Annotated in this window: 49 protein-coding genes (1 of these 49 running past the window's edge); 24 read left to right on the forward strand and 25 right to left on the reverse strand. The window is 35.1% G+C overall.

Annotated features, from left to right (window positions below; translation table 11 throughout):
• Positions 1-640: 640 nt before the first annotated feature.
• The 7 genes from ACHRVX_RS23205 to ACHRVX_RS23235 all read right to left on the reverse strand — a co-directional run bounded on the left by ACHRVX_RS23205 (position 641) and on the right by ACHRVX_RS23235 (position 11,138).
• On the reverse strand, positions 641-1,099 hold the full coding sequence (locus tag ACHRVX_RS23205) for a hypothetical protein (RefSeq protein ID WP_395336821.1): 459 nt from the start codon (positions 1,097-1,099) through the stop codon (positions 641-643).
• Positions 1,100-1,108: 9 nt separating this feature from the next.
• Positions 1,109-1,630: a DUF3347 domain-containing protein gene (locus ACHRVX_RS23210; RefSeq protein ID WP_395336824.1), complete on the reverse strand. Its 522-nt coding sequence runs from the start codon at positions 1,628-1,630 to the stop codon at positions 1,109-1,111.
• The gene (locus tag ACHRVX_RS23215; RefSeq protein ID WP_395336826.1) at positions 1,627-4,065 is read right to left on the reverse strand and encodes a zinc-dependent metalloprotease; all 2,439 of its coding nucleotides are present in this window, start codon (positions 4,063-4,065) and stop codon (positions 1,627-1,629) included. Before ACHRVX_RS23215 ends, ACHRVX_RS23210 begins: the two co-directional genes overlap by 4 nt.
• A gap of 6 nt (positions 4,066-4,071) precedes the next feature.
• Positions 4,072-5,496 (reverse strand): RagB/SusD family nutrient uptake outer membrane protein, encoded by a 1,425-nt coding sequence (locus ACHRVX_RS23220; RefSeq protein WP_395336829.1) that lies wholly within the window; start codon positions 5,494-5,496, stop codon positions 4,072-4,074.
• A 4-nt stretch (positions 5,497-5,500) separates the two neighbouring features.
• Positions 5,501-9,145, reverse strand: a complete 3,645-nt coding sequence (locus ACHRVX_RS23225; RefSeq protein ID WP_395336831.1) for a SusC/RagA family TonB-linked outer membrane protein — start codon at positions 9,143-9,145, stop codon at positions 5,501-5,503.
• Between the two features lie 137 nt (positions 9,146-9,282).
• Positions 9,283-10,440 carry a FecR family protein gene (locus ACHRVX_RS23230; protein ID WP_395336833.1) on the reverse strand — a complete coding sequence of 386 codons (1,158 nt, stop codon included), beginning with the start codon at positions 10,438-10,440 and terminating at the stop codon, positions 9,283-9,285.
• 137 nt (positions 10,441-10,577) lie between these two features.
• Positions 10,578-11,138: an RNA polymerase sigma-70 factor gene (locus ACHRVX_RS23235; protein WP_395336836.1), complete on the reverse strand. Its 561-nt coding sequence runs from the start codon at positions 11,136-11,138 to the stop codon at positions 10,578-10,580.
• Positions 11,139-11,572: 434 nt separating this feature from the next.
• Here ACHRVX_RS23235 and ACHRVX_RS23240 point away from each other — a divergent pair, with 434 nt between their 5' ends.
• Together ACHRVX_RS23240 and ACHRVX_RS23245 are read left to right on the forward strand one after the other, a co-directional pair.
• Entirely contained in the window at positions 11,573-11,800 is a 228-nt protein-coding gene (locus ACHRVX_RS23240; protein ID WP_395336838.1) for a hypothetical protein, read from the forward strand.
• A 31-nt stretch (positions 11,801-11,831) separates the two neighbouring features.
• Complete coding sequence (locus ACHRVX_RS23245) at positions 11,832-12,017, forward strand: DUF3606 domain-containing protein (RefSeq protein WP_395336840.1); 186 nt, start codon at positions 11,832-11,834, stop codon at positions 12,015-12,017.
• A gap of 109 nt (positions 12,018-12,126) precedes the next feature.
• On the opposite strand, the gene ACHRVX_RS23250 is transcribed toward ACHRVX_RS23245, so the two are convergent.
• The 5 genes from ACHRVX_RS23250 to ACHRVX_RS23270 all read right to left on the reverse strand — a co-directional run bounded on the left by ACHRVX_RS23250 (position 12,127) and on the right by ACHRVX_RS23270 (position 16,902).
• Positions 12,127-12,411 (reverse strand): hypothetical protein, encoded by a 285-nt coding sequence (locus ACHRVX_RS23250; protein ID WP_395336842.1) that lies wholly within the window; start codon positions 12,409-12,411, stop codon positions 12,127-12,129.
• Positions 12,412-12,525: 114 nt separating this feature from the next.
• Entirely contained in the window at positions 12,526-13,278 is a 753-nt protein-coding gene (locus ACHRVX_RS23255; RefSeq protein ID WP_395336844.1) for an SDR family oxidoreductase, read from the reverse strand.
• A 252-nt stretch (positions 13,279-13,530) separates the two neighbouring features.
• Positions 13,531-15,717 (reverse strand): hypothetical protein, encoded by a 2,187-nt coding sequence (locus ACHRVX_RS23260; RefSeq protein ID WP_395336846.1) that lies wholly within the window; start codon positions 15,715-15,717, stop codon positions 13,531-13,533.
• A gap of 24 nt (positions 15,718-15,741) precedes the next feature.
• A complete protein-coding gene (locus tag ACHRVX_RS23265) occupies positions 15,742-16,221 on the reverse strand; it encodes a CinA family protein (RefSeq protein ID WP_395336848.1) in 480 nt (159 codons plus the stop codon).
• A gap of 24 nt (positions 16,222-16,245) precedes the next feature.
• Positions 16,246-16,902: a DUF6766 family protein gene (locus ACHRVX_RS23270; protein ID WP_395336850.1), complete on the reverse strand. Its 657-nt coding sequence runs from the start codon at positions 16,900-16,902 to the stop codon at positions 16,246-16,248.
• A gap of 304 nt (positions 16,903-17,206) precedes the next feature.
• On the opposite strand from ACHRVX_RS23270, the gene ACHRVX_RS23275 reads away from it, so the two are divergent.
• The 16 genes from ACHRVX_RS23275 (at position 17,207) to ACHRVX_RS23350 (ending at position 36,666) form a co-directional block, all read left to right on the forward strand.
• Positions 17,207-19,351, forward strand: coding sequence for a catalase (locus ACHRVX_RS23275; RefSeq protein WP_395336852.1), 2,145 nt, complete (start codon positions 17,207-17,209; stop codon positions 19,349-19,351).
• A 17-nt stretch (positions 19,352-19,368) separates the two neighbouring features.
• Complete coding sequence (locus ACHRVX_RS23280) at positions 19,369-19,953, forward strand: ferritin-like domain-containing protein (protein ID WP_395336854.1); 585 nt, start codon at positions 19,369-19,371, stop codon at positions 19,951-19,953.
• 90 nt (positions 19,954-20,043) lie between these two features.
• Positions 20,044-20,535, forward strand: a complete 492-nt coding sequence (locus ACHRVX_RS23285) for a DNA-deoxyinosine glycosylase (RefSeq protein ID WP_395336856.1) — start codon at positions 20,044-20,046, stop codon at positions 20,533-20,535.
• Between the two features lie 1,034 nt (positions 20,536-21,569).
• Positions 21,570-22,331 carry a transporter gene (locus tag ACHRVX_RS23290; RefSeq protein ID WP_395336858.1) on the forward strand — a complete coding sequence of 254 codons (762 nt, stop codon included), beginning with the start codon at positions 21,570-21,572 and terminating at the stop codon, positions 22,329-22,331.
• 288 nt (positions 22,332-22,619) lie between these two features.
• The gene (locus ACHRVX_RS23295) at positions 22,620-23,018 is read left to right on the forward strand and encodes a hypothetical protein (protein WP_395336861.1); all 399 of its coding nucleotides are present in this window, start codon (positions 22,620-22,622) and stop codon (positions 23,016-23,018) included.
• A gap of 332 nt (positions 23,019-23,350) precedes the next feature.
• Positions 23,351-24,511 (forward strand): glycosyltransferase, encoded by a 1,161-nt coding sequence (locus ACHRVX_RS23300; RefSeq protein ID WP_395336863.1) that lies wholly within the window; start codon positions 23,351-23,353, stop codon positions 24,509-24,511.
• A complete protein-coding gene (glf, locus tag ACHRVX_RS23305; RefSeq protein WP_395336866.1) occupies positions 24,508-25,647 on the forward strand; it encodes a UDP-galactopyranose mutase in 1,140 nt (379 codons plus the stop codon). The genes ACHRVX_RS23300 and glf overlap by 4 nt, the downstream gene beginning before the upstream one ends.
• Entirely contained in the window at positions 25,648-26,793 is a 1,146-nt protein-coding gene (locus tag ACHRVX_RS23310; RefSeq protein WP_395336868.1) for a hypothetical protein, read from the forward strand.
• A gap of 18 nt (positions 26,794-26,811) precedes the next feature.
• Positions 26,812-27,258 (forward strand): adenylyltransferase/cytidyltransferase family protein, encoded by a 447-nt coding sequence (locus tag ACHRVX_RS23315; protein WP_395336870.1) that lies wholly within the window; start codon positions 26,812-26,814, stop codon positions 27,256-27,258.
• 113 nt (positions 27,259-27,371) lie between these two features.
• Positions 27,372-27,719, forward strand: a complete 348-nt coding sequence (locus tag ACHRVX_RS23320) for a hypothetical protein (protein WP_395336872.1) — start codon at positions 27,372-27,374, stop codon at positions 27,717-27,719.
• Positions 27,720-28,045: 326 nt separating this feature from the next.
• On the forward strand, positions 28,046-31,363 hold the full coding sequence (locus ACHRVX_RS23325; RefSeq protein WP_395336874.1) for a carboxypeptidase regulatory-like domain-containing protein: 3,318 nt from the start codon (positions 28,046-28,048) through the stop codon (positions 31,361-31,363).
• Positions 31,364-31,561: 198 nt separating this feature from the next.
• A complete protein-coding gene (locus ACHRVX_RS23330) occupies positions 31,562-32,701 on the forward strand; it encodes a helix-turn-helix domain-containing protein (protein WP_395336877.1) in 1,140 nt (379 codons plus the stop codon).
• 197 nt (positions 32,702-32,898) lie between these two features.
• On the forward strand, positions 32,899-33,777 hold the full coding sequence (locus tag ACHRVX_RS23335; RefSeq protein ID WP_395336880.1) for an alpha/beta fold hydrolase: 879 nt from the start codon (positions 32,899-32,901) through the stop codon (positions 33,775-33,777).
• A 67-nt stretch (positions 33,778-33,844) separates the two neighbouring features.
• Complete coding sequence (locus ACHRVX_RS23340) at positions 33,845-35,296, forward strand: FAD-dependent oxidoreductase (protein WP_395336882.1); 1,452 nt, start codon at positions 33,845-33,847, stop codon at positions 35,294-35,296.
• Positions 35,297-35,691: 395 nt separating this feature from the next.
• Positions 35,692-35,958, forward strand: a complete 267-nt coding sequence (locus ACHRVX_RS23345; protein WP_395336885.1) for a hypothetical protein — start codon at positions 35,692-35,694, stop codon at positions 35,956-35,958.
• Positions 35,959-36,012: 54 nt separating this feature from the next.
• Positions 36,013-36,666 carry an SRPBCC family protein gene (locus ACHRVX_RS23350; RefSeq protein ID WP_395336887.1) on the forward strand — a complete coding sequence of 218 codons (654 nt, stop codon included), beginning with the start codon at positions 36,013-36,015 and terminating at the stop codon, positions 36,664-36,666.
• Positions 36,667-36,784: 118 nt separating this feature from the next.
• Here the strand turns inward: ACHRVX_RS23350 and ACHRVX_RS23355 are convergent, their stop codons facing one another.
• On the reverse strand, positions 36,785-38,293 hold the full coding sequence (locus tag ACHRVX_RS23355; protein WP_395336889.1) for a DEAD/DEAH box helicase: 1,509 nt from the start codon (positions 38,291-38,293) through the stop codon (positions 36,785-36,787).
• Positions 38,294-38,309: 16 nt separating this feature from the next.
• The gene (locus tag ACHRVX_RS23360; protein ID WP_395336892.1) at positions 38,310-38,480 is read right to left on the reverse strand and encodes a hypothetical protein; all 171 of its coding nucleotides are present in this window, start codon (positions 38,478-38,480) and stop codon (positions 38,310-38,312) included.
• Between the two features lie 378 nt (positions 38,481-38,858).
• Here ACHRVX_RS23360 and ACHRVX_RS23365 point away from each other — a divergent pair, with 378 nt between their 5' ends.
• A complete protein-coding gene (locus tag ACHRVX_RS23365; RefSeq protein WP_395336894.1) occupies positions 38,859-40,439 on the forward strand; it encodes an FAD-dependent oxidoreductase in 1,581 nt (526 codons plus the stop codon).
• 40 nt (positions 40,440-40,479) lie between these two features.
• Positions 40,480-40,827, forward strand: coding sequence for an STAS/SEC14 domain-containing protein (locus ACHRVX_RS23370; protein WP_395336896.1), 348 nt, complete (start codon positions 40,480-40,482; stop codon positions 40,825-40,827).
• A 325-nt stretch (positions 40,828-41,152) separates the two neighbouring features.
• Here the strand turns inward: ACHRVX_RS23370 and ACHRVX_RS23375 are convergent, their stop codons facing one another.
• Positions 41,153-41,818 (reverse strand): ferritin-like domain-containing protein, encoded by a 666-nt coding sequence (locus ACHRVX_RS23375; protein WP_395336899.1) that lies wholly within the window; start codon positions 41,816-41,818, stop codon positions 41,153-41,155.
• A 321-nt stretch (positions 41,819-42,139) separates the two neighbouring features.
• Here ACHRVX_RS23375 and ACHRVX_RS23380 point away from each other — a divergent pair, with 321 nt between their 5' ends.
• Complete coding sequence (locus ACHRVX_RS23380) at positions 42,140-42,529, forward strand: YidH family protein (protein WP_395336902.1); 390 nt, start codon at positions 42,140-42,142, stop codon at positions 42,527-42,529.
• A 253-nt stretch (positions 42,530-42,782) separates the two neighbouring features.
• Positions 42,783-42,914 carry a hypothetical protein gene (locus tag ACHRVX_RS23385; protein ID WP_395336904.1) on the forward strand — a complete coding sequence of 44 codons (132 nt, stop codon included), beginning with the start codon at positions 42,783-42,785 and terminating at the stop codon, positions 42,912-42,914.
• 44 nt (positions 42,915-42,958) lie between these two features.
• Here the strand turns inward: ACHRVX_RS23385 and ACHRVX_RS23390 are convergent, their stop codons facing one another.
• Entirely contained in the window at positions 42,959-47,068 is a 4,110-nt protein-coding gene (locus tag ACHRVX_RS23390; protein ID WP_395336906.1) for a PAS domain-containing protein, read from the reverse strand.
• Between the two features lie 9 nt (positions 47,069-47,077).
• Positions 47,078-47,458: a response regulator gene (locus tag ACHRVX_RS23395; protein ID WP_395336909.1), complete on the reverse strand. Its 381-nt coding sequence runs from the start codon at positions 47,456-47,458 to the stop codon at positions 47,078-47,080.
• Positions 47,459-47,613: 155 nt separating this feature from the next.
• Here ACHRVX_RS23395 and ACHRVX_RS23400 point away from each other — a divergent pair, with 155 nt between their 5' ends.
• A complete protein-coding gene (locus ACHRVX_RS23400; protein ID WP_395336911.1) occupies positions 47,614-48,705 on the forward strand; it encodes a DUF748 domain-containing protein in 1,092 nt (363 codons plus the stop codon).
• A gap of 66 nt (positions 48,706-48,771) precedes the next feature.
• Positions 48,772-49,581 carry a mechanosensitive ion channel family protein gene (locus ACHRVX_RS23405; protein WP_395336914.1) on the forward strand — a complete coding sequence of 270 codons (810 nt, stop codon included), beginning with the start codon at positions 48,772-48,774 and terminating at the stop codon, positions 49,579-49,581.
• A gap of 290 nt (positions 49,582-49,871) precedes the next feature.
• Here the strand turns inward: ACHRVX_RS23405 and ACHRVX_RS23410 are convergent, their stop codons facing one another.
• From ACHRVX_RS23410 to ACHRVX_RS23445, 8 genes are all read right to left on the reverse strand, one after another.
• Positions 49,872-51,491 carry an ATP-binding protein gene (locus tag ACHRVX_RS23410; protein WP_395336916.1) on the reverse strand — a complete coding sequence of 540 codons (1,620 nt, stop codon included), beginning with the start codon at positions 51,489-51,491 and terminating at the stop codon, positions 49,872-49,874.
• A 4-nt stretch (positions 51,492-51,495) separates the two neighbouring features.
• Positions 51,496-52,509 carry a SpoIIE family protein phosphatase gene (locus ACHRVX_RS23415; protein ID WP_395336918.1) on the reverse strand — a complete coding sequence of 338 codons (1,014 nt, stop codon included), beginning with the start codon at positions 52,507-52,509 and terminating at the stop codon, positions 51,496-51,498.
• Positions 52,502-52,915: an anti-sigma regulatory factor gene (locus tag ACHRVX_RS23420; protein WP_395336920.1), complete on the reverse strand. Its 414-nt coding sequence runs from the start codon at positions 52,913-52,915 to the stop codon at positions 52,502-52,504. Before ACHRVX_RS23420 ends, ACHRVX_RS23415 begins: the two co-directional genes overlap by 8 nt.
• Positions 52,896-53,294, reverse strand: a complete 399-nt coding sequence (locus ACHRVX_RS23425) for an STAS domain-containing protein (protein WP_395336922.1) — start codon at positions 53,292-53,294, stop codon at positions 52,896-52,898. The genes ACHRVX_RS23420 and ACHRVX_RS23425 overlap by 20 nt, the downstream gene beginning before the upstream one ends.
• A 20-nt stretch (positions 53,295-53,314) precedes the next feature.
• Complete coding sequence (locus tag ACHRVX_RS23430) at positions 53,315-54,145, reverse strand: STAS domain-containing protein (protein WP_395336925.1); 831 nt, start codon at positions 54,143-54,145, stop codon at positions 53,315-53,317.
• A 236-nt stretch (positions 54,146-54,381) separates the two neighbouring features.
• Entirely contained in the window at positions 54,382-56,100 is a 1,719-nt protein-coding gene (locus ACHRVX_RS23435) for an FAD/NAD(P)-binding protein (protein ID WP_395336927.1), read from the reverse strand.
• 389 nt (positions 56,101-56,489) lie between these two features.
• Positions 56,490-57,392 carry a CorA family divalent cation transporter gene (locus ACHRVX_RS23440; protein WP_395336929.1) on the reverse strand — a complete coding sequence of 301 codons (903 nt, stop codon included), beginning with the start codon at positions 57,390-57,392 and terminating at the stop codon, positions 56,490-56,492.
• 20 nt (positions 57,393-57,412) lie between these two features.
• On the reverse strand, positions 57,413-57,671 hold the end of the coding sequence (locus ACHRVX_RS23445; RefSeq protein ID WP_395336931.1) for a pesticidal protein Cry7Aa. 785 nt of this gene lie beyond the right edge of the window; the window shows 259 of its 1,044 coding nt (coding positions 786-1,044); its start codon lies beyond the right edge, outside the window — the gene reads right to left on this strand; its stop codon occupies positions 57,413-57,415.

The following is a 57,671-nucleotide window of genomic DNA, read 5'->3' on the forward strand; positions in this document are numbered from 1 at the left end:
AAATCTCTCGATTATCTTACTCTTTATTCTTTTGTTTTAACATCTCTGCTAAAACGGCTGTCAATTCAATATGTCTACGAACGTGTTTCAATTTTTGTTTCGCTTGTTTCTCAAAGCGGGTGCAAAAGTAGAAAAATTATTTCTAACCGGCAAATGTTTTTTGAAGTTTTTTTTTAAGAAATTTTCATTTCCTTTTTCCTCTCAAACCTTACCAATCTCTCAATGAACTTCCCTGTTTTGCGGGGTGCAAATGTAACTTCTTCTTTCAAATCCCACAAGCTTTTTTAAATCCTTTTTTGAAAATAAATTTTCTCCTTGATTTGTAATGCCTGTCAGTATTTCAGTGAACCTCTGTCGCTCTTGCGGGTGCAAAAGTAGCACCTTTATTTACATTTACAAGCCTTTTTATTGTATAATTTCAATGTTTTTTATAACTTTTCCTTAACGCTCTGATAATACAAAACTTAGCTTTTTACCAATTTTTTCATTTATAGGAATTTTCAGCAGAGCATTCTTCTTTTCGTAATTTTACCGTTATAAGATGCGTCTGTTTTATGGACTTCGCAGATTTAAGTGCTGTTTTATGATGACTTGTAAATTGATTTGATGCTTCAACGCTTTCTAAACACAGAGCGCTTTGTCAATTTCGCGCAAAGTCGCAAAAGCGCAAAGTTTCTTCTTTTGAAGCGGTTTCTTTTTTGCTATCACTAATGTCTATTCTAACAACTACTGCCCTAGCCCCGATGTCCTTCCAATCTTTTGTGGTGGGGTTCACCACAAAAGATTGGAAGGACATCGGGAATAGCTCCAAAACAAAATTAAACTTCAAATTTTCTAAATTCCAAATTCCACACTTAATGATAAGGTCTTGCTCCTCTTCGTTGGATAAAAACTCTCCTATTATATAGGTATGAAAAAATAAACCCGACAGGTTAAAAAAACTGTCGGGTTGGAGAACGAAATCAATCCTTATATATAGGAGTGGAAAAAATCTCTTTACTATTAGTAGTGTGCTCTCTTCCTGCCTAAATTTATTGTATTTTATAAAAGACAAATACGGCTCCTTGGCAGAAAACCGTATTTTATCAACTAAATTCAAAACTAACTTTTACAGACTTGCTTTTACTTCACCGCAAGTCAGCATATTTTTTGGATAATAAGGATTTTTGATTTCTTTGCTATCACTTAGCCAAGTCGCGCTTGTCATTGGGCAAACTTGCAGATATAACTTGGTTTCATCTGCTTTTAATTTTGGTGTCAGTTCCCAAAATTTAGCTGATAATGTTTCAAAAATTTTGCGTTGTTTATTGATGTTTTTTGTTGCTGTTATTTCGGCTGTGAGAGCTATAATTTCTTTTCTTGTTTTCATCGCCTCGTTCATTTGCTGCAGGTTTAACTTTTTAAACTTGAAATTTTGCAATGAATTTTGCAACACACCTGCATTTTTAACTACTGAAAGACTGTCTGAACTTATAAGATTGTTTTTCAAAACGAGATAATTATTTGTGATTTCTTTTTTTTGCGCTTCGCGTTTTGCTACTAATTCAGTAGTAACTTCTTCTTTTGATGTTAATTGGGCTTGCGCCAAAGTGCTGATGCAAATGAATGCTATGACTATTATTTTTTTCATAGTGTAGTACTGTTTATTTTAGAAATTATTTTATCTATTTCGATCAGAATACTTTCGAAATGTTCTTTGTTTAATCCTGATGTTCCACTCATTAACTTTGTAACATCGGTTCGTAATTTTAAGATATGCTGTTTTGCATATAACCGTATATCACTGCGTTGTGCGGAATTTAATGCTTTGCCAGGTTCAACTTCCTTAGGTAATAAAAGCATGTTTAACTTGTCAACATAACTGCGTTGTAATGCTCGCCTGTAAAAATCTAATTTTTCATCTCCGCTAAAGTTTACCCAAACCGTTTGCTGCAAATCATTCAGAAATTCAGGAACAGAGTAAGCTCCATCAAATTGCATGGCTTTAAGGCTGATATTATAAAGCATACCGGAACTTAAAAGCATATTTAAAACCTGATTTTGCTGCTCTGAAATTTGATCTTGTGTTTTTAAAGAAACCAGCTGACTTATTTCTTGCGGATACATCCATAAAGGAGCGACAAATAATTGTCGGCCAACATAATCGACGGCTGCTTTTACTTTCGCTTTAGGAACCGGCTGATATACTAAACCTTTTTCGTCAACAGTACGTTTGGTTACGTAATTATTGCCAATATATTTTAGCACGTGGTACAGGTACAAACCGTATTGTTTGACCACTGCTTTGTGCATATCTGATAAATTATCATATGCATCATTTGGCTGATACGTCCATTGAACAAGATTGGGAACAACGCGTTTTAAATTTTTGATTCCGTAATCACTTGCCAGTACTGCGTCATCGCCAAGATCTTCTGTCTGACTGCGGGGATCTTCTTCTTTTCCTTCTCCTCCAAACCATAATTTAGGATTGGCTGTTAAACTATCTGTGGTTAATTTAGCCAGGATTTTTTCTTCTTCAAATTCATCTTTTGCTTTTGAATAATAATCATAACCCCATTTTATTGCCCATTTGTCGTAAGCACCAATACGCGGATAAATACCTTTTGGACTGATATTGTCTTCGGGTTGTGCCACATAATTAAAACGGGCATAATCCATAATAGAAACGGTATGACCATTTGCTTCTACCCATTTTTTATCTCTTAATTTTTCTACGGGAGTTGCGCTGCTGGCTCCCATATTATGGCGTAAACCTATGGTATGCCCAATTTCATGTGATGAAACAAACCGAATCAACTGTCCCATTAATTCATCATCTAAGTGCATTTTTCTGGCTCTTGCGTCAAGCGGTCCTGCCTGAATCATGTACCATCTTTGTACTAATTTCATCACATTATGGTACCAGCCTACGTGACTTTCGATGATTTCCCCACTTCTTGGATCACTTACGCGTGGTCCATAAGCATTTGAGGTTTCTGAGGCATAATAGCGTACTACCGAATATCTTGCATCTTCTAAACTCATTGTGGGATCCTCTTCAGGCCATTCTTTGCCCACAATTGCATTTTTAAAACCTGCTGCTTCAAAAGCTTTTTGCCAGTCGTTGATTCCTGCAATTAAATAAGGTCTCCATTTTTTGGGCGTTGCCGGATCAATATAATACACAATTTGTTTTTTTGGTTCAACCAATTCCCCGTTAAGATATTTCTTAATGTCTTTGTCTTTTGGTTCCAGACGATAACGCTGAATAATGTACTTTGTCTGTGCACGTTGTTCATCGTCATCAAACAATACATATTTATTTGCAAAAAAACCTACTCTTTCATCGGCAAAACGTTTGCGCATTGGTATTTTTGGAAGCAATACGATTGAAGTATTTAATCTTAATGTTATACTTCCGCTGCTTGCTGTTGTGCTGGTGTAGGTTTTTGTGGTTTTTACTTCGATATTAATCGGATATGTATCTATTGTTTCAATAAAAGATTTATCATCAGACAGGGAAGTCAGTTTTTTTTCTGTTTTTTCTTTATTCTCTAATGAAAACATCGGATTGTCTTTCTTAAAAACATCTGTTACATCAATGACAACGTTTCCTGTTATTGGATTGGTTGTTTTTATTGGAAAAGCGGCAACAATTGGATTTTCATTACTTCCTGCTAATGCTTTTGCCAGCATCGAGTTAGCATTGCGGACATCTTGTTTGTATTGCAATGATCTTAAAAACACAGTATTGTTCGCTCCTTTTTCAAAATAAATAGTTTGTTCGTTGGCTTTTTCACCACCAAAAGTTCCCATTCCTTCAGGAGTTGAAAGATAGCGGGTTACAACAAGCATATATCTATTGAACAAACTGTCGGGAATTTGAAAGTAATACTTTGCATCTACCTGACTAACTACAAAAAGACCTGTTTTGCTTTTAGAACCTTCTTTGATTATTTTCTCGTATGGCTGTACTCCTTTTTGCGGCGTACTTGTACTATCGGCTTTTTTTTCCGGTGTCTGGGCAAAACCATGCTGTTGTCCGGCAGCGAGCATGATCAATAATATAAGTAATTTTTTCATTGTATTTTAAAATGGAACTGTTTCGTTCGTGTTTAAGGTAAGCTTTGGATTTTTTGACAGCGCAGATAATGGAAATGGTATAATGTATAATCTGGAATCAGGCTGTAACGTGTATGTTTTTTGAGGAACTGTTTTATTTACAAGCGGAAACACTCTTATAACTGTTTTTGCATAATCTGTTTCATTGTTTAATCTTTTTAAATCAAAAAAACGATTAAAGCCGAGAAGCAATTCTTTTCTGCGTTCGTTTACCACAAGTTCCATAGTTTCTTTTCTACTCGCAGGAACAGCCAGATTTACCGTACCGGACAAAATACGTTTTGCTCTTAATGTATTCAAAACATTAACAGCGTCATTGAATTTATCTTCTCTTGCATAACATTCGGCAAGCATCAAATAAACTTCTGTGGTTTTCATACCAACAGTTGAATAAAAAAATCTTGTGTATTGTGTTGCCCAATAGGCGGTATTTGAACCCTGATCCAGGTTTGTAGTACTTGTAGCATTGAAAAACAAATTAAAGCGCGCATCATTGGTTCCAAATAAAGTTCTCAACTCCGGGCTTATCACATAGCTTTGCGCAAAGTTCATTTCATTATACCCTGTCATGTACATATAACTCAATACTTCGACATTATTGGGTGCCGGAACAGCAACCGCCGTTGGTCCGCCTTGTTTATTGTAGGCTACTAGGTCAAATATTTGATTATTATAACTTAGTGATTTTTCTGCAGCAGCCTGAGCACTTGCAATTTCACGCTTAAACAAATGAACTTTGGCTTTAAATGCATAAGCAAATGCCAGTGAAGGATGGTAAACATCAAGTGGTTTTTCCTGAAGATATGGTAAAGCATCTTCAATATCCTTCTGAATAAAATCATAAACCTGCGCAACTGTAGATTTTGCGGGCTGTGCTTCTAAATCAAATTTATCCATGATACAAATTCCTCCATCTTTAGCGGCGGTTTGCGGATCATATGCTTTTGCGTACGTGTTTACTAACAAAAAGTGATCGTAAGCTCTGTAAATTTTGGCTTCGGCTTTTGCTAATTGTTTGGTAGCTGCATCTCCATCACTATCATTTACTAATGAAATAATTGTATTCCATCTGTTAATATAATTGTATGCCTGATTATAAAAGCTGGAACCGGTCATTAAGGAAACTCTGTCTGTGGTTTCATCAAAAGTAAAATTGATAATATCGATGTTTGGAGTTCGTCCTATTACGTTTGCTTCTCTCATCCATTGATCGTCTGATAAATACTGAAAGTTATTGATAGGATATCCTCTATTGGGCAACGATACCATTTCATGAAATTGGTCGGCAGTTTCGATAACTAATGCTCCTTTTGGTGTTACATCAGTGTAATCTTCGCAAGATGCTACAGTTAACATCATCAGCGAAAGCAGTATAATATGTAGGTGTTTCATTTTTTTAAAGAGTAAGATTAAAACCAAATAAGTACGTTTTTGGCAATGGTAAATTACGTGTGCCGGAGTTTGCTGAATATACTTCGGGATCGATATGATTTCCGGCAGCACTCCAATACCAGATATTATTCATTTGAAAAGTGAATTTAGCCGATGACATTTTGATTCTGTTGGCAAATGATTTTGGTAAACTGTAACCTAATGAAATGTTTCTAAGTTTGATATAATCTCCATCGACAACATTTACATCTGAATTTCGCCATTGACTGCTGATCGTTCCTGCATAATTTCTAACGCTTTCGTCAAAATCTACATATAAACGCGTATTTCCATTAGGTTGTGCATCTGTGTAACGATCTGTAATACCGGAAAGATTGACCGCATCAGAACTCATGTCAATTGTTTCTTTGCGCATTACATTTCCGCCTGAGAAAACAAAAAGCATATTCAGATCAAATTGTCGGTATGAAAATCGTTGAGAAAGTGAACCTGAATACGTAGGTGTCAAACTTCCCATATTTACTAAAGCATCAGGATTATTAATGGTTTTTATAGTCGTAGATATTGGATTTCCGTTGGCATCAAAAGTCATTGACGGATTTCCGTTTTCATCTAAAATATACGGATATCCATTTGTGGTTCCGCCATATTTATAAGCATAAAGACTATTGAAAACCTCATTTTCTAAAAAGTAATCCAGCGGCGAACTCACATAAACTGAAGCAAGAGACTCGGATCTGGTAATTTTTTTAACTGTTGTTCTGTTAAAGCCTAAAACTACATTTGAACTAACATGAAAATTTCCATTATTGTACCAGTCAGATCCAATACTAAATTCAATTCCTTTGTTTAGTAATGCTCCTGCGTTAATTCTTCTGTTTAATGCACCAACTGTAGGGTCTAAATCTGTTGTGGCCAATAAATCACTGCTGTATTTGCGATATACATCGATGCTTCCTTTTAATCTATTACGAAACAACGCATAATCTAAACCAACGTTAGTGCTTTGTGTTTTTTCCCATCGCAACATAGGATTTGGCTGTGCCGTAATATTGATGTATTGTAAAGATTGATATAACACATCATTTTTTCTGGTCGCTGTTACATACGGAGTTGTACTTTGATCTATGTTTCCGTTCACCCCATAAGTTGCTCTTAGTTTAAGATTGTTGACCCAGGTTATTGGTTTCATGAATTCTTCACTGCTTACATTCCACCCTAAACCTGCGGACCATAAGGGACGGTTTTTATATTTAGGATCTACTCCAAATAAATCTGCTCTGTCTACTCTGTAACTTCCGGTTACGTTATATTTAGATAAAAAAGTATAACCTAAAGTGCTGAAAACCGAAAAATAACGGTGTAACACTTCCTGTTGCGATCTTGATCCGGCGGCTAAAGTCCTGTTGTTTCCATAAATATAACTTGCAACTCCGGTTTGGCTCAAAGCAAGACTATTGATTACGGCTGAGTTTAGTGTGACAGGATCATAACCGTATCTTAATTGCTCAATACTTCTGGGAACAAAAGTTTCTCTCATTTCAAAACCGGCAATAGCATTAATAGCATGTTTGCCTTCGCTAAATTCCTGGCTATAATCTAATTGGTTTCTAAACGAATAATTGCTTACCTGACTGCTTATTTGTTTGTATCGCCCTCCTGTAGAAAAACCATCTACATAAGTGTACGCATTTGTTGCAGGATTATAGCCTGTTAAGGAATTAATGGCATAACGCATTTTATAAGAGTTGATGTCATTATATTGCTCGTTATCATTTCGTTTAACTTCATACTGAAATTGTGTACTGGCGCTTAAACCTTTCCAAATCTTGGCTGTTATATTTGCAAAAGCTCTTAAATTCAATGAGTTTTGCTGAATAATACCTTCATTAAGCGCATCGACAACATTAAAAGTAACAGGTTTAAAACCGCTTAAACTATTTATTTTTGCCGCTACAGCAGGATTAATAACGCTGCCGGACGTAAAACCATCGTTAATACCTACAAATTGGGATTGTACAAGATTTCCGTTATCATCCGTAATGCGCTCGTATCTTTTTTGAATATCATAATTGCCATAACTTCCATCTGTAACATCTTCATTACTATAGGTTCCGTTTAATCCTACTGTAGCATTTAACCAGTTATTCACCTGAAAACTGCTTTTTGCATATAAATTAAAAGATCGGCTTTTGTTGTTGATGATACGTCCTTTTGCTTCGTCATAATTAAAAGAAACATAGTTATTTTGCTTGCTTGTACTTCCTGAAAAGGCAATATTGTAACGTTGTCTTAATTCATTTTGCCATACATTATCGCTATAATCTTTATTGTAGTCGTTTTTTTTCCATTGCGAAATCGTAGTGTTATAATCGGCATTGTTGATTTTACCATCTTCTAAATCCCTGTTCAGCTGATAAAGCGGACTGTAATATTTCATACTGCTGTTGCCAATATCTCCGTAACCGCTAAACATTGAAGCCGTGTTGGCAAATCTTGCTCTTTCTCTATTGTAGACAGCTTGTTCAAAATCCATGATATCGCTTGTTGAAGCGTAATTCATATCTCTCAAATTGGGTTTTGTGCTAATAAAGAAATCCGAATTGATGGTAACTTTTAACCTCCCGTTTCCTTTTTTGGTAGTTAAAACAATAATTCCGTTTGCAGCTCTTGAACCGTAAATAGAAGCAGCGGCGGCATCTTTAAGAACATCAACACTTTCTATATCATAAGGGTTAATTTCATCCAAAGTCATTTCGGTTGGCAAACCATCAATCACAATAAGCGGACTATAACCAACTTCCAGGGAAGAAAATGTTCCAATACCTCTTAAAATAGGTTTATCGGCCCCGTTTCCCGTCACATTTTTTTGAAACATCAAACCAGCAACACGTCCTTCAATTGCACCTAATAAATTAGAATTGATATTCTCGTTTAAGGTTTTTTCATCAATTTTAGAGATTGAGCCTGTAAAGTGTGCTCTTTCAATAGTTTGATAACCGGTTACTACGACTTCTTTCATTGCAGAAACTTTATCTTCAACTACAAGAGTCAATTCAGTTCGGCCGCTAATCGAAAAAGATTTTTTCTCAATAGTCAATCCTGAACATTCTACAATACCATCTGCGGGCACATTATCAAAAGAAAAACTTCCGTCAAAATCGGTTATACTGTTTTTGTTCGTGCCCGAAACATACACATTTACTCCCGGAAAAGGTTCATTTTTACTGTTTAGTACTTTTCCGCGTATATCGATTAATCCGTTTCCCAACTTCTCTGCTTTTTCTATTCCGGCAGTTACCACAATGGTTTGATTGGCAAGCGTGTACTTTAAATTCTGATTGCCAAATATTTGATTCAGCGTTTCTTTTAAAGAAGCATTTTTAACATTAATGGTTACCGGTTTAGCATCCTTAAGCAATTTCTGCGTGTAGAAAACTTCATAATTTCCCTGTTTTGCCACTTCTTTCAGAACCGTTTCAAGTGGGGCATCCTTAAAATTAACAGAGACATTTTGTGCCTGACTTGTATAACTGAAAAACAGCACAAACAATACACTAAATACCTTTAAATAAGTAGAAAAATCAAATCCCGGAATCTTTTTTTCCGATGCTTTGGAAGGTTTTTTTGGTTGTAAATTAAATTTCATACATTTACATTTGGTTATAGTTAAACAATAGGTGGACAAACTTATACTGGCTATAAACTTTTGAAACAAACCGGAAGCATCGTAACTGCTTCTGGTTTTTTAGTTTACAGACTCAATATATTCGGGTCAATTTAAAATCACGGATATACGATAATCGTTTTTCCTTCGACTTTAAATTTTATATTACTAAGCTCCAGTACTTTTAATACTTCAGATAAATTTTTATTCATAAACGTTCCGCCGTTAAATCGAACATCCGATACATCGCCACGGTATTCGACCTTAATGCCGTACCAGCGTTCTAATTGTTTCATAACTGATTTTAAATCTGCGTTATCAAATTTAAATCGTCCGTTTTTCCAGGCAATAGCAGCTTGTGTATCTACTTCCCTAATGGCAATTTTATTTACATTGTCAGCTACATTAGATTGTTGTCCCGGTTTTAAAATTGCTTTTTGATTTTTAGAAGTTACCGCTACACTTCCTTCCAGCAAAGTAGTTTTTACAACAGTTTCATTTTCATAAGCGTGTACGTTAAAATGAGTTCCCAAAACTTCGATAGCCTGATTACTGGATTTTACTATAAAAGGTTTGTTTTTATTTTTGGCAACTTCAAAATAAGCTTCACCTTCAAGCTCTACTATTCTTTGATTTCCATTAAACTGAGTTGGATATTTAATAGCCGAAACTGCGTTTAGAAATACTTTTGTTCCGTCTGCCAAAACAATATTGTATTGTCCGCCTGTAGGTGTTGAAAGTGTATTGAATGCATTAGGGTCATTTTTTGAAGTATCGGCATTTGGATTTATAATGTATGTAATTACTCCGTTTGCACTCATTTTGATGGTAACTTCCTCCTGTTTACCTTCTTTTGCGATGGTATCTTTTGCAGAAATATTAGCCAGAATAATTTGTTTTCCGTTTGAGAGTGTCAGGATTCCTCTGTTTCCTCCGGGAGCAATTTCCTGAGGTTTTTCGGCAACCTGAATTATTTGTTTTTTTGATTTTGTAAAATAAAATATTCCAGACCCCATTAATAAAGTTACAGAAGCAGCAATGGCATATTTGTAATATGCTTTTTTATTTTTTCCGGAAGTTTTCGGAGTGATCTTGTCATTAATCGATTTCCAGGCAAGATCAAGATCGACCTCTTTACTATCGTTTTCAAAATTGTTTTGAACATTATTAAAATAATCCCTGTTTAAAGCGGACTCGTTGTACCATGTATCAAAAATTGATGCTTCTTCCGGAGTAAGAGTATCGTTTATTTTTTTTATGATCAGTTTAAATTCCATTTTCAGAATCTCTTTAAATTAACAATTACCTGATGTAATTTGTAACTAAGACAACTTAAATAGAATAATGGGTGACAAAAGATTAAGAAAAAATGAAGAAATAATTAAAAAAACATTTATTAGTAAAATGTTTCTTATTAATGATGAAGAAATAACGCCAATAAAAGAGGGATTGATTCTCCAATTTTTAGTTTGGCTCTTTTAAGCTGGGTTTTAACGGTATTGACAGAAATGCCTAATTCATCGGCAATTTCATTGTACTTATAATTTTCTACAAATTTAAGTTTGAAAATTTGCTGCATACTAGCGGGGAAACCTTCAACGATTTTTAAAATCTGTCTGTAGATAATTGCTTTTTCATCTTCAGAAATATTGTCGATATCTTCCTCTAAAAGTAGTGCCGAATTTAAATCGATGAGATTAAGGTCATCAGTTATTTTAATAGATTTGAGATAATTCAGACATCTATTACGCACCATAGCATAAAGATAAGATTTAAGCGAAGTATTAATTTCGATGTTTTTTGCATTTTCCCACAACCAGATAAAAACTTCCTGAACTATATCTTCGCTGGTTTGCTGATCGAACAAAAAATTATTGGCATAGAGAACCATTCCTTTATAAAATTGATTAAAGACATTTTTATAAACAGATTTGTTTTGTTTTTGAAGTTCTGATAAGACAAGGTTTATATCCAATTTTATATTCTAAATAACCTGATATTTTAATAAAACAAATCTATACAAATATAAGTTATAAGCAAATTTCAATTCGATTTCTCTGAATAATGGCAAAAAATAGATCCGTTTTTAGTAAAAATTAAGGATATGACAAATAAAGAATATTTTAATTATTATAAAAAAACAATATTAGTAATTATCTTACTGGCTAAATTCTAGTTTTTTTATGGCTTTAATACTATTTATCTTAATTGATTTTTGCTATAATACATAACATTTGAACAGCATTTTGCATTTAACAGAAATTCTCGATCTTTATTTAAAATTTATATAAGTTAAACTTATATTTCAATATTACATGATAATTTAATAACAAAACCCAATTTTTTTATAAGGATAAATTCTTGTATCGAACTAATTTTGAGGTCATTAATCAATTTAAAGTCACAATCATGGAAAATTTAAACAATTATAGTGCTGAAGAACTTCAAAAATGCCCTTATCATAGCCAGGCTGTTAATTCAGATAAAAAAGATGAAACTCGTGAAAATGCGAATACAGGAGACTGGGGAGATTTTGATGAAGACGATGAAGCTGGAACTGATCCGGATCGTAATGAAGGCGGAAATAATAATTCCGGAGGTGCAGGAAGTACAGGAAGTGCAGCAACGAATAGCTAAAACTATCAACTAACCACAAATTTTAATTATTATGAGCGACGATTTAACGAACAGAGGTTCTCAGGACAGATCCAGAATCAATATGAACGAACAACATGAAGTGCATTACTGGACAGAAAAATTTGGCGTTACTAAAGAAGATCTGCAAGCTGCAATTGACAAAGCTGGAACTAATTCAGCTCAGGAAGTTGAAGAAGTATTACAAAGCAAATTTTAATGCATTTAGACACTAGCCAGGAGACCAGTACTCTAAAATTCAAAAACCTGTAACGATTTCTCGTTACAGGTTTTTTTTAAAACATCAAAAAATCAACAAATGGAGATTTTTATCTGCCACTTGTACCGGTCGAATCTGTTTTCACATTCGTATTACTTCCTTTTTGTGTTGTTCCGGCAGAACCGGATCCTGTAGTACCTTCGCCGGTAGCACCTGTTGTTCCCGCGCCAACAGCAGTTGTATCTGAATTAGGTCCAACGCTATCTATTTGTGTTTGTGTAGAATCTGTAGTCGCGTCATAATTATCAGCCGGAGCAGTTTCATTTTTTTTACATGAAAATGCTAAACCTGCGAAAGCGATTACTAAGAATGTTTTGATTTGTATGTTTTTCATAATGAGTTTATTTTTAGTTGTATAAGTCCAAATATATTACCATCAATATTCTTATATTTATATAATTTGCGATAAATATTATAGAATTCAGATAAAAATTAAAGCTTCAAATAATTAAATAATCTGTAATAAAGGTCTTATCTGCATGCTCACAATATCACATCTTTTAGGCTGAGACAAGGTAAATAATATACTCATGGCAATATCATCAGCTTCAAGCATTTCCATTTTTTCAATTTTTTCCCTTTGCTCTTCTTTCGTTCCGGGCTGCATGTCAGACATTACCGCTCCGGGTTCTATAAGACTTACTTTGATCCCAAACGGATTTATTTCTTTACGAAGTGCAGCAGTAAAACCGTTAATAGCCGTTTTGGTTGTTACATAAATGGTACTTTCCGGATTACGGACTTCAGCACTCATGGAACCAACATTTACAATATGTCCGGACTTTTGAGTTTTCATTCGGGAAACCGCTTGCTGGGCAAAATCAATGTAACCTTTAATATTAGTATCAATTACATATTTCCAATCCTCGTTGTCCGTTATTCCTTGTGCTGAAACTGCGGCATTATTGATTAAAATATCGATTCCGCCCATTTCAAGATCTGCAATGTCCAGAATTTTTTTAATATCATCTTCATTTGTAACATCGGCAGGAGCACCAAATAATTTAGCATCAGGATAATTTGCCGTAATTTCTTCTAATGCCGTATTAAAATCTTCCTGATCACGTCCAAAAATAAGAACTTTTGCGCCAAGTGAAATCAATAATTCCGCAGTAGCTTTTCCTATTCCTGTTGTTCCGCCGGTGATAATAATATTTTTATCCTCTATATTCGAGCCAAAGTATTCCTTTAAATTTTTCATAAGTCTTCGATGTTTTTATCGTGATCTATATTTTGCTTTTATTGCTTTACAAATAATTCGGTTAAATATTAAAAGTAAAAATGCAACTTCAAAAACTGAGTTGCATTTTTACAAATAATCACTTAATCTTCAGTTATTTAAAGTTAAAAAAATGACTAATAGTTTTTTTATAGTTTAAAGAGCAACTTTTACAATATTTTCAGTTGTGCATTTTAGAAAATTTTCTAATTACTAAAATCATGAAATGCTTCTTTACCATACTATTTTAACCTGACTGTTTCCTGCTATTTTGTAATGTAAAATGGCTGGATCAGAAAATGAGCATTCCATCTCTTTTTTATTTTGGGTGACTTTTACATTTTTCTGAATTTTCTTTGGATAAATAATTTTGACGTTACAGGAGAATTCCTCACTGCCTAAAGTTTTGAAGGTGATTGCATTTTTAACTTTTTTAAAGCCTTTAATCGGATAATCAAAAAATATCAAAAAGTCCTCGCCTTTCACCTTGCAATATTGTCTTGGTACGACACCAAAAGCAACGCCACCACCATAAACTTCCTGACCAACCTGACCGCTTTTTTCCCAGCCGGTATAAAGATCCTCAAGCGGAATCCATAATTTCGGCTGTAATTCTCCGGTTTTTACTTCGTCAGAAAGCATCTCTTCCGGCAATTGTGACGGATAATAATAGGGCATTCTGGTAACGGAATATTTTATAAATTCAGGAAGCAGAATCTTTAAGGCCGGCAAGATGTCCACATCTTCTGCTTTTATCATGTATTCGCAAAACTTGGCATATACTTCATGTTCTTCGTACACTGCAGTATATGGCGCATCATTAAGCGGAAAAATGGAAAAATAATTGGGGTAGTTTTTTCCGAAACCATATTGGCAATCCCAAATTTGCATGTTTTTAAATAATCCCGCGAGACAGGCAAAACTCAAATCGAGATACATTTTTTCGCCCGTTATTTTATAAAGATCCAATAATGCTCCGGCAGAAAAAGCGGTGTTATTTGCCTGATAAAAAATCTGAAAGCCTAAACCAATAAGTTTTTTTACCGCTTTTTTTGCCTCTCGTAAATAAAGTTCATCTTTTGTTAGTTCATACACCAACAGCATTAAATGAGCGTAAGAACCCGGAACATCTTTCTCTCCGCCTTGCCCCGGCACGGTTTCTTCCTTAATGACTTCTAAGGTATCCATTTTATAAAAAACCGGCCATTCATAATCAAAATGACGCGCGACCTTTATGGCAAACTGAATAGAATCAAGCAATAATTTTTCGGCAAATTTTTCTCCTTTTAAGGCAAGTCTGCTTAGGTTCATTAACGGATGATGTAAATACCAGGAATCCATCACCATTTTTTCCTTTTGTTCCTCTGATCCGTCCAGTTTATCATACAAAGCCGGAAGCCAGCGGTTTATGGTTTTAATATCCCCATCATAAAATGCCGAAATACCTTTTTGTAAATCATCAAAAAGCGGATGTTTTTCTCCTGTCCACTCCATATGTTCCTTCAATGGCATCAACACCGCAAGCTGAACCATAACTTCTGAGGGTGTGTCGTAATCGCACAAATAAGCATTCAAATACGGAATACCGTTAGTTTGTGTCCAGCAGCCTTTGTTGTGATATAAATCCTCCTGACATTTTTTAGCAATTTCCAGCCAATTATGATATTCGGTTTCAGGATGAGGCAGACATTTGTATATTTCTCCTAAGTTATTTAAAAATTGATGTGTAACCTGAATATCGTCTTCGGCAATCTGCTCAGAAAATAATACATAGGCATCTGATAGAATATAATCCTGATCTGACGGCAATGGCAAATTTTCTGTCAGCGGTAACTGAAAACCTATTTCCGGCCAGTCTCCTCCTACTTTTTCCGCCACAGATGTTCCTGTAGCTTCACAATAAGCACTTAAAGAACCTAAATCCTGAAAGTAAAATACAGATCCGGTTTTAGGTTTGGTCATACTTAAAAAAAGATGTCCTGACCGCGCTCCTATTTGATGCGTGTGGATGTTTCCAAAGGTGTTTTCGACATTTCCGCTTTCTGTTAAAGGCAAAATATCACGAGGCCAAAACGGAATCATTATAGGAAAATCTGCTTTAAATGATGTTTTATAATGTAATAATGGCGATAAACCATTAGGGAAATCGATTGTTACCTCGTATTTCCCAATTCTTGTTGTCATATTAATTACTATTGCCTGACCGTCATCAAATAAATTGGTTACTTCAAAACAGCTGTTTAAACCAAAAGCTGCCCTAAAAGCCATTTTTCCCTGATTGGGCCATAATGTAACAATCCATAAGGAATCGCCTGTATTGTATAATTGAAAGGTATAATCACGGAATTTCTTCTCCCACAAAACCGTGCTATTTTCAAGATCAGACTGCACTGTAGCAGTCCATGGTGAAATTGATTGCATGTATTTTAAAATTTAATGGGTTAACTATTCACTTATTTTCTTTGTAATTAATGCCGCCGCAAGATCAGCAGCTTTAAGTACAATTTCTTCGGGATTACCTGAAAATACTTCCTGATGGCTAATGTTGCCTACAGGTGTAATGATGTATAAAAATATTGTGCCAACGGGTTTTTCTTTGGTTTCACTACCTCCTGCGGTTGTAAGTCCTGTAATAGCCACTGTTATTTTCGAATTAAAAAAATGCGCCGCTTGTTGTGCTAAAACCTGTGTAACCTGCATAGATTCAGGCGTGAATTCTTTAATTAAATAATGCGGAACTTTTAGAATTTGTTCCTTTACAAAAACTTCATAACAAACAATTCCACCTCTTAATATATCTCCTGAATTTGGCGTGAGGGAAGATTCGGCACTAAGTCTCCCAGCCGATGCGCTTTCTGCAAAAGCAATATTCCAGCCTTTTTGGGCAATAAGTTTACTGCACTCTGTAATAATTTCTGATGGCATAATTGTGCTATTTTAAGTTGAATATTATTCTCCGGTTTCCATATGTGGGGCATCAACAGGTTTAGATTGTGATGAACCAATTTGTCGAAAATAAATAGACAGCATAATAATGGCAAACACAGACAGGAATTCGCTTTGCCAGTTTTGAAAAGATTCAAACCAAAATCGTGAATCTCCAATATATTGTGAAGCAGTTTCTAAAGGAAGCCCTTTTAAGGAAAGTTGTTCGTTTTGATCTTTCAGACTTCCAAAAAAATGTAAAATGAGTGAAATAAAAAACAGCAAAAATAAAATGATAGTTAGCGAGTGTTTGTAGATCGCTAAAATAAATCCGCCTTTTTTTACTGCCCACGGCGCATCTTTTCGATTTGGCGATGGTTCTCTGTCTACTTCTTCCTCTTTATCAAAATCCTTAGATTCTGATGAGCCTTTTTGTTGTAAAAAAATGGTCAGTAATACAAATAAAGCCATTTGTAAAAATTCACTTTCCCAATTTTCAAAAGTGGACTCTACAAAATGTCCTGAAGTTAAATAGGGGAAAAATGATATGGCAGATGCACCTTCATCAATAAGTTCTTTATTATGTTCTTCAAATCCAAAAATTACCTGCCCGCATAACGTAGCTATAAACAGCAAAAAAAAAGTAATAGAAAGGCCATTGTTGCGTAAGAATGTTTTCATAATAATAAGTTTTGATTACTACAAATTTGTCATCTTATCAAGACATTACCTTACATCATTATGGCTGCTTTTTATAGAATTACAATTTTGATATGTAATTAATGAAAAGTTTGATACACGATAACATTTAATTCGTATACTATTTAATTACAGCAGGTTATAATCTTGTAATAATGATCTTATAATTATGTAAAAAAAACATAAATGTGAAAAGTAAATTTGAAAACCTTAAAAATCAGCTTTAGGAATTATGAAAAATTCTAACATCAGTTTTTAAGTAAAATCAATAAAAAACAAAGACATTATGGAAAATTCACAAGATGAAAAACAACGAGATTTGTCCATCAATAAATCTGATGGGACTAACAAATTTTTAACTACTGACCAAGGTGTCAAAATTAACGACGACAACAATTCACTCAAGGCTGGTGAACGTGGTCCATCTTTATTGGAAGATTTTATTTTACGAGAAAAAATTACCCATTTTGACCATGAAAGAATTCCGGAAAGAATTGTACATGCAAGAGGTTCAGGAGCACATGGTTTTTTTGAAGTTACAAATCCAATACCGGAATTAACAAAAGCAGGATTTTTGCAGGAAGCAGGACTTAAAACTCCGGTTTTTACAAGATTTTCTACTGTTGCAGGTTCCAGAGGTTCTACAGATTTAGCGCGTGATGTTCGCGGATTTTCTGTAAAATTTTATACTCAGGAAGGGATTTATGATTTAGTAGGAAACAATATTCCTGTATTTTTTATTCAGGATGCCTCTAAATTTCCTGATTTGATTCATGCCGTAAAACCGGAACCGCATAACGAAATTCCACAAGCAGCATCTGCACACGATACATTTTGGGATTTTATTTCGCTAATGCCAGAATCTATGCACATGATTATGTGGGTAATGTCTGATCGTGCCATTCCCAGAAGTTACCGTATGATGGAAGGATTTGGTGTTCATACTTTCAGATTAATTAATGAAGCCGGAGAATCTACCTTTGTAAAATTCCATTGGAAACCAAAATTAGGAACTCACGCCGTAGCCTGGGATGAAGCTCAAAAAATTTCAGGAAAAAATCCTGATTTCCACAGAGAAGATTTATGGGAAGCTATCGAAATGGGGAATTTCCCGGAATGGGAATTAGGTGTGCAGATAATCCCTGCCGAAGATGAAAACAAATATGATTTTGATTTACTGGATCCAACAAAATTGGTTCCTGAAGAATTAGTTCCCGTAACCATCGTGGGAAGAATGGTTTTAAACAGAAATCCGGATAATTTCTTTGCAGAAACGGAGCAAATTGCTTTTCATCCGGGACATGTTGTACCAGGAATTGATTTCTCAAACGATCCATTATTACAAGGCCGTTTATTTTCTTACACAGATACACAATTATCAAGATTAGGAAGTCCAAATTTTCATGAAATCCCAATCAACAGAAGTGTAGCTCCTGTTCACAACAATCAACGTGATGGACATATGCGTCAGGAAATCAATAAAGGCCGTGTGAGTTACCACCCAAATTCACTTGGTGGCGGATGTCCTTATCAGGCAAAAATAAGCGAAGGTGGTTTTTCAAGCTTTGAAGAACGCATCGATGCGCATAAAGTAAGAGAAAGAAGCGAAAGTTTTAATGATCATTTTGGTCAGGCCAAATTATTTTTCAACAGCCAGACGCCTGTAGAAAAAAGTCATATTATAAAAGCACTTCGCTTTGAACTAGGGAAAGTAGAAACTACTGCAATTCGATTGAGAATGCTGGGATTACTTTCACAAGTTGATATGGAACTGGCAGAAAAAGTCGCAATAGGACTTGGTGCTACGGTTCCGCCGGTATTAGAAACTCCACTTAATCACGGAGTATCACCCGAAAATCTGGACTCGGGTAAACATGAGCCGCAAACTGTAGATCAGGCTGTAACATCATCTGATGCTTTGACCATGCTTAAAAACCCAACAAACTCGCCAACTATCGCATCACGAAAAGTAGCTGTAATATGCGCAGATGGTGTATCTGAAGCCAGCGTTATGAATATTAAAAGTGCCTTGTTAAAACAAGACGCAAAAGGCTGCATTATCGCGCCACATCTGGGATCTGTACTTACTGACAGTGACGGAGCAATTCATGTTGATTTTAGTTTCCTTACTGCCTCTTCAGTATTATTTGATGCTGTTTATGTAGCTGATGGTTTGGGCGTTAAAGTATTAATTGACAATGATGATGTAAATGAATTCCTGACAGATGCTTACAAACACTGTAAAGTTATTGGTGCCGATGGTGAAGCTATAAACGTAATTAATGCAGCTCCTTTTGCAGCAAAAATTACTAATGAAGACGAAGGAATTATATTATCCGGCGATGCAGCATCTGACGCATTTGCACAGGAATTTATTGCAGCTATGGGAAAACACCGTATCTGGGATCGTGAAAAAAACGTATACAACTAATAAAAAAATCAAACCTTATGAAAAATTCAGAAAAACCAAGCGCAACAAAAGCTGCCAATACTAATGACAGTGTTCCAAATAACGCTAGTGCAATTGTAGAACCTGCAAGCGATGCAACTACAGAATTAAGAGGATTATTTATTGACAGCCTTAAAGATATTTACTGGGCAGAAAACGCTTTAGTGGGTGCTTTGCCTAAAATGGCAGCAAATGCAACAGCTGCAAGTCTTGCAAGCGCCATTAAAGAACACCACGCAGTTACTCAAAACCAAATTACACGTTTAGAAAAGGTATTTGAAATTGTGGGAGAAAAAGCCGAAGGAAAAAAATGCGAAGCTATGGCGGGACTTTTAAAAGAAGGCGACAGCATTCTTGAAGAAACTGTTCCCGGAGCTGTTCGTGATGCAGGTATTATAGCGGCTTCGCAAAAAATCGAACACTATGAAATTGCAACTTACGGTACTCTTGTAGCATTTGCCAAAACACTTGGTGAAAATGATGCTGCAAAATTATTGACGCAAACGCTGGCCGAAGAAAAAGAGGCTGACTGTTTGCTTAATGATGTGGCGCTAAACGCAGTTAATATTGTAGCAGCTGAATAATGATTAACATTAAAAATTACTTTACTAATTATTAATTCAAAAAAAACATCTGTATCATCTACAGATGTTTTTTCATTATTACAAATCAGAATGTACAAAGAAGCTTTGCCTCCACTTATAAATAATTCAAACAGGATATTAATTCTGGGAACAATGCCTGGCGACCAGTCCATTGCAAAGCAGGAATATTATGGCAATAAAGGCAATCATTTCTGGAGAATTATGTTTACCATTTTTCATCAGGATTATAGTTTGAATTATGAGGATCGCAAGGATTTATTAAACTCTCACAAAGTTGCTTTATGGAACGTTCTTGCAAATTGTATCAGAATTGGCAGCAGCGATTCTAAAATTAAAGATGAAAAAGTGAATGATTTCGAGAATTTTCACCTTCAATATCCTGATATCAAATACATCTTTTTTGAAAGTAAATCTGCGGCAAAATATTATCAGAAATATGTACAAGCAAAAGAAGATATAACCTATTTCATTATGCCATCAACAAGCGGATTAAATGCGGGGATTCCGCTTTCTGAAAAAATTGATAGTTGGAGAAAATTAGCCGAAATATCAGGAATTTAGAGAAGTATTTGTATCAATAGTATAGTCCCTACGGGACATTATTGGTTATGGCGAATATTTTTTTCTACCAACATTTAATTCCTAACGGAATATTTTTTTTGAATTAAGCGTTGCAAATTATATGCTGTAGAGATTATTATTTAGGAATTAAATATTGGCAGAAAGAAATTAACATCATACAATTGTCCCGCGGTGACTACATATTTGTTGAAAAAAATCAACATCAAAGAATTGTCCCATAGGGACTAAATATTGGTAAAAAAACAAATCACCATCAAACAATTGTCTCGCCGGGACTACAAATTGGTAGAAAAAATCAACATCAAACAATGTCCCATAGGGATTAAATATTGGTAAAAAAAATCAACATCAAACAATTGTCACATAGGGACTACATATTGGTAGAAAAAAATCAACATCAAACAATTGTCCCTTAGGGACTAAATATTGGTAATAAAAAACAAAATCCGAATCCGCATTTGTCCCGTAGGGACTGCACATTTTAATAAGTATATCTAAGAGTTGTCAAGTTTTAAGTATCTAATTTATTGACTAGCCTCTAGCTTTAGCTGGAGATGCTTTATCAGTAATAAGATGGCTTTAGCCCAAAATGCTAAATTTGGCTAAAGCCAGTTCCTAAGTACTTTATACAAATTCCAGCTAAGGCAATTCAAAACGTTGCGATAAAAATATTAATTAAAAAAAATTAACATCAAACAGTTGTTCCGTAGGGACTACATATTGGTAGAAAAAAAATAACATAATACAATTCTCCCATAAGGATTAAAAAACAAAATTAACATCCAACAATTGTCCCATAGGAACTAAAATAATACAATTATCCCATAGGACTAAATATTCATAAAAAAAGCAAAATAAAAAAATTGTCCAGTATGACTAAATATTGATAAAAAAACAACATAATACAATTGTCCCGTAGGGACTAAATATTGGTGAAAAAACAAAATCCAATCCGCATTTGTCCCGTAGGGACTACACATTTTAAAAATAATAAATCATTAAAAATACACGCCATGAAACTTAAAATTATGAATATATTCAACAAATGTCTCGCTGTTACTATTATGGGAATATCCTTTATTGGTTCAGCGCAACAAATACAAACCGACCGTCCTAACGAAACCGAAAATCCAGGTACTATAACTCCGCATCGTTTACAGGTGGAGAGTGGATTTTCTTTTGAAAAAGAAGATGACGAAAAAACCTTTAACGTTCCTGAGATTGTTTTTAGATACGGAATCTTCAAAAATGCTGAAATCCGGGTTGAAACTGCACTTAAAGCTTTAGATCAGGAAAATACAGATAAGCAATTTGGAATTGAACCTGTTAAGATTGGTGCCAAATATCATATTCTGGATCACAAAGGTATTGCAATTCCGGATCTTGCTTTGCTTGCACGTGTCAGTATTCCGTGGATGGCGGACAACGCTTATAAGGAAGAAAAATACAGTCCGGAAATAAGATTGCTTGCTCAAAACACCCTTTCAAAAACATGGCATCTCGGTTATAATTTAGGCGTTCAATGGTTGCCGGAAAATTTACAGCCTGAATATATTTATACCCTTTCGGCAGATCATTCTCTTTCGAAAAAATGTAAAGTTTTTGTTGAAGCCTATGGTTTTACCGAGGCACATCATCACGCTGATAATAGCGCCGATGCAGGGGTTTTATTTGTAATTACTCAAAACTTGCAATTAGATTTTATGGCAGGAACCGGAATTATGCATTCACCTTCAAAAAAATTCGCAGAAGTTGGCGTTTCATTACGAATTTAAAATACTTTTTAATTTTCTTTTTTGTTTCGCTCTGTTATTTTTCAGGCAGACTTAGATGATTTTATTTTCTACCAAAAAAAAAACTAACTATCTGATAATTATAGAATTATTATTGATAATCGTATAAGCAATCCGTATTTAACTCCGCTAGATTTGTATTTGTAATTTAGTGAATCAGTCGCAGTGGCAGTCTACAGTCGCGGTCGCAGTTTTCAGTTCAAACCACTGAGACTGAAAACTGAGACTGAGACTGAAAACTCAATAATAATACCTTAAAATATATCAATTATGACAGCAGAAAATAATGAATTTTACGGACAGGAAAATCGTAATTTCAACAATTCAGACCATAAAAGTAACGATCTAAATGAAAACCCTTATGATTCTGAAAATCTGGATAATGAATCAGATAGTGAATCGAAAGATATAACAGAGCAGGATATTGAGAATGATCTTAAAAATAACGATCCTTCTGAAGGCTTTGAAACTGAAATTGATTCTCCGGACAATGACGAATTGGAAAACGACAAATTTGAAACTAATGAGTTAGACCAGGATAATTCGGTTAACAAGGAATTTGAAATTGGTGAACTTAGCAATGAAGAAATTAAAAATGACGAACTGAAAAACAATGAAATAGAGAATGACAAATTCAGAAATGATGAATTTAGTCAGGGAAATTTTTAGTGCTATTTCATATCTCTCTTCTTAAAAACAAAAACCGTTAGTAGTAACGGTTTTTTTTTATGTCTTTTTTTTATGTCTTTTTTTTAATGAACCTCAAAAAAAATATGAGATATTAACTTCTGAAAAAAAATTGGCAATGAAAGATTTTAAAGCATAAACAATTAAAAATCAATAATTAACAAAAATGTAATTTTGTAACAAAGCCACATAATTATATAAATTTCTTACGATTATGCGATATACATTTGGCTCAATAAAGTGACAAAAACCCCGTACACTTTTAAATTTTTCAATCACATATTTAATAATATAAATTAAAAAAAATCATTGCCATGTTATCAAATTTACGCACGCCACAGAAAAACAAATCCGACTTTTCAGCTTCTAAAAATACCGAAGCTGTTCCTGGATATTCAACAGCACAAAAATACGATATGGTCGTTTTCTGTCATCTTAGATGGCAGTTTGTATACCAGCGTCCACAGCATTTAATTAGCCGTATGTCTAAAAATGCTAAAATTTTATTAATAGAAGAACCAATAGGTTACGACGAGCACGATGAAAGTTCCGGTAATTTACTGGTTATAAGTGAAAACCTTCATATTCTACAGCCTAAAGTAAAAGATATTGAAGCTATTGCCATTATACTTCCTGAATATATCAGCAATCTTAATCCTTCTGTAGGATGGTTTTATTCGGCATCATTTAGTCCTTTATTAGAAGTTTTTGATTTTGAAACCGTAGTTTTTGACTGCATGGATGAATTGACTCTATTTAAAGGAGCGCCAAAACAATTAATAGATCAGGAAAAATACCTGATGGCAAATGCCGATATTGTTTTTACAGGCGGAAAATCCTTATATGAATCCAAGAAACAGCATCATGATAATGTGTATTGCTTTCCGAGTTCTGTAGATCAGCCTCATTTTGCGCAAGCCCTTAACGGAATAGATGTTCCGGCGGATATTGCGAATTTACAAGCTCCGGTAGTAGGTTATTTTGGCGTAATCGATGAGAGAATCGATCTTGAATTATTACATGAAACTGCTAAAAAATTACCTAATGTTTCCTTCGTTATGATTGGTCCGCTGGCTAAAATTGATCCATCAGATTTGCCTGTAGAAGATAATATTTATTATTTGGGAATGAGATCATACAACGAACTTCCCAATTATCTCAAGGGATTCGATATCGCAATGATGCCTTTTGCGATTAATGATGCGACTAAATATATCAGCCCAACTAAAACACTGGAATATATGGCGGCGGGAAAATCAATTATTTCTACAAAAATTACTGATGTGGTCCGCGATTACAGTATTTGCGTAACGCTTGTTGAAACTGCTGATGAATTTTGTGAAGCCATCACCTATTTATTTGACAAAAGAGACCAGCTTTCTATGGAACTGGAGTATTATGATATCCTTAAAAATACTTCATGGGATGCTACGGCAGAAAAAATGCAGTCTATCATTAAAAATTTCGCACAATGAAAAATATCGACATTTTAATTATCGGCGCGGGAATTTCCGGTGCCGTTCTTGCCGAAAGATATGCATCAATAGGCAAACGTGTTTTAATTATAGAAAAACGAAATCATATTGCGGGAAACTGCTACGATTATATTGATGAAAACGGAATTTTAGTTTCAAAATACGGGGCTCATTTGTTTCATACTAATGAAGAATCTGTTTGGGAATATGTCAATCAATTCTCAAAATGGTATCCGTGGGAACATAAAGTTGTGGCTCGTGTTGATGATAAAACGGTTCCAATTCCTGTAAATATTACTACGGTTAACCGACTTTTTAATACCAATATCAATTCTGAAGAAGAAATGAAAAACTGGCTGGAAGAAAACCGAACTGCCATAGAATCGCCTTCTAACGGTGAAGAAGCAGTTTTAAATCGTGTTGGTGCTGTTTTGTATGAAAAGATGTTCAAGCATTATACTAAAAAACAATGGGATAAATATCCGGCTGAACTTGATGCTTCGGTTTTAAACCGAATTCCGGTACGTTACAATTACGACGATCGTTATTTTTCTGATACGTATCAGGCATTGCCTGAAGGTGGTTACACGCAGCTTTTTGCAAGTATCCTGAAACATCCTAATATAGAAATACTTTTAGAAACGGACTATTTTGATGTCAAGGATCAATATAAAGGGTATGAAAAACTGTTTTATACCGGACCTGTTGATCGCTTTTTTGACTTTAAACACAGTCTTACCGAAAAACTGGAATATCGTTCCATAAATTTTGTAAGCAAAACTGTTGAAGCAGAATTTTTTCAGGAAAACTCGGTGATCAATTATCCGGGAACTGAGGTTGATTTTACCCGAATTATCGAATATAAACATTTCGGAAACCAAAAATCAGATAAAACTACGGTTGTATGTGAATTTACCGTTGATGATGGCGAACCGTATTATCCGGTTCCGAACCCTCGTAACGAAGAAATTTATGCACGTTACAAAACCGAAGCTGATCAGCTTGTCGATGTGCATTTTGTGGGCCGACTTGCTAATTATAAATATTTTAATATGGATCAGGCTTTTAAAAATGCTTTGGATCTTTTTGAAACTCTAGAAAATAAACATACGACCAATTATAAAACAGCCGGTTAAATGAAAATTTTCAATACTTTTTTCATCGGTGGTTATGAATGTGCGGATCATATTAATCGCTCCGGCGAACGAATCAATCTTTTACAGGAAACGCAGCACGACATCAGGATAATAGAAGATTATGAAGCACTTAGCGCACTTGGAATAAAAACCGTTCGCGAAGGTATTTGCTGGAGCAATGTCGAAAAATCAACGGGAATTTTTGATTTCTCCGAAGTTTATAATCGCATGAAAGCTGCGGAAACTTTTGGGATTCAACAAATTTGGGATCTGATTCATTTTGGTTATCCTGATGGATTATATCCCACTCATCCCCATTTTTGCAGTCGGTTTACCGCTTTATGCCATGCATTTGCAACATTTTATAAAGAAAATGCCAAACAGGATTTGTACGTCGTTCCTGTTAATGAAATAAGTTTTCTTTCGTGGCATTCCGGTGATGTTCGCGGTACGGTTCCTTTTGCAGTAAACAGCGGTTGGGATATTAAATATCATTTGTGCAAAGCAGCTATTTTAGGAATTAAAACTTTAAAAGAGGTGGATCCTGATTGTGTTATTGTTTTAGTAGAACCATTGGTTAAAATTCATTGTGACGAAAATACGAGTACGGAACATGCTAATGAACTTAACGGACACCAATTTCAGGCGATGGATATTATTGCCGGAAAAATGTGTCCGGAACTTGGCGGATCTGAGGATTATCTGGACATTTTAGGATTCAATTATTACTGGAATTGCCAATGGCGCGTAAACGGTGATACGCTGGACTGGCCGGAAACAGAACCTTTGAGAATGCCACTTTCTGACTTGCTGCAAATTGCCTACGAAAGATATCGCAAACCCATTTTTCTATCCGAAACAGGACATTTTGGCGAAGGCCGAGTTCCGTGGATTGAAGAAATTACATCTGAATGTTTGATCGCCAGAGAAAACGGCGTCGATTTTAACGGAATATGTATTTATCCCATAACCGACAGACCGGATTGGGACGATCTAACAAGCTACAGCAATTGTGGAATTTGGGATTTAGATGCTTTTGGTAACCGAATTCCAGTACAGGAATATATCGATGCTGTCATTGAAGCTCAAACCCAGTTTAGAAATCCGGGGAAGATCATGGATTTCTTCCTGAATTTATTTAAATAATATTAATACCAAATTAAGATGAAAGTCATAAAAACAAAAATCGGAATTACATTTAGCGCCTTTGATTTACTTCACGCCGGACATGTAAGAATGCTGGAAGAGGCAAAATTATATTGTGACTATTTAATCGTGGGTTTACAAACTGACCCAACAATCGACAGGCCCGAAAAAAACAAACCAACCCAATCTGTCGTAGAAAGATACATTCAGCTTAAAGCCTGCAAATTTGTCGATGAAATTATTCCGTATGCTACAGAGCAGGATCTTGAAGATATACTTCAGGCTTTGCCAATTGATGTTAGGATTTTAGGTGATGAGTATAAAGACGTCAACTTTACCGGACGTGAATATTGCGAGAAAATGAAAATTCGGCTTGTATTCAACAAACGTAATCATCGCTTTTCGAGCAGTGGTTTAAGAAAAGAGGTTTACCAGCGTGAATGTTTGAAGATTGTAAATGATTAATTTAAAAACTATTAGTCTTTCTACTTTTAATCTTCAATTGTAATTAATTATCAATCAATAAAATGAAATAAAAATTTTAGGTAAGTATAAAAGAAAACTAAAAATAGAACGCCATGAAAACAGATAATATAAACTACGAAGAACCTATTTCTACAGATAATACTCCTTTATATGTAGAACAATATGAACGTGACCACATAGATTGGCAATATAAATCGACAACAGAACAGATTCTATGCTCGGGCGAAGAATCTAATTATCTTGATAGCGAATTTTCTAATGAGCTTGAAAATACAGATCAGGAAAATCAGGATAATTATGATGATGCTTTAAACGAAGATCCTACTGAAGACGACGACGATCCGTATGAAGATTTTGAAGACGAAGAAGATGAAGAAACCGATGATGAAGATTTCGAAGACGATTCTCAAGATGACTTTGATGAAAATATAAGTAAATAAAAAATGTAAAATACTTGATAAACCATTAGTTCAAACTGATGGTTTTTTTATTTAAGTAAACCATTACTTACATTTTAAAACTTTCTAAATGATTCCTCCATAATATTTGTTAATCGAAAAGTTAATTTTTGTTTTTCGAAAATATGCAGTATTCGCATTATTAGCATTTTAAGACTGAAAAATAAATAATTTATTCAAAAAAACACACACGAAATCGATAAAATCATTTTAATCCCAAGAACAATACATTTTGTTAATGTTGTGTTAACATTATCCAGTTAATTTGTTATAATTTTGCCAAAAACAATAAACCAATAACACTAAAAATGAAGAAAATTATTTTTATTATGATTGTCTTTCTATCAGCCTTAGGTCATGCCCAAGTTACGGGTTCGGCTATGTCAGGTACTGTTAGAGCGAGTAAAGGAGAAGCACTTCCTGGGGCCACTGTTGAAATAGTTCACAAGCCAACTGGAACAAAATACTTTTCTACTACAGATTTTGACGGGGGATATGCTGTCCAGGGTTTAAGACCAGGTGGACCATATACGGTTAAAGTAACTTACATTGGTTACAAAACAACAGAAATTACCGACATCAATGTTGGATTAGGTAACAACTTAACTGTAAATGTAAAAGTTGATGAAGAGCAAAATGCGCTTCAGGAAGTTGTAGTTTCAACAAAATCAAAAGGAAATTTCAATAAAGGGAGAACTGGTGCTTCGCAGCAGTTTTCAAATAGAGAGATTGTTGCAGTTCCTGTATTAGGAGCCCGTTCAATTAACTCTGTTACAAAATATAACGCAAATGCTGGTGCCAACGGAACATTTGGTGGTCAGGATTCAAGATTAAACAACTTTACTATTGACGGTTCTGTATTTAACAACGGATTTGGTCTTGGATCAGATTCACAAGCCGGAGGTAGAACTGGTTCTACTGCAATTTCATTAGATGCAATCGAACAATTACAGGTAAACATTGCTCCTTATGATATTCGTCAATCCGGATTTTTAGGTTCAGGTATCAATGCTGTAACAAGAAGTGGAACAAACGAATTTGAAGGATCTGTTTATACTTCTACAAGAAGCAATAAAAAAGATTTTATTGGTACACATGCTGGTGATGTAACAATCAAACCAGGGAAGTTTGAAGAAAAAATATTAGGAGCCCGTTTTGGAGCACCAATTATCAAAGATAAATTATTCTTCTTCGGAAACTTTGAAACTATCGATAATACAAGCCCTGCTACGAACTTTACTTCTACAGGTTCTCCAAACCCAAGTGGTCAGAACTCTCTTCCAACATACACGGAAATGCAGACTCTTTCTAACTTCATGCAGGAGAAATTTGGATACACTACAGGTCCATGGGAAAACTATGATTCATCAAAAGAATCAAAAAAATTCTTAGCCAGAATTGACTGGAATATCAACGATAACCATAAGCTTACAGCTCGTTACGTATATCACGATTCATCATCTGATCAGTTAACTTCAAACTCTAACTCATTAGGTTTTGGTAACAGAACAAACAGCGGATTAGCAATGTCTTTTCAAAATAGTGGATACACGATTTTAGATAACACAAGATCTATCGTATTAGAATTGAACAGTAAATTAAGCAATTCATGGTACAATAACTTCATTGCAGGTTATGACAAACAAATTGAAGACAGAGGTTTAATTGGTGGTGGTTTATTCCCTACAATTGATATTAAACAAGGTGCAGCTACTTATATTTCAGTTGGTTTAGATCCTTTTACTCAAGGAAACAAACTTTCTTACTCTACACTACACTTTACAAATAATTTAACTAAAACTATCGGAAAACACTCTTTAGTATTTGGTGCGAATTTTGAATATTTCAAATCAAGCAACTTATTCTTCTCAGGTTCAAACGGAGTTTACGTTTTTAACTCTTTAGCTGATTTTTATACTGCTGCAAATCAGTCAGCAGCAAATGGTGGTGCTCCATCAAGTGTAACACTTACTTCTCCTGCTCGTTTCCAGTACAAATATTCTGCTTTACCAGGAGGTGCTGAACCAATGCAAATACTAGAATCTAACAAATTAGATTTGTATGCTCAGGACGAAATGAAATTAAGCGACAGATTTAAATTAACTGTTGGTTTAAGAGCTTCAAGAATTTGGTATGCAGATACAGCATTAGAAAATCCTACAGTTACAGCTATGACTTTTGCTGATGGCGAAAAATTCAACACTGGTACAATGCCGGATGCAGCAATCTTATTTGAACCAAGAGTTGGTTTCAACCTTGACTTAAACGGAAATGCTTCAACAATTATTCGTGGAGGTTCAGGAATCTTTACTGGTAGATCTCCAGGTGTATATTTATCCAATCAAATTGGAAACAACGGTGTACTTACAGGTGTTGTAGATGTTAGTGGTGCTGCTTTAGTTGCAGGAGGATACGGTTTTACACCAAATCCGGGACAATACTTTACTCCGGCTACACCAACAGCTCCGTCAACTTTTGACTTGTCATTTAATAAGAAAAATTTCAAATCTCCACAGGTTTGGAAAACTACAATGGCAGTGGATCAAAAACTTCCTTTTGGATTCGTAGGTACTGTTGAAGGTATCTTGCAAAAAAACATCAATGCTATCAATTATTACAATGCTAACTTTGATGGTCCTGTTGGAACTTTCGCAGGAACTGATAACAGACCAAGATATTCCCGTAATGATGCAGGAACACGTGTAAATGATAATGTTTCAAACGGTATCGTTTTAGCAAATACTGATGCAGGATATTTTTATTCTACAACTTTTAAATTAGAATACCCTTACCAAAAAGGTCTTTGGGGATCATTCGCCTATACACACTCTAACGCTACAGACTTAATGTCTCCGGGATCAGTTGCTTCAGGTTCATGGACAAGTGCAAGATCTGTAAACGGAAATAATAATCTTGAAGTTTCTAATTCTAACAACAACACACCTAATCGTATCGTTGGGGTTGTAGGGTACAGAATTGAATATGGTAAAGGTCTTGGAGGTGCAACTTCTATCAACTTAGGTTATATTGGAGAACAAGCAAGTCCATTTACTTACACTTATAGTGGAGATATGAATGGAGACAGAGTAAATGGTAATGATTTACTATATGTACCAAATAGCGCATCTGAGCTTCGCTTTACTCCTCTTACAGTAGTAAGTTCTCCTGCAGGAGCTCCTGTAACTACAAGAGTTTATACAGAAGATGAACAAAGAGCTGCATTTGATGCTTACATCAATCAGGACAAATATCTTCGTACAAGAAGAGGACAATACGTTCAAAGAAATGAGTCTACTTTACCAATGTTACACAGATTAGATTTATCTCTTACTCAGGACATATACATCAAAATTAAAGGTAAAAAGAACAGTTTCCAATTTAGAGCTGATATCCTGAACTTTACAAACATGATCAATAAAGATTGGGGAATTTCACAAAGAGCAACTAATGCAAGTGTATTAGCATTCTCTTCTGCATCAACTGGAAACGTACCATTTTATCAAATTGCTACACAAACAGATCCTGATGGAACAAGATATTTAATTAAAAATACTTACCAAAAAAATTCATCAACATCTGATGTTTGGCAAGCGCAATTTACTCTTAGATATACTTTTGGTAACTAATACCGCCTTTCTTATATCATAAATAAGAATTACAATAATAGAAGCCGTCTCAAAAATTTGAGACGGTTTTTTTATTTGGAATAAGCTACCATAATAGGCAGAAAAATTCGGTATTCATAACTAATTTTTCTCCTGTATATTTAGTAATTTTATCATCTTTACGATAAATTTATATAGTACTAAAATTTTGTTTTTTTAATGGATCAACTCATCAGCTTTTTTGTTGCAGGAACCACCTTATTACTTGCATTTTTAATATTCGCAAATATAAATCAGGTAGACAAGAAAGTAAACAGATGGTTTGGTACATTTATTTTGTGCGTTTTCATAATTCAGTTGAACGATTTATTAGAGAAAACCGAGTTTTTAAAAATCAGAACCATCACGAATGATTTTCTTGGCTTAACCGATTTTATCGTAGCTCCTGTTTTTTATTTGAGTGTTGCCTATTTTGTTCAGCCCAATAGAAAATGGCGCTTTACAGATAATCTTCATTTTGTACCCGCCTTTTTAATGTTATTTCTTTTGTTGCTTTCACTCCTTCTTGATACAAAAGAAACTACAATTGCAGATAAAGAAAATGCTCAGATATTCATCACCGGATTTAATTTTATTTTTTGTTTTCAGGTCATTGCCTATTGTATTATGGCTTACAGAGAAATTAACATTTATCAAAAAAATTTATTTACCTATTCTTCAAATGTAGATTCCACAAACCTGAAATGGTTAAAGCAAGTTGTAATTTGTGCCTTGGTAATAGCGGCACTTTGGTTAATTGATAACATTTTTAAATTTGCCAAAACCAATATTTATTTCGATAATTTTGCCGCTTTGGTTTATCTGACAGGGATTTTTTACATTGCCTATTATTCCTTAAAACAAAAAGAATTCCATTCGCTTAATAATCAGGAAAAAGCAGCTATTGAATCCATTATAATTGATAATTCATGTTTTGAAGCAAACCAGAAGAAATTACTTTCTGATCATGATTTACAAGAAATGAAATCGAATTTGATTCAATTAATGAAGGACAAAAGGCCTTTCCTGAATCCTGAATTGAGTTTATTCAAACTCGCTTCTCAATTAAATATTTCATCTCATTTACTTTCATACATTATAAACAAAGGCTGTAATGAAAATTTCTATCAGTTTATAAATCGTTACCGAATCGAAGAAGCCAAAAAAATGATCCAGGATCCTAATATGGAACATTTGAGTTTAATGGGAATTGCCTTTGAAGTTGGTTTCAATTCTAAAACCGTTTTTAATACCACCTTCAAAAAAAGCACGAATCAAACTCCATCAGAATTTAAAAAAGCAATAATCGCTTCAATATAAAATATTATAGTAACCTGTTGAATGTAACTAATAAAAATAATTACACCCAAAGGTTTATCGTATTGAGATTTTAGTTTAAAATTAGAAATTTGAATTCCAATGATTTAAAATAAGTTCGGATTCATAAATCAGAACGTTAGCAGCATTTATAATACTAATATTTGTACCAAAATATTATAGAAATTAAAATGCTATCCATGATCCAAATTTTCGAATCAATAAAACAAATAATTAGATTGCTATTACTATTAATTAGTACTTCCACAATTATTTCCTGTTCAGATGATAATAAAAAAACGGCCGATGAATATCCCGGAACAATAGTAGATTTAGGAACACACAAATTGATGACGTATAATGAATTGAAAAATTCAAAATACTTAGTTGTTTTTGAATCAGGTCACGGAAACGATCATACATCGTGGCTCAGCACCGGAAAATCATCTGAAATCCTGACAATATCCAATGCAATAAATTCTGATGTATTATTATATGACAGAGCCGGTTACGGAAAATCAGAATTTAATACAGAACCCAGAAACATCAATAAACTAACAGCAGAACTTGAAAAAGTCATCGATAATTTCTCCAACGGAAGAAAAGTAATTCTTGTTGGGCATTCCTTAGGAGGTATGATAATTAGAGATTATGCCATAAAAAATCCCCACAAAGTAGGCGGTTTATTATTTGTTGACGCATCTCACGAAAAATACAATCATCTTACTCAGGATCAAGTTAATAATTTTTACAATAGTTATAAAAAAACGTACGGCGAAAATTCCGGCATTGCACAGGAAACCCTGCAATTAATTAACGATTTTAATTATATGACAACATTGCCAGATTTGCCCAATGTTCCGGTTATTGCCATAACAAGCATGAAAATTGATGCTGATCATAATGCCGCAGACAGGCAATTGTGGTTTGAATCAAAGGAATCCCTTAAATCCGGTGTTACTGATTTTACTCAAATCACGACCGTAAAATCAGGACATTTTATTCAGCTTGAGGAACCTGATCTGGTTTTAAATACTATTAAATTATTGCTTTCAAAAGCTTCCTTATTAAATCCATAACAAATTTCAGTTAGTACTATTTTTGGATCTTTTGTCTTAAATTTGCACTTGTTAAACGAAAGAGAAAGTGATAAAAGTGGAAAATGAAAAAGCATGCTGGACTATTTGTACGGAATGTCAGGGACGTGGCAAAAAAAGTCAAAGGCTCAGCAAAAAGGTGCGGCTTCAATATCAATTAGCACTTGATCGATTTGAAAAAACCGGTGAAGGAAAAACGCCAATTCGTCCGAAAGCACATTTAAATGTATGCCTGAAATGTTCAGGATCAGGATTGATTGCATCTGACAATTTCCCCGTACCGGATATAGAAAATTTCCCGCACGTCGCTATTATTGGCGGCGGAATTGGCGGTGTGGCCCTTGCTGTGGCTTGTTTGCATCGCGGAATTCCGTTTACCATTTATGAACGTGATACTAATTTTGATGCCAGATCTCAGGGTTACGGACTTACTTTGCAACAAGCGAGTAAAGCGATTGAAGGTTTGGGAATTTTCTCTTTGAAAGAAGGCGTGATTTCAACCAGACATTTAGTGCATACTACAGAAGGAAAAGTAATTGGAGAATGGGGAATTAGAAAATGGATTCCATCCGAAGAAAAAACAGCACCAAAACGAACCAATGTTCATATTTCAAGGCAGGCTTTACGCTTAGCCTTATTAGAACAACTTGGCGGACATAATAGTATACAATGGGGACATCAGTTAATCGATTTTAAAGAATCTGACGACGCTGTTGATCTTAGTTTTCAAGTAGATGGAAAAACAAAAAACGTTAAGGCAGATCTTGTAGTTGGAGCCGATGGAATCCGCAGTTCGGTTAGAAAACTGCTTATTGGTGACGAAATTACACCTTTACGTTACCTCGATTGTATTGTGATATTAGGGATTTGTCCGTTAAAAGATCTTGAAGGTATTGATCGTACTTTGTTGGATTCGGCAACCGTGTTTCAAACTGCAAATGGTAACGAACGAATCTACATAATGCCTTACACATTTGATTCTGTAATGTGGCAGCTTAGTTATCCAATGCCCGAAGATGAGGCGAAGGCGTTAAGTGCTCTTGGACCAAAGGGGCTTAAAGAAGAAGCTTGCCGACGAACGCAATGGCACGCTCCTATTCCTCAAATTTTAGCGGCAACTCAGGAAAATAAAATTTCAGGATATCCTGTTTATGATCGGGAATTATTAAGTTCAGGTTTATTACAGAAAGGAAAACAAATAACGCTTATAGGCGATGCAGCACACCCAATGAGCCCGTTTAAAGGGCAGGGAGCAAATCAGGCTTTGCTGGATGCACTCGCCCTGGCACGAGGAATCGTAAAAGAATGCAGACCTTTATCACAATGGAGAAAAGCAGGAATCAGACAAAGTGTTCTAAATGAGTTTGAAGCCAAAATGTTAGAACGAAGTGCTGTAAAAGTAAAAGATTCAGCAGATGCTGCACAATTCCTGCATTCTGATATTGTACTTTATGAAGGCGATGAACCAAGAGGCCGAATTTTAAAGAAAAAAGATCAATAACAAAACAATCACAATTTAATTGTTTGAAAAAGGTTGAAGTTCTCCTTTTATAAGTTGCAGTATCACATTTCTGAATTTACTTTAAAAATTTATAAATGTGACTTAAATCGTATTTATCACTTTCAGGCGATTTCAATACAACTACTATAATTTAAAAATTAAGATCGAGGAAAATTCTATTTACTTCACTTAAAACCATTACAATTAAACACTTCCCTCCTCTTTCGTACATCTTAATAATCAAGGTTTTTATAAAATTTCTTTAAAACACTGATAATTAAAGAACTCTTACTTAAAATTCTATAAAATTAAATTAATCATAGTTTCTAATTTTGAATGTAACCAAAAATTAAAAGATAATTGGTTATCAAATACTAATTTAAAATACAATTCATATGATAACAGATAACTACAAAAATTACGATCAGTATGATCGTGATTTTACAGACGAAAGCAGCATCGAAGACCAACAATCTCAATATGAAAACTTTGGTGACGAAGATGAGCAAGAAAATCAATTCTTAAATCAAAACGAAGTTGCTGACTCAGATGAAGATCAAAATTCAGAAAATGACAGCGACAATCAATCCAGTCAGACTGAAACTCCTGAAGAAAAATTTGACGAGGATTACAGCGAATCTGAAAATTTTGCTGTAGACTAATAAACAGCAAAATAAAATTTGCTTTAACACAAAAAATAATTAAAATTCAAAAACATGGGAACTAAATCAGCATCAAAAAGCATGGGGAACGTTTCAACACTGGAACGCATATTAATGATCACCAGCGGATCATATTTATTATACAAAGGACTTTCACAAGAAAATAAAAGTATTGCAAAAATCAGCTCCGGCGGTGCAATGCTCGCAAGAGGAATTAGCGGTTATTGTCCGGTTTACAGCGCTGTTGACCATTTAAAAAATGACAAACCATCAAATGTAAACATCAGAACAAACGTTGTGATCAATAAACCAATCAGCGAAGTTTATGCGTTCTGGCGCAATCTGGAAAACCTTCCAAAATTCATGAATCATTTAGCGTCCGTTAAAACCATTAGCGAAACTAAATCAGAATGGACTGCAAAAGGTCCGGCAGGAATAGGAACCCTAACCTGGAATGCAGAAATTATCAAAGATCAAAAAGAAAAATTGTTAAGCTGGCAATCGCTTCCTGATGCTACAGTAAAAAACTTTGGGAAAGTACTTTTTAAAGCTCAGGGTAACAAAACCGAAATTGAAGTAACAATTTCATATCGCGCACCACTTGGTTTAGCGGGCGAAGGAGCAGCAAAACTTCTTAATCCTTATTTTGAAAAAGTGGTAAATGACGATATCAAAAACTTACAGCTTTATCTTGAATCTTCACATTAATAAAAGATAATAATTACATCAAAATAAAAAAAAGGCTTTTAGAATATTTTCTAAAAGCCTTTTTTTATTTATTGTAAACTGAGGAAATATTAAAAAAATAACTTCATTCTAATTTCGCTTACGCAGAATGTAATCTTGGATATAATTTTATGATCAAACCTTTCAGTCGGTTTTGATAATCTTCCATAAGCCAGTTCTTGTAATTTTTACTGGCATTCTCCAGGCATTTCACATATTGTTTTACCCTCCAGTCAATTTCCGGCTGTAAAGCTTCGGCAAGTGCAATGGCGTGCGAAAGTGTTTCAGAATTTTCCATGCACATTTTTGCATGTTGCCTGATCGATTGCTGAATAACTGTTTTTGGCTTTTTATCCGTATCCATCGCTTCCTGATATCCGCCTTCAATATCAAAAGTCATTTCAAGTGTATTAGGAAATTGCGCGCGTAATTCTGCCGACATTCCATGTGATTGTACTGCCGAAGCTCCTGTGGCATTATAATGAAGTTCCTTGGCGAAAGATTCCGGATTTTCAAAAATATTCTGCCAGTCTAGCGGTGCTTCCCAAGCTCCAAAACGCTGAATATTATTACCCAGATCAGTGATTCCGAAAGTCTTTTTTGATGGAAGTTTTCTCGCACCGCGACCAATCATTTGATGATAAAGTGTAATTGATGTTGTCGCTCTGTTCAAAATAACATGCTGAACGGTAGGTTCATCAAATCCTGTGGTTAATATAGAAACCGATGTCAATACGGCATCTTTCGTTTTTTTGAACCATTTTAAAATTGCTTTTCGTTCCTCATCCGGCGTTTTGTTGTCCAGATGTCTGATATTAATTCCGGCGTTCTCAAATGTTTCCAATACTTTTTGCGAAGTTGTAATACCATTATTAAAAATCAACGTCTTTTTACCTAATGCATTCTCCTGATAGGCTTTCAATAATAATTCCTGCATCGCCGCAGTACTGTATAATTCATTTGAAGAACTCACCGTATAATCCCCGTGAATTCCGGTTTTGAGCGTATTAAGTTCTACTTCATAAATAAAAGATTCTGGCTTAGCCAGAAATCCTTCGCTAATAAGCGTAGCAATACTTTCACCTGTAACCAGCGTATCATAATGTTGTTTCATTGGTTTCGCAATATCAGAACTAAAAGGCGTTGCCGTCACTCCTATTACTTTTGCTTTTTTAAAACTGCCCATTAATTTTCTAAATGAATTATGATGCGCCTCATCAATAATAACAAGACCTACATCATGAGGTTTTATTTTTTTTGATTTTATTCGGTTCCTGAGCGTTTCCACCATTGCAACATAACAATCAAAATCCGGTTTAAAATTGCCCGTTTTGCTGGTAATCATGCAATTTTGCACGCCAATGCGTCTTAAAACACTCGAAGTTTGTTTGCATAATTCCTTTCTATGCGTCAGGATTACAACAGTTTTTCCGTATTGTTTAATAAATCTTCTGGCGATTTCCGAAAACACAACAGTCTTTCCTCCTCCCGTAGGCAATTGATATAAAAGCTTGCTTTTAGGATTACTGTCCATCTTTTCAAAAATCGTGTCGATGTCTTTTTCCTGATAATCATAAAAAGAAGGCGTCGGTTGTATGTTCGTTTTCATCTTTTGAGTTGTTAATTTATTGCTCGGCTGGTACAAGTTGCGATTCCATGAATTTTCCTGTCACAATTGTTCCTTCATCATCTTCCCATTGTGTCACCACATTTTCTATTAATTCCGGTTCAAATCCTATTACTTTCATTATTTGGTTACCAAATTCCTGCTGTACATTTTGTCCTTTTTTAAACATCGTATTATAATTATAGGTTAGTAAATTTCTTTAGGTTATTTTGAAATGCTAAATCAGATCATTTCATTAGACATTTTTAAAAACATTAAAGCTGTTTTGTTTATACTAAATTATAACATTGGCATATTCCTGTTTTACAAGATTCAATTGCTTTTTTTATATTATCTCAATTCTAAATCCTTTTAAATACTTCATAGCAGACAACATCAACAAACAACTCATTTTAAGATGTTTAGAATCTAAATATTTCAGCCATAAAATACTAGGAATGATATAAAACCTGTAAGATATCCTGTAATATTTTGGTAACATGATTTTCTAATTTTGAAATAATCCTGTCCATTTATAACAGACAGAGTAACTTAAAAATTAAAAAAGATGGCACCATTACACGATAAATTCAACAGCAGCAATATTACATCGGGCGAAAATGTATCGTTCTGGATCGACTCTACTTCTATGATCGCTTTTGAAAAACCAGAAACGGATATTCAAACCGATGTATTAATCATTGGCGGCGGAATTGCCGGACTTACTACAGCGTATAATCTGGTGAAAGCCGGAAAAAAAGTAGTTGTTGTTGAAGATGGTTTTATAGGCAGTGGCGAAACCGGACGAACAACGGCTCATTTGACCGCAGCACTTGACGATCGTTACTACTTTCTGGAAGAAACTTTTGGGAAAGATGCCGCAAAATTAGCCGCAGAAAGTCATACAGCTGCCATTAATGCCATCGAAAAAAATGTATCAGATTTGCAAATCGACTGTTCCTTTAAAAGAGTAAACGGTTATTTATTTCTTCATCCAAGTGATGACGAAAAGAATTTACAAAAAGAATTTGAAGCCACAAAAAATGCCGGACTTAATACTGGTATTTTAAACCATACTCCTAACCTCTCCGGCGGAGAAAACATGAACTCACTTGCTTTTTACAATCAGGCACAATTTCATGTTTTGCATTATTTAAAGGCTCTAGCCGAAGAAATCGTGCATCTTGGCGGTACAATTTTTACCGAAGCCAGAGCCGAAAACATTACTAAAGAAGGCGCTACAGTAAATGGTTTTACCTTTACTGCCAACCATATTGTTGTGGCTACAAATACGCCTGTCAATGATACTTTTACCATGCATACCAAACAAGCCGCTTACAGAACGTATGTTATTGCGGGTAAAATTGCAAAAGGCGTGTTGCCGTATTCGCTTTGGTGGGATACAGGAGATGCAGATTCAAAATGGGTTTCGCAACCGTATCATTATGTGAGAATTGAAAACTTTGATGATGAATATGATTTATTGATTTCCGGTGGAGAAGATCATAAAACAGGTCAGGCAGATGAGGAAGGAATTGCCGAAACCGAACGTTATGGCAGACTGGAATCCTGGACAAGAAATTATTTCCCCATGCTGGAAGAAATCACTTATAAATGGTCCGGTCAGGTAATGGAACCAGTGGATTCATTAGGCTTTATGGGAAAAAATCCGGGTGATGAAAATATTTACATCATTACGGGCGATTCAGGAAACGGAATGACACATGCCACAATTGGTGCCATGATTATAAGCGATACTATTTTAGGGATCAAAAATGAATGGGAAGATTTGTACAGTCCGTCAAGAATTACTTTGAAAACCGCTGTTGATTTTGCGAAGGAAGCAGGAAATATGGCGTCGCAATACCTGGATTGGATTTCAGCATCTGATCTTAAAAACACAGCTGATTTAGAACCCGGCGATGGCGGAATTCTGTCATCAGGTTTAAAAAAGATTGCCGTTTATCGCGATTATGATAATAGTCTTCGTGCTTTTTCTGCCGTATGTCCGCATTTAGGTTGTGTGGTACAATGGAACAATGACGAAAAATCTTTTGATTGTCCGTGTCACGGTTCCCGTTTTTCCTGCGACGGAACAGTTACAAATGGTCCCGCTCAAACGGATTTGAGCCCAATTCATGTCAAATAAAATTCTGTAATTATTACTTAATATATACTATATCCGGAAAATGATACAAATAATTAATGCGCCTGAAAATGTAGTCGCTTTTAGGGCGCTTGGCGACGTAACCGCAAACGATTTCAAAACCATTATTGCTCCGGCAGTAAAACAACTGGTGGAACAAATCAACGAGATTAATTTTCTGTTTTTAATCGATACTGATCTTGAAAATTTTGCGGCAACCGCCTGGCTTGAAGATGCATTTATTGGTTTGAAGCATTTTGGAAAATGGAATCGGGCCGCAATTGTAACTGATTCTGAAAATGCTATTTCTTTTACGAATGCTTTTAGTTATGTGGTGCCCGGAGAATTTAGAGGTTTTAAAAAAGAATCTTTTGATGAAGCTTTAAAATGAGTTCAGGGAAATGATGCTGTATAATTGAGTTTTTTAACAAGGCTTTAGCCGAATTAAGGATTTTATTTTAAGTAATTCAGATGGATTTACTTAACAGTTTAATCAAGAGAGTAATTAGAAAAATCCGTTTTATCAGCGTTTTTACGAAGTAAATCTGCTAAATCCGCGTCCAAATTAGACACTGATTTTACTGATTCGCTAAAGCGAAAACGCGGATAAAAACGGATTTTATTTTTAATCTTCTATCAGGACTTTTTAAAAATAAAAAAACCCGCGATTTTTAAGTCGCAGGTTTTGGTCTTTTCCCAATTAGTTAATCTCACAATTATTTTTCTTCTTCTTCTGTAGCGTCAAAATTAATTGTATTATAAGCAGCTTCAGTCAACGTGATGTCCGCTTCTTTTTCTTCGTTTAAAGTTTCTACTAAAAGTGAAACGGCTTCATCTTCACCAAGTGTTTTGGCAAAAGCGGCTAGGGTTCCATAAGTAGCAATTTCGTAGTGCTCAATTTTTTGAGATGCTGCAATAATACCTGCATCTCTTACAGCTCCTACTTCTGTTTCCTCCATAATTCCTTCGCCTTCTTTAATAAGACCTTCCATTGCATCACATTTTTTTGCAGTAGCTTTTTCTCCTACAGCCGCAAAAACTTGTTCTAATCTGGTTACCTGACCTTGTGTCACAGCTAAGTGATCGTTGATAGCATCGATAAGATTTTGAGATGTAGCATTTTTAGCCATTTTAGGAAGCGCTTTTACAAGTGCTTTTTCTGCCCAATAGATGTCTTTTAATGAATCTACAAATAATTCTCTTAAACCTTCAGCAGCAGATGCTTTCGCTTTTACTGTTCCTTTAGGCGTTGCAGATTTTGATGCTGTAGATTTTGATGCAGCAGTTGTTTTTGATTTTGAAGCAGCTGTTGTCGTTTTTGATTTCGTTGCTGTTGCAGCAGTAGTTTTTTTACTTGCTGTTGTACTATTTGAATCTTTCATGATATAGTTTTTTAATTATTAGTTTATCAAATGTACTATTACGGCTTCTTACATTCTTATATTATTAAGCCCAAGATTTACATCATTTAAACATTTAAATATCAAGCACTAACAACAAATTAATTGTATAACATAGTTCTGAAATTATATAAATTTCTTACTGTTGTGAAAGTTAATTTTGAAAAAATTAAGGTTCGAAAATTGGATTATTTTTCTGTGTACTTTGTAAAGTCAGACTTATTAATACAGAGGAAACTATCATAATTATCAAGATCTTGTTAATAGAATATAAAAAGTAAATCAATAAAAACGATATAATATATGAATGATAAAAATCAAAGTATTGCCAATGACCAAATGGCTAACGAAAGAACTTTTCTGGCCTGGATCAGAACCGGGATTGGTATTATGGTCTTTGGATTTGTAATTGTGAAATTCTCCTTGTTTGTCAATCATTTGCCATCAAAATTTTTTCAGGAACCTGATTTGCCTAAAAATGTATCTACAATTCTGCTTGGAATTGGACTTGTTTTAACCGGTGCGATTACAATTTTACTTTCCTATTTTCGTTATAAAAAAACGAATCAACTTTTAGAAGAAGGAAAATATTTGCACTCAACCGTATTGTTGACTTTTTTAACAGTGGTAATAATTGCGATGAGTATTATCATAATTGGTTATTTGATTCTGGCAGCTTATCCCTTAAAATAACTGCATTTTATAAATGTTATTACGTATATAAGTAACACAAACATTTAACATACTATTTTAAATACTACATATTTAGACTTAACACACTCATAAACAGTTAATAAAGTGATAATTATATAAATATCTCGAAAAATTATATAAATCGTAGCATGCATTCTGTTTCTAATTTTGTACTAGATCCTAATAGGAAAATATAATACTATAATCTCATTTACAATACTATACACTCAAACAAAACTTAAAAGCTACTATCATGAAAACTAACTACGATCAAAACGAGAATTTTTCTACTGAAAATACAGAAAATATTGTAGAACAATCTGAAACTGTTACTTCAGGATATAAATCTACGAGAGACCAGTTATTATGCTGGGGTGAAGATTAATTTTTTTCACAAACATCTTGATATAAAAAAACCATTAGTGAAAGCTAATGGTTTTTTACTTTTACTTTACCTGTTAATGGCAATACAATCGAAAATATGGCTCCTTCGCCAGCAATGGCTTCGGCAAAAATATCTCCGCCATGATTCTGTACTATTTTTTTGCACATTGCAAGTCCAATTCCGGTACCTTCATAGGACGTTTTAGGATGAAGCCTTTGGAAAATATTAAAAATGCGTTCAAAATATTCAGGTTCAAAACCAATCCCGTTATCCTTAATCTGTATTTTGCAATATTCAAGAGGTGAACGGCTTAAAGAAAGCATCTTAATATCGTTGTCCTGAACCGGCAAAACACTAATAGTAATTAATGGTTCAATATCATCTTTAGTAAATTTTAATGCATTACTGATAAGATTTCTAAAAAGCTGTGTCATTTGTAACGGAATCGCTTCAATAAAAGGCAAGGTTTCTACCACAATTTTTGCGTGTTTTTCTTCCATCAAGAGATCATAATCCAATATTAAATTGTCAATGACTTCGTTTAGATTCACGAAGGTAAATTCCTCTTCAGATTTGGCAAGCTTGGAATAATTGAGTACATCATTAATTAATGTTCTCATTCGGATTGCCGAAAGCATGATTTTCTCAATATATTTTTGAGCATTTACTGATGCTTTTTCATCGAGGCTTGATTCGAGCAATTGCGAAAAAGTACTTATTTTACGGAGTGGTTCCTGTAAATCATGTGAGGCAATATAAGCAAACTGTGCCAGCTCTGCATTAGAATGCAAAAGCTGAACATTAGATTGCTGTAGGTCCTCCACAACGGCATCCAGTTCTTCTGTTCGCGTTTGTACCAACTGTTCTAGAGCCATTTGCACTTCGTACTGAAGTGTAACATCCTGCGCTGATCCATTCATTTGGATTGGATTTCCTGCAAGATCAAAAATCGTTTTTCCCTGTGCATGCAAAATCCTTTTTTGCCCCGTTTTAGGATGTATTACGGTATATGTTTCATCATAAACACCTCCAGATTCCGGTTTCAAAGCCCAAACCACAGCATCAGCAACACGCTGACGGTCTTTTTCTTCCAGAATAGGAATAACTTCTATAAAATTATGATTATCAGGATCATAGCCAAACCATTCTATTAAACGGTCCGAATAAGTCAAACCATTAGTGGCAACATCAATACTCCAGGTTCCTAATTGTGCAAGTTCTATGGCATCTCTTAAACTGGCTTCGGCTTGCTCCTGTTTATGTCTTGCATAGACTTTATCTGTCACTTCAACTACAATACAAATAGCTCCGTACGGAATATTGTGGTCATCAAATAAGGGTTTAAAGGTATAATCATAATACCCAATATGTAATTTTCCGTTTTTTATAAGGTCAATGCGTTCACCAGATTCATCACAGGTATCTCCTGTAGCAAGTACTTGAGAGTATTTCTCTAATAACAGCGTGTTTTTAAGTTCAGGAATGGTTTCCATAATAGGTTTTCCTAATATAAAATCATCATCACAACCCAATATTTCAAGCATTTTTTCATTTGCTTCACGCACAATCATTCCTTTGCCTACATAGACTAATTTAGCTACGGGCGAATTATAGAAAATCTTGCGGGTAAATTCCTGATTTTTCTCTAACTGTCGGTTCGCTTTTACCTGATTTGTAACATCTGTGGCAACATCAAGGATCGCATACACTTTTCCATCAGCATCAAACAAAGGTTTATACGTAAAATCAAAGTAAAAAGTGGTAAGTACTCCATTGTTCATCAAATTAGCCTTTGCCCCTTTTTGCTCATAAATCTCTCCTGTTTCATACACTCTTTTAAGAATTGCCGGAAACGGCTGATCGGCAACTTCCGGAAACGCATCGATCATATTTTTACCAATTACTTCCGGTCCGCGTCCCCAGTAATTCATGATAATTTTATTGGCGATTTCAATTCTCATATTGGGACCTACGTATAAACAGGTTCCTACGGGCGCTTCTTCAATTAGCGACTGAAAACGTTTTTCGCTTTCTTCAATTCTCCTTCTGGCTAAAACCTGTTGCGTTACTTCGATCACCACAACTAATACACTATTTATTGCTCCGTCAGGATCTCTTTGTGCCTTATAACTGTGATCGATATAAATTACTTCGGTTTTGCCGTTGCGTATTAGTTCTACAGGTGCTTCTCTTGCGGTAAAAGTTTCACCGGTTGTCATCACCTTTTTAAGCTGAGTGTCAAATCCCTGACCGGTAAGTTCAGGCAACACTTCTAATAATGCTTTACCTGTAAGTTCCTCAACGGTTCGTCCTGCGATTATGCCATAAAAGGTATTTGCCATATCAAACACAAGGTCTTCTCCTTTGATTATGGCGATTCCAACAGGAGAATTTTCGAAAGAATTAAGCAGTTTCCGACTGCTTTCTTCCATTAACTGTTGTGCAATCGTGCTGTCGGTCACATCGTAACCCATATTTAAGACTGCATATACTTCTCCGCTTTCATTAAAAAGCGGCGTATAGGAATAATTAAAATATTGTGTGGTTATTTTTCCATCTTTCTCAATATCAGCTTGTGATCCCTTTGCATGATATTCAACACCGGCTTCAAATACATTTTCAAGGATTTCAAAATAGCCCTGATTCTCAAGTTCCGGAACGGCTTCTCGGTACGGTTTTCCTATAATGCCATTTCCTTTTTTCCAATAACCGGACATTACATCATTTGCAAATGCTATAACCAGATTTTCACGTAAAAAAAGTGCGGTCGCCACGGGTGTTTTTTCAATTACCTTTCTTAGTAATCTTTCACTTTCTTCAATCTGTCTTTGTGCTTTTACTTGTTCCGTTACATCGTGGCACAAAGCAATAACTCCCGTAATTTTACCATCAATTTCTTTATAAGGCTGGTAAACTACATTGAGATATCCTTCTTTTTTTGTATTATTTACAATAACGCAATAGTAAGAACTATACAAATAAAAAGATTCTCCTGTTGCTTTAACCTTCTCAATTATAGGGCGGTAAACACTTTCGGTTTCCGGTATAATTTCAAATAGATTTTTGTCTAATAAATCTTCAACTGTCCGGCCAATTAAACTTGCATAGGCATCATTAACAATATTTACCTTTAAATCTTCTCCTGTCAACACTACAATTCCAACGGTCGCCTGACGAGTCAAATTAAAAAATCGCTGTTCGCTTTCCACAATTTGCTTTTCGCCTTCCACAAGTGCTTGTATGTCCATGCAATACCCTGCATAACCACCTAATTCTCCATCTGCCATATAAAATGGATCTCCGGCAGCATGGCATTTAATGATTGAACCGTCCCATTTTTTTAAATGGAATTGTACATCATAATGTGATTTTTCGGCCACAGCCTTATTATATGCTTCAATAACCGTATTACGATCTTCGTCTAAAATTGCTGCGGGCCAGGCATCTCCAAGGACTTCTTTGTAATGCAATCCTGTCCAGTCTGATAATGTTTTATTGACATACGTCATCATACCATCCTTATCAGCAAGCCAAAGTCCCGCCGGAGACATATTTGTTACGTTTTTGAATTTAAGATCCTTTTCAAATTGAATCTTATGCATCGCAATATTATAGTCGAGTAATAATTGCAGTTCCTTATTGGTTTCATTGAGCTGTTGCAAACGCACGACGGCATCTGTAGTTTCGGTACAAGTCACGAGAACGCCGCCTATTGCTCCGGAATCATCAAAAACCGGACTGTAACTAAAAGTCCAGTAAACGTTTTCAAGACTTCCGTTTCTGTAAATAGGAATAAGCTGGTTTTCCATCCAGGTAGATTCTCCACCGTCTAAAACCTGTTTGATAAGCGGGTAAATAACAGGCCAGATTTCAGGCCACGTATCAACGCCATTGGCACCTAAAGCTTCGGGATGTTTTCCGTCATTACCCAAGCTGGGCCTGTAGGCGTCGTTATAAAACTGTATAAGATTTTCGCCCCACCATAAAAACATGGGGAACTTAGAATTTAATATGGTACTTACCGTAGTACGAAGGCTTTGCGGCCATTGATCAGGAGAACCAATCGATGTGGCTGACCAATTGTAAGTTCTGGTATATTCCCCCATTTCTCCTCCGCCACGAAGGAAATTTAAATTTGGATCAGTCAATGGCATCTGGTTTTGTTAAAATATAAAGGGTGTTAGCAAAGCAATCAAATCTTTAAAATCATTGGGTTTTGTCAGGAAATCTATTGCTCCCATCGAAAGTGTCATTTCCCTGATCGAACTGTCTGATGAAGTTGTGAATATAATAACGGGAATATCTTTTAGTTTTTCCTCCTGTTTTAGCTGAGCCAGAAATTCATGACCGTTCATTGATGGCATATTTAAATCTAAAAAAATCGCCTGTGTAGTTACACTTCCCAATCGCAATTGTTCCAGTGCTTTGCGCGCATCTGTATAGTAATTGTATTTTATGGTCGTAGAAATTTGCTCAAGCGCCGCCTGGAAAATTTGTAAATCTTCCTCATCATCATCTATGAACAGGATGTTAGTATATTTCATATATCAAATATAGAAAAAAATAATATTTTTATCAAATTAAAGCATCTGAAAGAGTATTGATAAAGATTATGTAAAAAATTGGGACTATCCTGTAAAATAGTAAGTGTTTTAGGTTCTTAAATTTACGATTATAAGGAAATTTTTAGAATAAATACATGAATCCATACAAAAAAACAGGGCTTATTATTACCGGAATTTTAGTATTGCTGGTGGCGATAAATTTTGCATTAGAACCCGTTGCATTGCATTATGCCAATAAGGCATTGGCAGATTTAAAGGGTTACAAAGGAAGTATTAAAGATGTCGATATTCATTTATATCGTGGTGCATACCGAATTGATACACTGGTAATTGACAAAATTGATAACGGAAAAACCCAGCCTTTTTTTCTCGCGACTGGAATTGATATTTCCATTGAATGGAAATCACTTTTTAAAGGTGCTTTTGTAGGAGAGTTTTCGGTAGAAAATCCTGTTTTAAACTTTATCAAAAAAGGAAAAAAAGTAGAAGCGGGAGGTGATAATGATTTTATTACGGCCGTAAAAAAACTTTCTCCTGTAAATATTAATTCTATCGAAATAATTAATGGTCAGGTACATTATATTGATCTTACATCAAAACCAAATATTGACATTGCCGCCAGACAAGTTACTGCAACGGCACGCAATTTGAGAAATATCGAGGATAAAAACAACAAACTACCCTCTACAATTGTGCTTACGGCTACTACCAGTGGAAACGGAAAAATTAAAAGTAACGCTAAACTAAATGCATTAAAGGATATTCCTGATTTTGATTTTAACCTGGAACTGGAACGTATGGATCTGACGTATCTTAAGGATTTTACAGATGCTTACGCCGATTTTACTTTTAAACGCGGACAATTATATGTTTCTACCGAAATGGCAATGGCAGACGGAAAATACAATGGTTATGTAAAACCGGTTTTAGAAAACATCAGGATTATCGATTTAACGCCGGATACTCCAAAAGAGAAAAAGCGTCCGTTTTTAAAACGCGTCTGGGAACTTGTTGTTGGTACAGCAGCCGAAGTCGTGACCAACCAGCCCAAAGATCGTCTGGCAACAAAAGTCCCGTTGAAAGGTGATGTTAACGGTGGAGAAAAATTTACATGGACTGCTATTGTAAATGTGCTTAAAAACGGATTCATCAAAGCTTTTGATAAAGATGTCGAAGGTTCAATTGACTTTGACGATGCCAAATCAGGTAAAACCGAAAAAAAATAAAACTGCGATACATCATTCGCATAACTAAAAAAAAACGATCCCGTTTTTAATTCAAATACTATTATTATGGAAGATTTTTTGCGTGACATTTTCAAACATGTCGAAGGATATTATTATGGTCTTGTTGACATAACTCCAAAAATTTTACTCGCTATACTTGTCGTTTTAATTTCCTGGTTTATTGCCGCCCGTGTCAAAGTATTTGCTGACCGCAGACTGAAAACTAAAATGCACGATCCTTTACTGGCAACATTTATTGCTAATTTAATAAAAGCCATTCTAATTGTAATAGGTTTATTATTTATGTTTCGCGTTATAGGTTTAACCGGAGTTGCCCAAAGTGTTTTGGCGGGTGCAGGAATTTCGGCTTTTGTAATTGGGTTTGCACTTAAGGACATTGGTGAGAATTTTTTAGCGGGAATTTTGCTGGCATTTAAACGACCATTTTCCGTGGGAGATATTATTGAAAGCAACGGTGTAAAAGGAAAAGTTGTTGCGCTTAATTTACGTGATACACAGATTAAAAGTGACAGTAAAAACATTTATATTCCAAATGCGCTTTTGATTAAAAATACGCTTGTAAATTTCAATAGTGAAGGTTACTTACTTCAGGATTTTACAATTGGTCTGGAATATGGATCAGATTACAGAAAAGCAATTGACATTATTACTGAAGTTATGAAAACAGACGATGACGTAATCGACAAAGGATATTCAAACTCTGCTGTTGTGGCCGGAATTACAGGAAGTACCGTACAGATTATTATAAGATATTGGGTAAAAACAGACCGAACTGTTACAGATGGAAAACACCGATCTGAAGTGGTAATTAAGGTTGCAGAAGCTTTAAGCGAAAACGGATTTACTTTAAAATAAAAGTACAATTTACTGCGAACCAAGAGTCGAAATGTGCCGTCAGGCACTAAATATTGGTAGTTGAGATAGATTAGAAATACGTTGGCGTGCCGTAGGTACGCAACAAAATGATAACATTGCGTACCTACGGCACGCTATATTTATTCCGATTCCCATTAGCTACCAATATTTAGTGCCTAATGGCACAAATTCCAGGTTTTCAAATCTTAAAAAGACATTTTTAAGTCATTATTTTTTCAGCATAAGAACGCAAGTCAGGCTTTTGAATTGCCATACAAATAAAGCAGAAATTATTTAGGAAGATATATAAAAAACGTAGTTCCCTTTCCGGGCTGACTGGTAAAATTGATGATTCCGTTATGGTTTTCAATAATTCTTTTGCAAAGCGCCAAACCAATTCCGTTACCTCCATATTGATCGCGTTGGTGTAAACGCTGGAACATATCAAAAATTCGGCCTGAATACTCGCTATCCATCCCAATACCATTATCAGCAATTGTAATAACATGATAATTACCGTCCGGACTAAAAGCATCTGCAGAATCTCCTGATAATGCGCCCGAAGCAATAGTTACGGTAGGTTCAGCACTATTAAATTTAAGTCCGTTGTTGATTAAGTTAAAGAAAAGCTGACGCAACTGAACATTCAAACCTGAAACCACAGGTAATTCACCAATATTGATGATTGCATTTTTTTCTTCAATAACAAGACTTAAATCGCTGAGGCTTTCTGTAGCAACTTCATTAAGATCTACTTTTGCAAACTTTAATTCTTTATTGTCAACGCGCGAATAATTTAAAACATCGGCAATTAAACTGGACATTCGTCCTGCCGCGCTCGTCATTTTATCAAAATAATATTGAGTTCTTTGCTCTTCTGATAAATGTTCACCTGCTCTGGACAACATAATCATTATTTTACGCAAAGGTTCCTGCAAATCGTGAGAAGCGATATAAGCAAATTGCTGCAGCTCTTTATTTTTAAAAACCAGTTTTGAATTCGCATTTTCTAATTCGCTCTGGATCAGTTTTAATTCAGAGTTATTTTTAAGCGTTTCCTCGACCGTTTTTTGATCGTTTATATTTACAAAATAAATAAGCCAGTTATTCAGAGTCCCATCCTCTGCAGGATTAGGAATAATCGATATCAAATACCAGATGTATGATGAACCGTTTTTAATTCTCGTTTCACCGGAAAACTGCGATCGGTTTTTTTTGACTTTGCTCCAGTTATCCATGATATGATCTACATCATCAGGATGAATAAAAGAACTTACTTCTCTTTTATCAAAATTAAGAAATGGAGCTTTCAGAATTTGTTTTAGTGAATCGTTGACCAGTAATATATTGTTTCGATCGTTTACAATACAAATCAAAACCGGAATTGTATTCGCTAATTGTCTGTAACGGTTTTCACTTTCTCCCAGTTTTTCAGAAAGGGCGACAAGCTCAATATTTTTTTTCCTGATCTCATCATAGGGAGAAACAGGTGGTTCGTATTTAAAATAATCGGCAAGTGTTCTTATTTTCGCATCAGATAAAAGTCCGGGCGAACTAACCGGATGGCTTAATTTGGTAATAGAATAATTATCAGCAAAACTATATTCAATATTGCCTGAAATTTTTGCCGCATATTTAAAAGCTTCAGGGTTGCATCTTTTCAAATCTACAGTATCCGTAAGTATGGCAACAATCTCTTTTTGTGTGGCTTTGATAACATTAATACCCAATGTAAGTACCGAATCTTTTCCGTTAGCAATAGAACATCTTGCAACTTCAGATACGGCAGTAGAAAATCTTGTCTGGGCAGAAGTTGGCATTCCGCACATCTCCGCTATTTTCATAGATCGTTTATGGGCCAGAATCAGGTCCATTTCATTATCTAAATTAATCTTAACTACTTCTTTCATTTGCTTAATTTATTTTCCCTACTAAAACAGTTGCGTCATCTGTACCCCTGATATTATCCTTTAATAATGAGGAAGCAATTAAGCTGGGTTTCTGTTTTATAATCGAAACTAAATCATTAAGATTCCATCGTGTTCTCAAACCATCGCTATGCATAATAATTATTTGGTGCTTTTGATAAGGAACTGTTGTGCTATTCAGTGTTCTGGGAATATTGTGTCCTAAAATACCGTTGTACGGTGTATAGGTCTTATTGTCCAGACCACTATAAATTCGGGTATTGATATTACCAATTCCGCAAATATTCCATGTTTCAGATGCATAATCTACAGCTGCTATTGTGGCAACTAATCCTCTGCTTTTTTTAACAGCATCGTGAATTTCCCTCAATATAATTGTGGTTTCTGTTGCTTTTGATTGCTGAAAAGCTTTTATGGCGAGCTGAACGGCTTCATTAGCATTTGATCCATGACCTAAACCATCGCCTACTAAGATCTGAAATCCTTTTGGTGAGAATTTTATAAAATAACCATCTCCACAAACTCTTTCACCGGGATAATTTACGCTCAAAGCCGAAAAATTCAAACCCGGACCCGGAGGTGGAATCTGATAATCTGCGTGATCACAAATTTTTATATACTGAACCGTACCCCAGCCTTTCATGGAGTAAATCTGAAAATCGTTGCTTAATCTTTTTATGGCTCCCAAACCCTGACCCAACGTATTTGAAGTTGAATAGCCATCGTTCATGATTTTAAAAACATTATCAATTCCTGCTCCACTATCAAGACAATATATCTCAATCTCGTTTTTACCGTCAATTTGATGGTTTCGGTATAAAAGTTCACCTTTTCCGGGAAATTTAATCAGGTTTGAAGTCAGTTCTGCCACAATAATATCTATTTCGGCAGCGCGATGGGGAGTAAAACCTATTTGAAGTGCAAGATTATGTATTTCCCTTTTTATAAAAGCAATGAGGCTTCTGTCGTCAATTTGACAACTGGAAAAAGTATTATCCATTTTTCCATTTTATTATGGTAACAGTAGTCCCGTTACCTAATTCTGTCTGAATATTAAATTCATTCACAAGTCGTTTAGTGCCTGGTAATCCCAGTCCTAAACTTTTTCCTGTACTGTATCCGTCTTTCATAGCAAGATCAATATCTACGATCCCTGGTCCCTTGTCAATAAAGGTAACGCGTACTCCGTAATCCCTCCCGTTATTAACCTCTTCAACAATTACTTTGCCGCCTCCTCCATATTTCAAAAGGTTACGTACAAGTTCACTTGTTGCGGTTATTAATTTGGTTTGATTTAGAATACTCATTCCCGCTTTAATGCCGTAATCGCGCACGCGGTTACGCAAGGGTACCACATCCTGTTCCTTTACAATTGGTACTTCTTCTTTATTCGTTGTCTTGATCATCTGCAAACTCCTCGTTACCGCCATTATACATTTTCGCGCGAAGAAGATCCATGCCTTTTTCAACATTAAGTGCACTAATGACACCGTTTAATGATAACCCAAGTTCAACAAGTGTAATAGCGACTGCGGGCTGCATACCCACTACTACTGTTTGCGCATCCATAATTTTTGACATCACTGCGATGTTGCCTAAAATACGGCCCATAAAAGAGTCAATTATAGATACTGCAGATATATCAATTAATACACCTTTTGAACTGTATTTATTGATAGTATTTATTAAATCAGATTCGAGATTTTCTGCCAGTTGATCGTACAAGTCCACTTGTATCGTAACCAGTAGAAAATCTCCCATCTTAAGTATAGGAATTCTTTCCATATTTGATTAATCGTATTTGATTATTTTCTTTTCACAACAGTAAGCTGAAGCATTTCAAAAGCTGTCTGAAGAGCGCTGGCAAGGGATGTTTTGGTAATAATTCCGGTAAGATCAATTCCTAAATGCACCACTGTTTGTGCAATTTCCGGACGAATACCACTAATAATACATTCTGCTCCCATTAAGCGTGTTGCGCTAACTGTTTTGATAAGATGTTGTGCCACAAGTGAATCAACAGCCGGTACTCCTGAAATATCAAGAATAGCAATTGAACTTCCTGTTTCTACAATTTGCTGCAAAAGATTTTCCATTACAACCTGAGTTCTTGAACTGTCAAGTGTTCCTATAATTGGTAAAGCAACAACCCCATCCCATACTCTGATAACCGGAGTTGAGATCTCGCTGATTTCGTCAATTTGTCTTGAAATAACATCTTCACGTCCTCTCATAAATGCTTCAAAAGTCATGATGGTCATATTATCAACCAATGCTCCTAATTGTAAATTTGCATCATATAAACGTGCTGCATCTTTTTCGATTTCAGATAAAATCTGAGAAGCTGCTTCTTTAAACGAAATAAGGTATTGAGCATTTTCACGAGGTGAAAAACCGCGTTTTGCTCTTGAACTCGAAATACCCATCATTAAGTCATAAACTTTGTCGAATCCCTTAGAGGTTAAATCTTCCGCATTGTCTTTTGTCAAAGCGTCTAATAAAAGTGAAGTGAATTCCTTTGATTCTTCTTCTTCTGTTGAACCATCAGTTGAACCTTTTTCTAATAAAAGTCTGGTCCATATATTTAATAATTCGCTTTCGTGATTTTTCAAGCTCCCTAAAACATTCTTTTGCATTTGCTATGGTATTTTTGTGATTTTGTAAACAAATATAATAATAAATAATACCTTATAATTAAAAGAATACGAAAATCTTAAAAAAGTTCGTTTACTGCATTTAAAAATCTAATCGCATTTTTTTTAATTATGAATTAGACACTATTAATCCTTTTATTTACTGTTTAAAATACATATTATGAAATAATATTGACAAAAAAATACAAATGTGACATTAACAGAAAAATGAAACATTTTTAATCAATATTCATACTATTAAGGATACGAAGTGATGCTGCCTCACAAAAATCCAATCCCGAATAATCCGGATTGTAACCGCCAATATACGGAACAGCCATAATATACAGATTTTCGTTGTAAGCGCCGTAGTGATTAATAATTTGAAAATTATCATTTATGGCAATTCCTGAAACGTTCAAAAAGTAACTTCCCGTACTGTCTTTTTCTATAGACGTATTGTTTTCTGAAAAAGCAATATGCCCTATTTCGTTTGATTTGAATTTTATTTTGGCCGGACTAACTGCTTTTTGCGATAATAAACTCTTAAAAGGAAAATCATTGTAAGACAAATGCGGCTGACCTACACAATCAACGAAAGTTTCATAGTAAACCGACTTCGGATTATTTTCTTCGTCCGAAAAATGATATACTATTCCTCCATCAGTCTGAGGTTCTACGGAACTTTCTGCCCCAACAGGAATAATATCCAAAACTCCCGCATGATGAAGCGCCAATAATTCGACACAAGATTTTTGTGGTACAAATGCAATAACAATCGAAATCAATGGCATCAATACTTTTTGAAGGCGTTGCATATCTTCCGCCGAAAGGTATTTTGCAGGATGATTCATGGCAAAACTCAAAACTGCCAGCATTTCTTTCCAATACACCGATTCTTGTCTTTTTATGGATTTTTCAGCCTGAACATATTCTGCTTTTAAAAGCTGAAACGGTTCAAGACGTTCGCGCAGTTCCATCATTTCTACTACAAATTCCTCAATACTCAGCTCTTTAATTCGGTTATAAAATTCAGGATCTTTGTCCCGGAAAATATCTTTAAAATCTTTTTCAAATACAAAATCCAATGATAAAAAACCGTCATTTGACCTTCTGTGCAGCTCAATTTCTTCCTCTGTTAAAAGTGAGCTATTGCCCAGATGAGAATCTTCAAGATGAAACCGAACCGCAGGAAGCATTCCGCTTCTGGAATGCATTATCATTTTAAAATCGGGACTTTCGGCATGATTTTGAAAACTTAAGTTCCCATTTTCATCCTTTGTAAACATACCATTTTCTCTGGCAAGCGTACGGATTGCATCAATTGCCGTTAAAGAAGATCCTTTTATCGCAACGGCGTGATTTAGTTTTAACAGCAATTTTGACGGCGGATATGGCGCATCAAAATACCCTTTTACTTTTCCTTCATAGCGCACGGGCCAGTTATGTCCGGTACAAATTACCACGTAATCAAACTTCTTTTTATCGGTAATTGTTTCTACCCAGACTTCTTTTTCGTGTTCGTTATAACTAATGTCCAAAACATTGCTGTTGTATTGCACTCTGGTTGTAATTCCCGCTTCATCGCCTTTTTGCTGTAATAATTTAAACTGATCTGCGAGGTAATATCCAAACAATAATCGTGGCAAAACCTTGTATTCTGTAAATCGTTCCGGATCAATAGCAAATCGTTCCAGAATTTCTGAAGGAAGAGTCAAAATCCAGTCAGATATTGAAGTCACAATTTCCGGAGTTTCATTATCTGATACGTTCGTTACATGTTCATCATTTGCTCCTTCAAGACTATAGGGCATTCCTGCACCAAGAGTATTTTTTCTTTCATAAATATCGATTTCAAAATTTGTATTTCCGGATTCAACCAGTCTTTTATACATAAACAGTCCGCTTGGTCCTCCTCCTAAAATGGCAATTTGCTTTTTAATTTCTTCCGTTTTCATTTTGTTTATTTTGGTGTTTTGTTTTTTTGTCATTTCGATCGAAAGAGAGAAATAACATCTCATATTCGACAAAGATTGGCGATTATCTTTGCGGGGTTTCTTGTGTGATTTACTTCTTCTGTTCGCTATTGCTTGTATCTCTCTTCAGGTGACATAACTTTGTGATCTTTATTATTTGTGCGGAGTTTCCTGATGAGATTCCTCGTTCCTCGGAATGACAAAAATCTTTGTGATTGCTCCTCTTTGCGGAGTGTCTTACGAGATTCCTCCTGCATCGGAATAACAAAACTCCTTGTAATCTTTTAGAAATTCCCACGACAATTTTACGCGTTCTAATAACTTTGCGAACTTCGCGTAACTCCTTTGTGAACTCGGCGGTTAAACTAACTCTAAAGCCATTTTTTTCTTTTAAACCAAAGAAAAATAACAATCGAAACCACCACCATTACAATCATCGTAACAGGATATGCATAGTAATAATTAAGTTCCGGCATAAATTTGAAATTCATTCCGTAGATTCCCGCTATAAACGTCAATGGCATAAAGAAAACCGAAAATACCGTCAGTACTTTCATGACATCATTTGTTTTTCTGGCAGATAATGAAAGATAAATATTCAGTAATTCTTTTGCATCTTCCTGAACCTGATCGTTGAGCATCAATAATTTAGTATGCAAATCGTGAACATCTCGAAGTGCAGGAGCTTCTTCTCCTTCTGCCCGAATTGAATTCACCACTTCGTTACTTAACAACAACAACTTTTTGTATAATCCTGCCCTGTTTTTCAGATAATAAATCGCCTCGATCATATCTGTAGGAATATTTTTCTTGAGGAATAATTTCGATTCATAACCGTCAATTTCGTTCGAAAGATTAATAGCCGGCTGCTCGAACGAATGTAAGGCATCACGCACAATATGAATCGCGATTCCGGTACTTGTTTTTAATTTTCCAGTATCGACATAATTTTCTTTTACAGCAGCAATTAAAGGCTGTGACGTACGGTGTAATGTGATGATAAAGGATTCGTTATAAAAAATTGCAATTTTACAACTCAGACTCTGAACGGTTTGCAGCTTTTCCTTGTTCTCATTAACAACCCTTATAATGATAAAATGTGTATTATTATGTTCCTCAAATTTAGGAAGATGATCTGGATCAAGACAATCTAATAAGGCGTAGGAATTAAGATTGTACTTTTCACTAATAGCCGAAAGTTCCTCGCTTGTTGGGTTAACAACATCAATCCAGGTAATTTCAGAATCTTTTATAGTACAATTAGTTATAGGCATTTTGATTGTTTTATTATGAATTAAGCCGTAGTTGAAATCTTAACGGAAGATTCTTCGGGAATGTGAACTTTATGTGAAAGAAGTTCTTCAAGTAACTCCTTCATAGGGATTGATGCACAGGCAATACAATCATCTGCAGCACCGTAATAAATATAAAGTTCGTCATCGATAACGGCGGTTCCGCTTGGGAAACACACATTATTGACATAACCGTTTAATTCAAATTCCTGATCCGGTGAAAAAAGTGGCTGAGGCAATCTCGCAATTTCTTTTGATGGA

It is taken from the genome of Flavobacterium sp. FlaQc-47 (genome assembly GCF_044006475.1).
In the GTDB taxonomy this organism is placed as follows: Bacteria; Bacteroidota; Bacteroidia; order Flavobacteriales; family Flavobacteriaceae; genus Flavobacterium.

Excerpts from the sequence above, each read along its gene's own strand:
- ACHRVX_RS23210 (WP_395336824.1), bottom strand. The coding sequence starts at position 1,630 with ATGAAAAAAATAATAGTCATAGCATTCATTTGCATCAGCACTTTGGCG.
- ACHRVX_RS23215 (WP_395336826.1), bottom strand. The coding sequence starts at position 4,065 with ATGAAAAAATTACTTATATTATTGATCATGCTCGCTGCCGGACAACAG.
- ACHRVX_RS23220 (WP_395336829.1), bottom strand. The coding sequence starts at position 5,496 with ATGAAACACCTACATATTATACTGCTTTCGCTGATGATGTTAACTGTA.
- ACHRVX_RS23225 (WP_395336831.1), bottom strand. The coding sequence starts at position 9,145 with ATGAAATTTAATTTACAACCAAAAAAACCTTCCAAAGCATCGGAAAAA.
- ACHRVX_RS23230 (WP_395336833.1), bottom strand. The coding sequence starts at position 10,440 with ATGGAATTTAAACTGATCATAAAAAAAATAAACGATACTCTTACTCCG.
- ACHRVX_RS23240 (WP_395336838.1), top strand. The coding sequence starts at position 11,573 with ATGGAAAATTTAAACAATTATAGTGCTGAAGAACTTCAAAAATGCCCT.
- ACHRVX_RS23245 (WP_395336840.1), top strand. The coding sequence starts at position 11,832 with ATGAGCGACGATTTAACGAACAGAGGTTCTCAGGACAGATCCAGAATC.
- ACHRVX_RS23250 (WP_395336842.1), bottom strand. The coding sequence starts at position 12,411 with ATGAAAAACATACAAATCAAAACATTCTTAGTAATCGCTTTCGCAGGT.
- ACHRVX_RS23255 (WP_395336844.1), bottom strand. The coding sequence starts at position 13,278 with ATGAAAAATTTAAAGGAATACTTTGGCTCGAATATAGAGGATAAAAAT.
- ACHRVX_RS23260 (WP_395336846.1), bottom strand. The coding sequence starts at position 15,717 with ATGCAATCAATTTCACCATGGACTGCTACAGTGCAGTCTGATCTTGAA.
- ACHRVX_RS23265 (WP_395336848.1), bottom strand. The coding sequence starts at position 16,221 with ATGCCATCAGAAATTATTACAGAGTGCAGTAAACTTATTGCCCAAAAA.
- ACHRVX_RS23270 (WP_395336850.1), bottom strand. The coding sequence starts at position 16,902 with ATGAAAACATTCTTACGCAACAATGGCCTTTCTATTACTTTTTTTTTG.
- ACHRVX_RS23275 (WP_395336852.1), top strand. The coding sequence starts at position 17,207 with ATGGAAAATTCACAAGATGAAAAACAACGAGATTTGTCCATCAATAAA.
- ACHRVX_RS23280 (WP_395336854.1), top strand. The coding sequence starts at position 19,369 with ATGAAAAATTCAGAAAAACCAAGCGCAACAAAAGCTGCCAATACTAAT.
- ACHRVX_RS23285 (WP_395336856.1), top strand. The coding sequence starts at position 20,044 with ATGTACAAAGAAGCTTTGCCTCCACTTATAAATAATTCAAACAGGATA.
- ACHRVX_RS23290 (WP_395336858.1), top strand. The coding sequence starts at position 21,570 with ATGAAACTTAAAATTATGAATATATTCAACAAATGTCTCGCTGTTACT.
- ACHRVX_RS23295 (WP_395336861.1), top strand. The coding sequence starts at position 22,620 with ATGACAGCAGAAAATAATGAATTTTACGGACAGGAAAATCGTAATTTC.
- ACHRVX_RS23300 (WP_395336863.1), top strand. The coding sequence starts at position 23,351 with ATGTTATCAAATTTACGCACGCCACAGAAAAACAAATCCGACTTTTCA.
- glf (WP_395336866.1), top strand. The coding sequence starts at position 24,508 with ATGAAAAATATCGACATTTTAATTATCGGCGCGGGAATTTCCGGTGCC.
- ACHRVX_RS23310 (WP_395336868.1), top strand. The coding sequence starts at position 25,648 with ATGAAAATTTTCAATACTTTTTTCATCGGTGGTTATGAATGTGCGGAT.
- ACHRVX_RS23315 (WP_395336870.1), top strand. The coding sequence starts at position 26,812 with ATGAAAGTCATAAAAACAAAAATCGGAATTACATTTAGCGCCTTTGAT.
- ACHRVX_RS23320 (WP_395336872.1), top strand. The coding sequence starts at position 27,372 with ATGAAAACAGATAATATAAACTACGAAGAACCTATTTCTACAGATAAT.
- ACHRVX_RS23325 (WP_395336874.1), top strand. The coding sequence starts at position 28,046 with ATGAAGAAAATTATTTTTATTATGATTGTCTTTCTATCAGCCTTAGGT.
- ACHRVX_RS23330 (WP_395336877.1), top strand. The coding sequence starts at position 31,562 with ATGGATCAACTCATCAGCTTTTTTGTTGCAGGAACCACCTTATTACTT.
- ACHRVX_RS23335 (WP_395336880.1), top strand. The coding sequence starts at position 32,899 with ATGATCCAAATTTTCGAATCAATAAAACAAATAATTAGATTGCTATTA.
- ACHRVX_RS23345 (WP_395336885.1), top strand. The coding sequence starts at position 35,692 with ATGATAACAGATAACTACAAAAATTACGATCAGTATGATCGTGATTTT.
- ACHRVX_RS23350 (WP_395336887.1), top strand. The coding sequence starts at position 36,013 with ATGGGAACTAAATCAGCATCAAAAAGCATGGGGAACGTTTCAACACTG.
- ACHRVX_RS23355 (WP_395336889.1), bottom strand. The coding sequence starts at position 38,293 with ATGAAAACGAACATACAACCGACGCCTTCTTTTTATGATTATCAGGAA.
- ACHRVX_RS23360 (WP_395336892.1), bottom strand. The coding sequence starts at position 38,480 with ATGTTTAAAAAAGGACAAAATGTACAGCAGGAATTTGGTAACCAAATA.
- ACHRVX_RS23365 (WP_395336894.1), top strand. The coding sequence starts at position 38,859 with ATGGCACCATTACACGATAAATTCAACAGCAGCAATATTACATCGGGC.
- ACHRVX_RS23370 (WP_395336896.1), top strand. The coding sequence starts at position 40,480 with ATGATACAAATAATTAATGCGCCTGAAAATGTAGTCGCTTTTAGGGCG.
- ACHRVX_RS23375 (WP_395336899.1), bottom strand. The coding sequence starts at position 41,818 with ATGAAAGATTCAAATAGTACAACAGCAAGTAAAAAAACTACTGCTGCA.
- ACHRVX_RS23380 (WP_395336902.1), top strand. The coding sequence starts at position 42,140 with ATGAATGATAAAAATCAAAGTATTGCCAATGACCAAATGGCTAACGAA.
- ACHRVX_RS23385 (WP_395336904.1), top strand. The coding sequence starts at position 42,783 with ATGAAAACTAACTACGATCAAAACGAGAATTTTTCTACTGAAAATACA.
- ACHRVX_RS23390 (WP_395336906.1), bottom strand. The coding sequence starts at position 47,068 with ATGCCATTGACTGATCCAAATTTAAATTTCCTTCGTGGCGGAGGAGAA.
- ACHRVX_RS23395 (WP_395336909.1), bottom strand. The coding sequence starts at position 47,458 with ATGAAATATACTAACATCCTGTTCATAGATGATGATGAGGAAGATTTA.
- ACHRVX_RS23400 (WP_395336911.1), top strand. The coding sequence starts at position 47,614 with ATGAATCCATACAAAAAAACAGGGCTTATTATTACCGGAATTTTAGTA.
- ACHRVX_RS23405 (WP_395336914.1), top strand. The coding sequence starts at position 48,772 with ATGGAAGATTTTTTGCGTGACATTTTCAAACATGTCGAAGGATATTAT.
- ACHRVX_RS23410 (WP_395336916.1), bottom strand. The coding sequence starts at position 51,491 with ATGAAAGAAGTAGTTAAGATTAATTTAGATAATGAAATGGACCTGATT.
- ACHRVX_RS23415 (WP_395336918.1), bottom strand. The coding sequence starts at position 52,509 with ATGGATAATACTTTTTCCAGTTGTCAAATTGACGACAGAAGCCTCATT.
- ACHRVX_RS23420 (WP_395336920.1), bottom strand. The coding sequence starts at position 52,915 with ATGATCAAGACAACGAATAAAGAAGAAGTACCAATTGTAAAGGAACAG.
- ACHRVX_RS23425 (WP_395336922.1), bottom strand. The coding sequence starts at position 53,294 with ATGGAAAGAATTCCTATACTTAAGATGGGAGATTTTCTACTGGTTACG.
- ACHRVX_RS23430 (WP_395336925.1), bottom strand. The coding sequence starts at position 54,145 with ATGCAAAAGAATGTTTTAGGGAGCTTGAAAAATCACGAAAGCGAATTA.
- ACHRVX_RS23435 (WP_395336927.1), bottom strand. The coding sequence starts at position 56,100 with ATGAAAACGGAAGAAATTAAAAAGCAAATTGCCATTTTAGGAGGAGGA.
- ACHRVX_RS23440 (WP_395336929.1), bottom strand. The coding sequence starts at position 57,392 with ATGCCTATAACTAATTGTACTATAAAAGATTCTGAAATTACCTGGATT.